The sequence below is a fragment of the Chitinophaga pinensis DSM 2588 genome (assembly GCF_000024005.1).
GTDB lineage: Bacteria > Bacteroidota > Bacteroidia > Chitinophagales > Chitinophagaceae > Chitinophaga > Chitinophaga pinensis.
The window spans coordinates 288,358-344,167 of record NC_013132.1 but is presented as its reverse complement, the minus strand read 5'-3'; the positions used below and the strand labels follow the sequence as shown (position 1 = coordinate 344,167).

The following is a 55,810-nucleotide window of genomic DNA, read 5'->3' as shown; positions in this document are numbered from 1 at the left end:
GCGGGACGGTTTTATTTCAGACCGTTCCCGCCTATAGATGATGAGCTGCTTTACGCAGGAGGAGGTGCAGGATATCTCCGCAGTCCATCAAAAGGTTCGTTCTCACCTACAAGACGATTTGAGCCACCGGCTTCTTCGTCAGTGAAAGGTGTGTGTGCAATCCTTTTAATAAACATTTTTTGATATTTCCAGTCTGCTACTGGTCCTGCCCATGCCGTCCTTATGTCTGTCCGCCAGGTGCGCTGTGGCTCCGGCTCAGAAGGGAACCAAAGACCTATGGACCATCTTCCTGCTACATCAGGTACGAAGTGTTTATTCACCTGTATGATTTCTCCATCCACATAATATTCAACCCTGTCCGCATACCAGTCAAATCTGAATTCATGGAATTCGTCGTCCCACACGTCTTTGCCGATGTTTGTCAGCATAGAGAAGAATTCATCCTCAAAAGGATTGTTGTAGGTGATCAGTCCTCTGCCCTCTCCAATTTCACCTTGCCGGTTAGTGCATATGATATTGTCTTTCTGTGGCTGATATACGTGTTGGATCTCATTGTTGACTTTCGTCCAGCTTTCCAGCAGTTGTGGTGCGGCGATATCATTGAGTTGCCAGGTACCATTGTTTACGGGGTCTTCATCTTGTTCTACTGCTACCAGCTGGCCTTTCCATGTCATGTGATAATGCGTGGCGAGCATTTCTTCTACATTGTAGAAAATGTAGTTAGCATTATTGCTGGGCAGGTCCATATTAATCTGGTTATCTCCCACTACATAATACCCTGCCTGCAGATCGCCCTGCCTGTGTAAACCCTGCGCCAGCATCTGATCATAGCGCGGATCCCGTGGATATACTTTTGCATAGTGCGTTGTCCAGAAGCTAGGCGCTACGCCTATATCTCGCGGTAATTTGGCTACTACTATATAGCGGCCATAGCCATAATAATCTTTAGAAGTGATCATCGCACCAACCCTTGTAATCCACGGAAGGTTGAAGGAAGGATCTCGTTGATCATAATGATACTTCAGCGCGCCGCCTATACTATATCCACGGGAGGTGCCTGTATATTGGTCTCCGTGTGCCTCCAGCACAAGCTGTCCGTTTTGGGTGTAGATGTGTTTATCCGATACGCCGCCGTTTGCGCCGCCCCATCCCGTTGCTCTTGGATAGTAGAGGTCTTTGAAATAATATTCTCCTCCTCCTTCTGGACTGAAATCCATTTCTACCGGATACTGTACTTTTTCAAGTGGCAGTATGTTGACTTCAATCTTTCTTCTTTTACCAAGGCTGTCTTCGATGTAAAACCATTTGCGGCCTGAAGGTGCATCAGTCGGTATTGAACAGAGAATATAATTCTTATCCAATACGACCAGATTTTTTGTCGGGATGGTAAATCTGTTCTCTGCATCATAATAGTCTTCCAGTATGCCAACCGGATAAGGGGGGCGAAGATATTTTTCAGCGATCATACTATCCATATTGAGTGTTGTATAGTAGTATTTACTGAAGATGCCTCCGGGAGAGCCGATACTTACAGAATCAAGCATCCATATTATGTTGGGTATAGTGGCCGTGGTGAATTTTCCTGTAGATGTATCGGAGGAGTTTAACCACATCTTTGAAGCACTGATATCAGTTGGACGGGAGACGAGTACCTGGTTCCATTCGCCAAGTTTGATCGGCTCTGTGCTTACGATCTCCTGTATGGTTACATTTCTTTGCTGCGCCCAATGTACCTTTTTGGTTTCACAGTTTACATATACTGATACACCATCTCTGTCGGGAGGAGCGCCAAAGGAGATCAGTGGCCATCTGCCGGTTGCCGGCAGGTCTTTCGCATCTACATAGAAATGGAGACCTAATGCATACTGCGTCTTTATTCCTTCCAGGAATCCTGCATCCATTGCAAAAATTACCAGATCAGACGGCGTCTGTAATTTAATGCCTGCTATATCCTGCTTTTTCTCAAACACGACTTCGCCAGGTATGACAGCATCGGCATAAGTTTCGAACCAGTCCGCCGCTGTATAGTCCAGGCTGTAATAAGCGCCGGATTGGGGCGGTAACATCGCACCCCTGATATTACTATCTGCGGTGTACATCAGTTCGGAGTTGGGATAATAAGAGGGTGTGAATGACTCGGTTTCAAATGTTCCAGGCGTAGTAAATACCATGTCAAACTTTCCACCAGCGGGATCATTGTTCAGGACGCGGAGAACATAGTTTGTTTCTTCTTCCAGGTCGTTGATGACAGGTGGATTTAATATTGTACCGTCAGTGTTTACCTGCAGGGCATCTGTAATGGTTGTATAGTAGCTCTCATCATCCTCGTCACTTTTCTTTCTGATGCGCAGTGTCATCGACTGGAGTTGTGATGGTGCTTTGCCGGGTTCCCAGTTTATTTTTTTTAGCTCAAAGTTCATTTTAGATAATTTTACAGGATGACTAAACGAAACTGTCCAGTTCAATACCGGCGATCACGCCCAGGTTGCCTGATGTGCCTTTCGTCATGTATAATCTGAACCAGCTATTTGTATCCTGGTCAAACTTCTCATAGACTTCCCCGCCACCTTCTATGGAAGGGCAGATAATCTGGGTACCTGGTAATGCGTCAGGATACTGTATATTGAGTTCTTCATCAGACAGGGAAAACAATACATCCGGCCTCCTGATTTTTATTCCGGCGGCAGTCATATCCTGCACTTGTTGGTACAGGATAAGATATGCTTCCAGATCGGCTTTGGCGGCAATCAGGCTGCGTAGTCCGGCTATGTTGTCGATCTCCAGTTGATCTTCTGACTTATGCACAAAGCTGTCAAGCCAGTCCCAGAACTGGTCCTGGGTGGGATAATCTCCCGTCTGGAACCAGCCTTTTAGTTTATTACGTTCACGTATTGCCATGTTGTTATAATTTCATTATCCAGAGCGTAACAATGTATGGTGGACGGTTTTCGTGCGATTGTCCTGACCCGGTGTAGGTTGTGTCAAAGGTTTGCATGAATTGCCAGCTATCTCTGGAAGAGTGGATGTAATAATAGTTATCTGTTCTGTCGCCGGAATCATCAGGCCATCCTCTTGCGGAGACCTGTTTATTACCTGTGTGCATGTGCGGTGGCAGCTGTGCTACGGAGAGCGTTACAGCTTCCTGTCCGCCGATATTACCGACGGTATTGTATTCACCTCTGAAAGGATCATATCCAACAGGGAATCTGCCTCCACGATTTCTGGTGCCGTTGTTACCGTTACAGATCGCCCAGCCCGTTCTTTCATTTCTTCCGAGGCCAGTGCCATCAAAGTTTGTTTGAATATAGGCGGTGCTGCAATCCACTTCGATAATGTCGCCTCTTTTCCATACGTTCTGCACCTGTTGTGTAAGACGGGAGTCCAGTGATGCGATCACGCCTTTGAGTCCTATCAGCGTTTCTATACGTTGCAGGTTGCTATAATTGAAGCCACCAGCTGCAAACCTAGCCTTGCGGGTAAAGTAAACAGTGCGGCTCACCTGATCAGCAAAGAGACGATCTTCTGTTGCATCTTCAATGATCCAGGTTGATTGTTTAGGGCCGCCTGTGAAGGGAATCAATTCGCCGTTGTAGCTGATCCATCCATTGGCCACATTATTGCCGGTTTCTTCCATACCTGACACTATTACAGCGCTGCCAACAAGTTTGGCCAGTGCGCCCAGTGCATCCCGGTATGACTGTTGCATGAAGTCCAGCGTATACTGGGTCATAGGAAACCCGCCGAGGTTTGTGAGTTGTTCTACTTTGTTCATACTTTTTGAATTTTATATCGCTTGCCGGCCAGTTTATAATTGTCGATCAGTGCTGACATTTCATTTTCATTAAATGTCAGATCTGACGGCACCAGCACAAAGAAATCGACGGAGTCGCTGCCTATTTCATCATCTGTAAAGAGATATACCGGCTTGTTTTCCTCTTCTTTGTAGATGTATACTGGTTTCAGTTCCTGTTCCTGATATAGATATTCGGCATCATAGACCAGTGCATCTTTTATGCGGATCCTTCGGCCTGATATATCATATCTGTCGTTCAGCAACTTTTCTATATACACTACCTGTGGGGTGATGTAGAGCCGGTAAAGGTTTGCGTCCCTGTTGCGCCTGAACTGCTGGTATAGGTAGTTGACAGGATTGGTTAAAGCCTGTAGCCATGCTACATGTTTCATCTTCCTCATTCTTGGCGGCATTAGGAGCCTGACGAGTTTCGGAAGATCTACCTCGAATAATTTACTCATATGATAGCGCTTTGTGGGGTATATGAGATCTGCAGATCCGCTTCATTCAGTATCCTCAGGTAGCCGGCGTCGGGACTATATTTCACGTCAAATGCCGTATAGGGAAGTGCGCCGTATCTTGCTTGTGCCTGTACAATGTGAGGGATCACCACACCATCTACCTGCTGTAATGCATCTACGAGATAAGCCAGCACCATTACGCCGTTGAAGGGAAGATTTTTCAGGTAATCTTTTATTTTCTTACCTACGGGATTTGGATCAGTACCATCCAGTCTTGCGCCTGTATTATCAAGCACGAGCGGGTTGTAGTAAATGTTCAGGGACAATTTTAAATTGTCAGCTGGCAGACTTTCTATGATGAGTGGATTAACGCCTGCATCTTTTATACGGTTCATGTATGCTTCGAAGGAAGCCAGCTGAATAGCGCTGAGGGCATCCAGGTCGTCAGATACTATTCTGGCCACTTTAAGCCGCAAGCCTTTTGCCTGTTCTACTACTGCGCTGAAAGCGATGATCTTTCTTTTTGTTATTTCCTCTTCGGAGAGATTCGTATTGTTGTAATAGTCTTCTCCGTCGACGAGTTCAGAACCATACTGAAAGTCTTTTGCTTTGTTGGCATACCAGCGTAAGCTGTGTGGTGCTTTTTCGTTGATGAGTGTGTTCACCTCGTTTTTATGGAGATCGAACAGGTTTTCAAGCGCCCATACCGTTACTGCTACGATGTAGGTCCACATGCGCCATACAGCCGTTTTGCTGCTGCTGTTCAGATCAGTCAGTCCGGCAGTTGCTGTGATCCTGCTGATCATATCGTTCTGTATTTCGGTGATTGTTCTTGCCATAATAGTTTTTTACTCTTGGTTTTGACTTACACGGAGATCCACCTGTATCCCCATATAACCGATGCCACCTTTGATAGCTGCTTCGTCTTCGGTAGTGTAAGCGTTGGCGGGTATTGCCTCTTCATCTTTCAATGTCTGGAATGTGCGGCGGTCAATGATGGCCCTGTCGGGTACCCATATCATACTGCCAGATCTGAGGTCGTCGGTAATACTTATACCATTCGCGATTGCAAAGTCGAAGAGTGCGTCAATGCTGCCTTTCAGTTGCATGGAGAGATCCAGCAGGCACTGGTGGGGTTTTACATTAACTGTTTCCATAAGTAGCATCAATATTTAGCTGACCGGTATCTGTGATATTGATCGCTTTTACTTCCATGCCATCAGCAGAGAATTGTCTGCGTATTTCCTGCAGCAACGCTGAAGTGTTGTTGTCCTGCAGGAAACTGAAGGCGTCGACTCCGACAGTGGGGAATTCCTTTATGTTTCCCTTGTTGTTGATCAGTAACAGTTCCTGTTGTTGCAGATCGCTGTTTCCGATTGTCAGATCGCCTCCATGTATATCCAGGTCCAGGTCTTCTGTTAACAATATATCTTTCATGATAAAGTACCGTTGAATACACCGGTTACCGGACCATTGGGGGCCGACAGACCGGCTGTGTAATTAATCTGGGCTGTTTTAACGTAGGTGTCCACGGCATCAGCGAGTTTGCTGCAAAGCGCGTCCAGGCCTTTTTCTTCGTCAGTATCTCCGTCTCTCATACTTTTGAAAGCATTTTTGATACTTTGTTCAAGTCCGCTTTTGTTCAGGGGCATATAATTATTTTAAAAGTTTAGCTAATCGGTCTTTGATAGCTGTAAATGCGGCCTTATTCATCGGTGCGTAGATCGTGATGATTTCATCTAAGAGATCGTCGAGACATTTCTTCAGGGTGTCGTCACCGGCGCTTACTTCGAGTCCGTCTTTATCGAGCTCCAGGTATTTTTCGCCGACCTTACATTTTATCATTTCCGGTTCCTGTATGCTAACAACAACGTAGTTGTCACTTTTATTGATCCTTGCGATCAGCACACTGGTTTTTTCAGCCGGAAATGTAAGCAGGCCTTTTCCATCCTCTTCGATCACGGAGCGCAGGCGTACATTAGGTATTTTCAGATCGTCAAAAGTGATCACGTCAATGGTCCCTTTTGCTTTATCCGACTTCTCAACCTGTGCCGGTATGATGGTCGCCTTTTCCATGCCAAGGCTCCTGAGTGCTTCAATCAATTGTGCCTGTTGTCTACTCATGATTTGCTTATTTTAACGCCTATTCCGCAGGTCCTTCTGCCGCCGCCTGTACCATAGCTTACATCAGTACTTTCTATCAGATAGGTGCCGTCACGTTCGATGTAATTTTTGTCCTGAAGGATAACTCTGTAACCGGGGAGGGCGAAGGGTGCCAGGAAGCCTGTTACTTTCCCTTCATAGCCATTGTATCTCAGCTCACCTATTTTTGATTGGGCAAGTTCGTCGAGCTCTTTCTGGGTTTTGTCGTTTTGCGCATAGATGGTCCTGATGGCTCCGTTCTCATCACCTGCTTTTCCAACAACAGCTTTATTCAGCTTATTAAATGAGATAGCTTTGACCAGGATCTTTACATCCTCCGCATTTCTGAATTTCAGCTGGTCTTCTTTTACCAGGTTAACGCCGATACCGTATTTAGCGTAGGCGCTGTCGGGTTGCTTAATAAAGGCCAGGCCTGCATACAGTTGATCTTCTTCAAAATAGACAGTAAGGAAAAGATTTTTTTTGATCCAGTCCAGTGCCTCTGTTCCACTACGATTCCCATCAGAGAATTGTTGCACATCCATGTCGGGTATACTGTCACTCAGCTTGATATCAGTTCCCTGTATGAGTGTTCCCAACAGGTCTTTCAACTTTGTTACTTTGTCTTTCTCTGTTGCCCATAGTATGTTCTTGCGTCTTAACTGCCAGCTATAACCTTCACATTCGATCTCGCATGGTGTAGCGGCATTCACTCTTTTTATGAAGCCTTTAAATTCACGCTGGAGATCGTTGTCATATCCCAGCCATATCTCAACTTTGTCACCTTCCTTGAAGGTAGCGGCCGTTGAAACAGATTTTGGAACGTTAGTAGCGTCACTCTGTAAGCGGGCAGACGCGGGCAGTGTAATAGTGGCGGTGTCGACAAAGGAATAGATACTTCTTTTTATTTTCACATCTGTTACTGCGAAGAGCTTGTAGTCACCTATTATGATTTTACATTTGAGTGTGAACATTATTTAAGAATTAAATCAAATGGAATGTCGCTGATCAGGTTCATTTCATAGGTCTTGACGTTCTGTATGCCGCTTATTTCAGGCCAGGTTAGATCAGTGATGACAACACTGGCGCCTTCACCAAGCAGCAGATTGGTCAGTGGACTGGTGATACGGTGGGCAATGTTTTGTGTATAGAGCCCGTGTATTTTCTTTATATCATCTTCAGGATAATTATTGTTCTCCGTGACAATGATGCCTTTAATATTGATCTTGTAATCTTCCTGTCCGATCAGTTCTTTCACGGTGCCGGGGCGGCCTACGAGGACGGTTTCAACAATGGTCTTTTTGCTTGTGACACGGATAACGGGATTTGGGAGCTCTACTTTTCCCAGTGTCACCGGCATAAAGTAAGGACGTCCGTAAAGACCTTTGGCGAAGAAATCGGCACTTGTAATTGATTGTTCAGGCTGAAGAGCCACATCAAAGATGGGAGGTTGATAACCCCACGATTCTCTGAAGATCTTTTTTATATCGAAACTTGCTGCCATAGTTAAACTGGTAATACGTTAGCACTATTTAAAACGCGGAGCAAAGCTTCTGTTACTATTTGCTCCATATCATTGACGCCTTCCTGTACAGTTGTTGAGCTGATGTTTATATTATCAAAAAGCTTTTGCAGATTGATAATGATATTACGGGCTCCGCCACTTGTGATACCATCGACTTTTTCTTTGGTATTGCCTAAGCCGCCTGTTTGTTCAGATGTTTTGCCGAGTGAACCATAGTTTCCCGTAGGTTTCATCCTAGTAGTCGGAGCGGTATCAGGCATTAGGCTCTTCATGGATATCGGCTTCATTTTTACGCCGTCGTCAAATCCTTTGGAGAAAGCAGCGCCGAGTTTTCCCGCATTTGCAGCAGCATTCTTTGTTGCGTCAACGCCTACAAGGTCTTTTACGGCGTTCTTGCCCGTTTCCCATGCCTTGCTCCATTCACCTTTGAACATATACATGATGGCCTGTCCGAGTCCGGAGATACCACTGATCATGCCTTTAATCCTGTCTATGACATAATCTTTGATCAGTGATCCGAAAGCTTTCAACCATTCCCATACGCCAACGACTGCTCCCCTGAATCCTGAGAAGGTGTTCCAGGCATAGATAACACCAGCTATGAGTGCGACAATTCCTGCGACAACCAGTCCGACGGGATTGAGGCTCATCACGAGGTTAACAGCACCTTGTGCGATTGCCCACAGTTTATAACCGAGCAGGGCGCCGCCGATCACTACGGCGAGGAATCCTACCAGTGATGAATGTTCTGCTATCCAGTTGGCGGTTGTTTCAAGGAACGCGGCCATTGGCATGAGCGCGTTGTTGACAAAGTCGGTCGCAACTGGTAGTAGCGCGGTGCCCAGTGTCGTTCCTGCGTTTTCGAGGCGTTCAGTAAAGGCCTGCCATCTTCCGGCTGCCGTTTCACTTTGTGCCTGCATGGCGCCAAAGAATTGCCCGCCAGGGCCTGTTGCTGAGATGAGAGAGTTTGTCAGCTGATCGGTTGAGATCTTTCCGGCATCCAGGTCTCTTTGTAACTTGGTCATTGATATGCCTGAGGTTCTGGATATTTCTTCCAATGGATTGAATCCTGCTTTCACAAGCTCAGCCATCGTGTCAGAAGTCAGCTTACCGTCTGTCTGCACCTGACTAAAGGCGGCAGTCAGCGAGTCGAGCTTTTCCTTGTTACCGCGGCTTGCATCACCTAAGAGGCTAAGTGTAGGAACGACGTTGGCTGCCGCTGTGCCTGATGCCAGCAATGCTTCAGCGTTTTTCATCAGGTCACTGCTGCTGAAGGGAGTAGCCACTCCCATTTCCTGCAGACTACCTATCAGTGCTTTTGCAGTGGTTGCACTGCCGGTGAATTGTTGAAAGGCCACCTGTGTCTGTTGCAGGTCCATTGCCATTTTGAGCATGGCTGTTCCACCTTTGATGATACCATCTACCTCGAATTCTTCGCCTTTGTCTTTATCATCTTTCTTTTCGTCTTTGGCCTTTTTTCCAATCTGAGCAGATGCGGATGAAGAGGCTCTGGCGCTGGTTATTTCGATCTGCGTGATGTTTTCCCTGAGTTCGCTTAAAGACGAACTCAGGGTATTATTGTTTGACATCACGGTTCTCTGGAAGATGGATACTTTGCTCAAAGCAAGGTCGGCGGCCCTGCTTATCTGATAATACTCATCACTTGTTGTTTCTGCCATTTTTTAATTTTTTTAGCACGATCTCTACCTTGAGAGTAATGGCAATCCTTTTAGCTCCCGCTGCCGGATGTCGTGCAGTTGTGCAAATTTTTCTGCCCACTGAGCATCAGTCAGCTGCGAGGTGTCAACCTGGGGCAGATAATATTCGAACAGCGTTTGAATATACCCGAGCGGGTTTTTATCAAATTCGCCGGACGCCTCGCTTAGAGCTTTTCCACTTCAACCTTCTTCGCTTCCAGCAGTTTATCCAGTTGCGCGCCCAGGCCGTACAGGTAAGACTTATCATTTAGTATTTCATCGTCTCCGCCCAGCCAGGTTGCTTTCAGGATGGTTTCATGATACGCCAGCGGATCGCCTGCGATCAGGGTCATGGCATAGCTTACTTCATCTCTGTTGGGCTTTCTGCAATAACCTGTTTTTCCATCAGCAGCAGTCAGCTTGAATACATCTTTGTATTTCTGCTTCCAGGCTTCAATATGTTCTTTGGTAATTGCTACCGGTTTTTCTACTGTCATAATCTGTTAAGTGTATAGGTATTTATTTAAAATAAGGTGATCGTGCTATGTTTATTATACGTTCTGTTGCAGTCCCATGAAAACGATCGGCATGGTGATCTCCATGAATTTCGCGCCTTGTTCCCAGCCTTTTTCAAACTCTTTGAACTGGAAACCGCGGATGATATCAGTACGTGGAACAGACAGACCATCTTTTACATAAGTAACGATGATGTCGGCTGTAAGGTCCAGCAGATCTCTGCCACCAGCAAGTCTTACGGCATCAGCAAGTACATCGTATTCAAATTTCAGCAGTTTAATTTCGCCTTCATAGGTGCGTTTACCGCGTTGAATACCGATTGGCTCATCACCTGCGCCATGCAGATGTTCTTTTTCCTGCATCAGTTTGTATTTGATGCCACGGATGCCTGTTAATTCTTTACCGAGCACTACTACTTTCATGTTGGCCCAGGTACATTCTTTGTTGTCAAAAATCATATTGGTTCTTTTTTTAAGTGAATAACAGGATTACTGGAGAGCAGGATTGGTGAAGCCGAGTAATACTTCGATTGTCTTAGTATATCCCATTGGTACAATAGCTGCCTTAACGGTGAGCTTACCGGTGCTGAGAACGTTCTGACTGGCGTCAATGTATGCGCTGAAAGAACTGATCTCGTCTTCCATTGCCAGGTTTACCGCTGACTCGATTTTGTTTTGCAGGTACTTGATAACAGGTACGCTGATCTTACCGCTTTCGTCGATAGTGATCTCATCGTTCAGTTCTTCTACGTAAGTCTGATAAGCGACGATAGTGGCTTTGTCTATTACCCTGCCTAATGCCAGCTGGCTGTAGTCGTCTGTAACAGGAGCACACATCGGATCATCATTCAGGTAATAACCAGAGCGGCCAACAAACGTGCGCAGGAAGATGTAACCTTTGTCGTGCAGCAGATCGCCGGATGTCAGGTCTTCTGCTTTTGCAGTGTTTACGTAAGCGGACAGGATTGGCAATGCGCCATCTTTAACGCGGCCGAGGTTGCGCTGTACAGGGATAGATGCTGCACGTCCGAGTACTAATCCTACAGAAGCGCTACCATCGTTAGTGGTGCTGCCGATAACAACACCTGCATGGTTAGCAGTGTAGGTACGTAGATCTTTCAGTGTAGCGAGATTGGTTGTATCCAGTTTACGTCCTTCGATCAGTACACGTACGGGTTTGTACTGTACGCCATAGGCCAGTGCCAGTTGCTGTGCTTTGGAGATAGCATCCAGACTGTCTTTGTCCAGACCGTCTGTTAATCCTGGGATATAGGAAGCTGCAGGTGTGCGGGTAAGACCTAATAATCTGATACGCCCCTGTGCTGCGTCCAGCAGTTTTGCAGCGCCTGTTGCGTTTGTCAGGTCAGCCATTTGTGTAAGCGTAACTGTATCTGCTACAGTCATGATATACAGTTCAGCGCCTTCTCCTGCGATATCATAGAATTCCCTGATGTGGCGGTGTGCGCTGGCGTTGCTGCCTGTTGCTAGAATACCGAGATCCTGTGCTTCACTCAGACTGAAGATCACCTTGGGTGTACCCAGCGGAAGACCAGCGGTTGCTACGCCGGTCAGTACCAGTCCTGCTACACCATCATCGGTTGCAGCGCTTGCTCCCAGATTGCCGTTTCCTAATGTAATTGCTACTTTTGGTAATGCCATTTCTTACTTTTTTTGGTCATTGTAATTGGTTTGAATTGCTATTTACTGTTGCTATAAGCGGCCTGACTAAACAGGTCGTAAATATTCTGCTTCCTGGTATTGCCATCCAGCTCGCGCAAAAGAATGCTTTGTAATTTCTGAAGTACTGCGTCCTGCAGATCGGGTGATACTTCTTTGAGTGCTTTTACGAAGCATACAAGTTTTGCATCAAGGTTTGGCTCCTGCCGGCAGGTATTCACGATGTTCAGGGTATCAATGCCTGTCTCCAGCGCCTGTAATACTTTGTTCTTGAATATTGTGTCAGCGTCTCCTGGAATGATTGCTTCCAGTAAGTTGACCAGCGGGCTTTCCAATAATGATTTGATGGTTTTTGTGACGCGCAATGCTTCTTCAGCATGACGTTCAATGAATGCATCAAATTGTTGTAATACCTGCTTGATCTTTGAGCGGGTTTTTCTGCAAAATGCCATAGGTATGTTTTTTATAAATCACTGAATGCTTCACGTGCATCAAAAGATGGGCAAGCTTTTTTAACAAATGGAAAGTCCCGGTGGCCCTGGATCCGCGCTTGCGGATATTGTTGCTTTAATAGCGTGACCAATGTTCTCATTGCGTCTTGTTGTGCGATCGTTCTGTTATCTAATGGCCTGTTATCAGCATCTACTCCGCCGATATAACTGACGTGGATGCTATTTGCATTATATCCTGCTACGCCGTTGCAGACACGATCTTCTGTTGCCAGTTGTATTACATTACCTGATGCTTCAATCAGGTAGTGATAACCGGGACTTTTCCATTTGAGATATTCTTTCCAGTAATTCCGGATTGCTTCAGGACGAGTATCCTGAGAGGTCGCAGTACAATGGATAACAATAAAGTCTATTCTACGCATTTTGTTAACGGGGACTACTCCTGCTCAGCGCGTCTTCCAGCCGCTCCATCACTTTCGTGTTGTTCTCTATCACGCCCAGCATTTTTTCACGATCGTCATCGAGATATTGCGTTAGACGGTCTTCCAGTTTTATCTGGCGTTTCCATAATATCCACGCTATGCCTACTAAAACGACTACTGAAAATGCCTGGTCTCCGATCCGCTGTAAGACGGTCTGCTCAGGATCTGTGTGTATGATTGCATTTAATAGTAACATCTGAGGTTAACATTATCACTGCCCGATCACTATATTATCTTTTTTTCGAAACAGCTTTTTTTAGGGTTTACTTACTGTCAGCAAGCGATTACAATACAAAGGAACGACATTAACGGACGTTGAAAAAATCAGGAAATAATGCTTATTCTTTTATTGTATAATCATAAATCAATCGCTGTTCAATCATTAAAATTGCAGGCGGAAAAGAGGCTTATTGCACCGACCTTTACATTCGTTAACCAATAAAAAAATGATAACCTCAAACAATAAAAATGGATAGTTTATTTTCGAATCTCTTCCTTGCTTTGGAAGCGCGTATTGAGTCCAGTGTACCTTTAATTAAAGGTGTATACCCCGAACTTTCACAAACAGAGAATTACAATGGCAACCCTTCAGTATGGCCTTGTGCATTTCTTGATTTTACGAACCTGACGTACTCAGAGCTGACGGGGTTTGTACAGGCAGCGTCCGGTGAATTGCAATGCAGGATGGTGTTTCTGGTGACGAATGCCAACGGGTCCAGTTTCCTGGATACACCGACGGCGCTTAGTCATTATGAAGCGGAACTGAAATTGCATCAGGCATTACAGGGATGGACAGACGGAACAATCGCACCGTTAACACGTATTGGTGTGAGCACAGAAGACAGGGATGATGCCTTTCGTGTACGCGTGCTCACTTACAGTCTGAACTTTCATGAAAGTCCCCTGCCGGCGGTAACCAGTGAGATCGAAAAGCCACCACTGGAATTATTGTCCTGATAAGGAGATTGGGTTGGCTAACAGGGTAAGGTAGGAATTGATATGTTCTGATTTTATTTATCTATATTTAGATCTTATAATCTGTTAGCCAAACCAATTCAACTATGAAACGTTTTATATTGAAAGCCTGCTGTACACTGATGCTCCTTGCATCCTGTTTTATTTTTACCTCTTCTAATGCACAACAGTTAAAGGTATTAGGAAAACCATTCTCGGAGGCATATGGATTTGCCGGTACTATTGCGCAGACAATGCACCTGAAAGCGCCCGACAGTGCAAATACAAATACTAATCGCTCAAGAATGCAGGTATCCCTCAAAAGCCCTGATAGTGATGCCAGACGCATTATTATAGAATTTAACAAGGATGAGGAAACAAAGGCGGATATCATATATGAGGTGAGTATCACAGGAAGTATTCCTGATATCATAGAACTGTATGCCAATCTTTATGATAAAAAAGTAAAGACTAAGAAGCCTGAAGATGTTTATATGGCGGTTAACAAGGATGGAGAAATTATCAGTGTACGAACGGATTATGAATCCACTTATGCTGGATTTGAAGGCACTTTAGGGCGCATTTTCATCAGAAAGAAATAATCCTGGTAAGCAATAAAAAACCGCTGCAATTGCAGCGGTTTTTTATTGCTTACCAGGCCAACCAGGGATATAAAACTTTTAATTGTTTGAGATCTGGTTGTTCCAGCTTCATGATCTGTTCCAGTCTTTCACTATTATATTGCAGACGATAGATGATATTGCTGTTTTTGATCCAGAATTCACTGGATAATTCCTGAATAGCGATATCGTAGCGTTTGCCCTGTAGCTTAATATGATAATAATATCTGTGTAGCAGACACTCGTCCCTGAGGGCTATCATATCAGATGAACGTCCTTTTCTTGTCGTTTTCTTGACGGGTTTTTCAATATAATTGTCAAATAGGGATTGTTGTCCTCTCATAGTCTTCTAATGCTTTTATTTGTGGATAAGGTGATATCGGTGTATAAATAACAGGGAGTACTATCCAGGTAGTGCCGGATTGTATGGACGCCGGTAACTACCTGCTAATCTGGTGATTAGAAATAGGTGCTCACTGAGGGGGTAACCCAGTCAATAAGGTGTTAGAAAGCGTTTCGTTTGAATTTCAGTGTGGGTATAGGTAAGCAGCGTGTAATGGTCCTCATAAACATAAACTATCTGTTTTGGCTTAGCTTTATCAAAGATAAAGGGTCACTTACTATCCTTTATGCGTAGTGAAATATTTTGGACTTAAAACGAAAAAGGGACAAATCATATTGATAATGATTTGCCCCCTTTTAGCAGGCCTTTTTCTAATGAATAACATGATTCGATACATCAACGGGGCATCGCAAAGTATTGTGATGGTACGATGTCTGTAAAATTGGTGATATCTTCCATTACCGCCACGGTTTCCGGTAAGTTAAATATACTATGCATCGCCGCTTCATTCCTGAACTTGCAGATGCATGTACAAATAACGCCCTTGCCTGCAGTATTTTCAGATTGGAAAAGTGCGGTAGCCTCAATAAGTCCATACTCCTTCCAGGCATCCTTGACCAGCGGCAGGTGTTTTTGAACGTAATAATCGCGGTCAAACCAGGTAGTCCCGTCGTGATAATAAGTAACAAACATGGTGCTTTCCCTGCTTACCGGGATATCCTCTGTATTTGTTGTATCAGGGGTACTCCTGTCATTTATTTTATTGTTCAGCCAATGTAGTACCGGCTGAAGTGCCTCGTCGGAATTGGTTTCATATATCAGTCCGTGACCATTGCCCAATATACCATAGTCCGGGAGGTGCAGTGCTTCAGCCGCGGCGCCGGCGTTGATCAGGAAATCAACGATAAGTGGGGAAAAACGGGCAAATGCTGATGCCTCTCCGCTGACTACGGCTATCGGTAGTCCTTTCATGGCGGGTATTTGCAGTGTGGCAGGATCAGCATGCTTCACTTCCTCTGCACTGGTTCTCTGTGGTTGATAGTTGACTGGTATAGCGGTTAAGCCCCAGTCCAGGGATCCTAGTCCATGCGTGTAGGCAAATGGCGGCCCCATAGGCTCAACAGTTACAATCGCTTTAACCAGGGTCGGACGACGATCTGCCACTGACCAGCCAAGTGGGCCTGAAGCGGAGTGTGTCATGAGGATAGCAGGGCCAATTTTGTCCAGCAACTGACAGAGGCGTTTTGTATCCATTTCCTGTGAAGTTGCCAGGTCAGCGGGCAGCGGACCGAATGGCGCAATGAAACTGTCCATCGCAGCTTCATCATCTTCTGCAAAGGGCCATTGGGTCTGAATAGCGGCATCTTCAGGTGGGAAAAAGACATGCCGGCCGTCTTCATACGAAAAAGGTGTTCCGACTGGTCCTACAATATCAGGGTGTGTATGAGACCTGCCGTGCCCTGGCCTGTCGACTACAAATACGGGGTATCCTGCTTCTACAAGACGTTCTGCCCACCCGGGACGTCCGTCAGGTGTATCCATCCATTCTGTACTTTGCAACAGACCGCCATGTATAAGTACGATAGGGTAAGGTTGTGTCACCTGAACAGGCATTTCCCAGTCAACGAACATTGGTCCACGCTGGTAAGTCTTTTCATTTAGTTGTACCCGCTCGCCTGTTATCCAGAAATGCCCGCGCCTGGAGGTCCTGGGATTTTTCTGGTTTAATAGCTGTCTGAAAGTGTTATGCTGATCTGTTATCATCTTGTTTAATATTTAGCTTTTAATTTTTGTTAGGTGATTCAAAAGCCTGTCGATAGCGTTATGTTTTTCATCCGTTGGAAGTCTTGCTGAAGCAATCGGATTTTTTCGAAGGCACGGTCATATGCGTCCTGACCAAGCAAAAGCCGGAGTGGAGGATTTTCCATATGAATAAGCTGGAAGATGGCAGCTGCCGCTTTCTCAGGGTCGTTGGGCTGATGTCCATTATTTCCGGCAAGCATGCGTCTGCGATTGCCTGCTGTTGTATCATAATCGCTTATGATTGTTGCAGCAGTGGTTAGTGATCCTGCCAGGAAGCGGGTACGGAAGGCGCCAGGTTCAAGAATGGTTACATGAATGCCTAAGGGTATTAATTCATGGTACAGCGCTTCGGAAAACCCTTCTACTGCATATTTGGTAAGATTATAAATACCCCAACCCGCGGAACTGATAAGACCTGCCATAGATGAGATATTGATGATATGTCCGTTTCTCTGTCCACGCATATATGGTAACACATGCCTGATCATTCGGATAGTGGCATGTACGTTAATGTCGACTACCTGATGTATTTCCTGCACGGAAGCTTCCTCGACGGCGCCAACAAAACCGTAACCGGCATTATTTACCAGTACATCAATCCGTTGGTACTTTTTATACACATCACCAATGGCCATTTTGACTTCCTCCTCTTTGGTAAGATCCAGGGCGATTGCATGAAAGTGGGGATGTTCAAATAAGTCCCTGCTAAATCGTGTGCTATCGCGAGTCGTTGCAAAAACAATTTGTCCTTTATTTAACAAATATCGGATAGTTGCCAGGCCGAGTCCTTGTGAGCTGCCAGTGATTAACCACACTTTTTGATTTTTCATGTCCTCAGAATTTGAAAGCAAATTTCTGAAGGATGACTTAACGGGACTATAGTGTGATCAAATGTCTACATATGAAAATCAAAGGTGTAGCGGTAAAATGTCTTATAAGGGGTTGTTTTGTCTAAAAGCAGGTAAAGAGGGGAAGCTATTGTAAATAGCTTTTACGGAATTCGGTAGGTGTAATACCTGTGTTTTTTCTAAAAAACTGGCTAAAATTCGGCTGATCTGCAAAGCCCACTGCAAATCCGATTTCCTGCAAAGTCCAGTCGGTTTGCAACAATAATACCTTGCTTTCTTCCAACAGACGATTTCTGATATGGGTGCTTACATTCTGTCCGGTATGCTTTTTAAGCAAGGCATTCAGATAATTGGGATGTACACCCAGATGATCCGCAAATTCCGCAGCTGTCTTTATTTTTATAGGCTGGGCATAATTGATATTCTTTGTTTCTTCCTCCAGTAGATCAAAAAATTGATACAGCAGCTGATATGAGGGGGACACTACTGATGGTTGGGGATAATTAGCTATGACACTGCTTTTGATGATCAGCAACTGGAGGTAAGCCTGGAGGGTATCAGGTATATATTGCTTTTTGCCGCTTTCTTCCTGATGCATCTGTATAAACAATCCATCTATTGCTTCAACATCCTTTTCTGCCAGGGTAATTACACTTTTGTTATGAGCAGTGAAAAGTTCATGCGTGTTCATAATGGTTTTAAGCGTAGGGTATTTTTCTACAAAACTTTTTTTGAAAAGGCAAAAATGCCCTGTTGCTGCAGAATCTGGTGACAGATTCTGCCACGAAATGATATCGTTGGGATGCAAGAAGAGAATTGTTGGCTGATTGATATGGTAGGTATTTAAGCCAATTGTAAATATGCCTGTTCCTGCATTAATGAAAACAATTTTATAGAACTCTCTCCGGTTAGGTGACAGGTAATTTCTGCATACCGTATCGGCGCGGTTGATCACAGTAATGTCTAGTTCATCAAAGTAATCTCGCCTGACAGGAAGCAGATCCGGTAAAGTCCGCAACAGTTCGATTTCCTTGATATCAAGCGTATTAACTCCCATAACAAAAGTATACATGTAAAAACGCACAATGCTGCCATTCAATTGAGATAACAGCGGTTACTCTATATCAATCAGGATTCAAAAATAACGAAAACATTAAAAGAACTTAAAGTGCTATCAGTATTTCAGTTAAAGTTTCATACGTTTCATCACGGTTTCAGGATAGTTCGGACCCATTTAACAAGGAAAATGAAGGGCCGTATTGCTTCTTTGCAGGGTTAATACACAACTTCATGAAGCAAAACAAAATCCTGGTGCTGCTCCTGTTTTTGGCGTTTCCAGGCCAGCAACTATTTGCCCAGGAAAGATACTACCGATTGCCCGTTACAGTACGGGACACTTCTGGTCAAAGTCTCATAGGTGTGACGGTTCGCGTAAACGCAGCAGATAACACATCGAAAACCATTTCGGGCGGTTCGACGGATGGAGAGGGCCATTTTGAATTCCGTCTTCCAAAAGGTATCTATATTCTTTCCCTTACCTATATCGGTTTTCAGCCCGTCAGTCAGCGCATCAATGTCCCTTCAGATGGAGAGTTTAAGTTAGTGATGCGTAGTGGCGGTACTGGGCTGCAAGAAGTAATAGTCAGGGGACAAAGCAAGACCAACCCGGTTAAAAATCTGGAAATGGGGGTGCAATCTATCAATCTGTCTACACTGCGGAAGATGCCTGCGCTGCTTGGAGAAGTGGATGTGGTGCGTAGTGTATTGTCGCTACCAGGTGTAAGTTCGGTAGGGGAAGGATCAAGCGGTTTTAATGTCCGTGGAGGAAACGTTGATCAGAATCTGGTATTGATGGATGGCGCCCCTGTTTTCAATACATCGCACTTGTTTGGATTGTTCTCTGTGTTCAATCCCGAGGTGGTACAGGATGTGAAGCTGATAAAAGGGGGGATAACGCCGGACTATGGCGGGAGATTGTCTTCAGTGATGGATATTAAACTGAAAAGTGGCAGTCCTGATTCTCTCCGGGGGGCCGGGGGAATCGGATCCGTATCAGCCAGACTGTCCGCAGGCTTTCCCATTTTGCATAACAAAGGGTCTGTTTTCATTGCGGCCCGCCGGACCTATGCCGATCAGTTCCTAAAACTCTCTTCAGACGAAAATCTCAATTCCACCGTTGCCTATTTTCAGGACTTTAACGGTAAAGTAGATTATCAGCTTAGTACAAAAGATCGCATCAGTCTCGCCGGGTACTGGGGGAACGATAAACTGGGTCTGCAGAAAGATTTTACCATAGGCTATGATAACGCGAATGCTGCTGCAACCTATCTTCATGAATTTTCTTCAGGTTTTTCTGCGAAGACTACATTCTTATTTAGCCAATACAGGAGTAATCTTGGTGTACTACAGGAGCCGCAATCGCTGCTGAGTAAACAGTATATCAGACAATACGCGTTAAAAACCGACTGGCACTATCGAAGGAATGAAGCGATTGATCTGACCTTCGGATTATCCGCTATCCGGTATGATGTTAATCCAGGTGTACAAACACCGCTGACAGAGAGCTCGGTCTTTAACACTACTACATCGGCAAGACAGGCGGGTAATGAACTCGGTTTTTACCTGAATAATGCCCATAAATTCAGCAAAAAGTTATCTGCCCAGTACGGTATTCGGTTTTCTTATTTCGGCGCTGTAGCGGCCCAAAATGGGCCTGTATATACCTATGGCGGTATGCCGGGCAAAGAGCTGTTACCTGTACTGACAACGGAATTTAAGAAAGGGGCGGCTATAAAAAACTATGGGAATGTTGAGCCGCGGGTATCCCTCAGATATTTGTTATCAGAGAGTGCTTCGATAAAAGCCGGTTATAACCGGATGGCGCAGTATGTACACCTGATCTCCGCTACCACAGCCTCTACGCCGCTGGACGCCTGGATGATTTCGACCAATAACATCAGACCAGAATTGGCCGACCAATTCTCATTGGGGTATTTTATGACAAAGCATAGCTATGAGCTGTCAGCAGAAGCATACTACAAGACGATGAGTAATCAGATTGACGTGATCAACGGGACAGAGCCGATTGGTAATCAGGATGTTGAGAAGGACCTTGTTTATGGAAAGGGCCGTTCATATGGACTGGAACTCTACCTGAAGAAAAATACAGGGAAGCTGAACGGCTTTGCCAGCTACACATTGAGTAAAACAGAACGGCAGATGAATGGTGTCAATAATGGGGACTGGTATAATGCCAAGTATGACCGTACCCATAACCTGAATTTGGTTGTTGTATATAACTATAGCAACAAATGGACATTTTCTTCTAATTATGTCTATCAGACCGGCGTGGCTGCCACTTTTCCTTCCGGTCGCAGTGAGTTTCAGGGGATTATCGTTCCCTACAACAACGGCGATTTACGTAATAATTACCGGTATAGTCCTTATAGCCGGCTTGACCTTTCTGCCACATTATTCGTCCGGCATCGCGCAGGCAGCCGATTTAGCAGTAACTGGGTGTTTTCCCTATACAATGTGCTGAACCGCAAAAATGTGTATGCGCTATACTTCAAACAGGATAATGCCAACCCGAACAAAACAATTGCGAATCAGTTGTCAGTCATCGGCTCTATTATCCCGGGTGTTACCTGGAATTTCAACTTTTAGCTTACTAAATCTCCTGGCATCATGAGAAAAGATATAATTCTGTTATTTGCATTTTTAACACTGGTGTTAAATGCCTGTGAAAAAAGTTTACCTAGCGTTCCGCTTCGCTCCGGTACGCCTGTACTCAACGTAGATGGCTGGATCACCGACCGGGAAGCCGGGGACACGATCAGGCTTACTAAAACCATTGATTTCTTTGACCAGCATAATGTGCCGCCGGTGACGGGGCAAGTATCCTGCTTTCGGATGATCATCAGCACACGGAACAGCTGGAACAGGCAGCACCGGGCGTGTTTGTAATCAAACAGATCAGGGCCACCTCCGGCTATAAATACACACTCACCATTCAGGCTGAAGGAGAAACATATCGGGCAATAACCTCCGTTTCCCGGTTGTCGCCGGTGATTGATTCGCTTACCTTCAAATACTATCCCGAAGGAGGAGACCACGATAGCGTTGGGTACCGTGTTAAGATATGGGGACAGGAATTAACCGGAAAAGGAGATGCCATCCGTATTCTGATCAGGCGGAATGGGATACTGCAAAACTTGCCGGATGATCTTAATATTTATAACGATGACAATGTGGAAGGGAATTATGTACAAGGGCTGGAAATGAATTCTTTCACAGGGTACAAGAGTGGCGATCTGATTACGGTAGAACAATGGTCCCTTGACCCGGCAGCGTACGATTTTTGGAACCAGTTGAAAACGCAGGTTGATAATGGCGGACTATTTGCCCCGGTTCCGGCAAATGTACCAACGAATGTGATCAATATAAATGCAGCATCTGCAAAGGTGGCAACGGGTTATTTCGGCGCATCACTATCCGTTGTATTGCCTACAGTGGAATTGAAGTAAGCGGCCTATGATTAAAACAGAAGAATAAAAATTAATTTTATGGACATGCATGTTGCAGGTGAACTGGTACTCCCGTAGCGTGTTATGTATAGGAAGCTGATTGATATGGATAAAACAATTATAAAAGATAAATGGATCCGCATTATTGGCGTGCCGACAATTGTCGTCCTGCTGATTTTGATGGATGATACAGGTCCGGATCACATCAGTACAGAAATGCTGCTTTTTAAGTTATTCCGGAATGCTTTTTTTGTACTCTGCTATTGGGAAAGCAACCGTATGTTGTTTACCTATATGCGGAACAGATATCCGGATCTGAGAGATACATCGAAGCGTATCCTGCATCATCTGTTACTATTTATCGTTTATATGCTATTTGCAGGGTTGATCTTTACTATGATCAATGTACGTCTTCCGCAGAACAGCCATGAAGATTTCTGGAGTGAGTATCTGGAAATTCTAAGGAAGAGCGCAGTATTGCTGGGTGTGGTCACCGTCATCTACGAATGTGTGTATTACTTCGGACTATATGAAAAAAGTCAGCTGGAGTCTGAACGTTTAAAAAAAGAAGCATTGATCTCTCAGGTAGAACTGCTGAGGAGTCAGATTAGCCCGCATTTTCTCTTTAACAGCCTGAATGCGCTTATCACTATGGTGCCCGAAGATCCACAGCTCTCTGTGCTTTTCATACAGAAGCTATCCAATGTGTACCGACATGTGCTTAGTTACAATGGCAGGGATGTGATCGATCTGCAAACTGAAAAGAACTTTCTGGATGATTATATTTTTCTGCACCAGATACGTTTTCATTCAAATCTTATCGTCAAATTCCAGCTTCCGGATAAGCTGGATCATCTGTCGCTGATACCATTTACTTTACAGATGCTGGTTGAAAATGCGATTAAGCATAATATCATATCTACTCGCAAACCCTTAACAATTCAGATTGCTGTAAATAAAAACTTTATTGTTGTCTCCAATAATCTTCAGAAAAAAACTTCTGGGGTGGAGTCAACCAACACCGGACTGAAAAACATCATCAACCGCTATGAGCTGCTTAACGGAAAGCAGGTTGATGTGACTGTCACGCCGACAGAATTCCGTGTATCACTTCCATTGATCGTTTCTAATGAAGGCCTATGAGAATATTGATAATTGAAGACGAGGCCCTGGCGGCAAAAAGACTAAAGACTGTGGTCCTTGAATATGATCCGGACATCCAGGTACTTGATGTCATAGACAGTGTTGAGGATGCTGTGTACTGGCTAGAGAATAATCAGCCGCCTGATCTCATTTTCATGGATATCATGTTGGCTGATGGCCAGTCCTTTGAGATATTTGAGCAGACGGATGTCCGCACCCCTGTGATCTTTACAACAGCCTTCGATGAATTTGCGATACGGGCATTCAAGGTCAATAGTATCGATTATTTATTGAAGCCAATTGAGCCTGAGTTGCTGAAAGCGGCTATGAAGAAATTCCGTTCGCTGTCGCCACGTACTGAGGATTTGAAGGCAGTGCTGGAGTCATTATTGATTAGTCCACTAAGAGACCGGGAGGTGCAGCCGGCTTATAAAACGCGCTTTCTGATCAAACAGGGGGATAAGTTTATTCCTCTTTCTGTTACTGATGTGGCATTTTTCAGTGTAGAGGACAAATTGTCCTTCCTCTATACAACAGAGGGTAAGAGATATATGCTGGATTATACATTTGATGAACTGGATAAAATGCTGGATCCACAGCTCTTTTTCCGTCTTAACAGGCAATATATCACAACTTTCGGAGCGGTGAAAACAGTACATAATTATTTTAATGGCAAGTTAAAGGTGTATGTTAAGCCTGAAGTGGCCGGAGGGATTGTCGTGAGTAAGAGTCGGGCAAATTCATTGAAGATGTGGCTTAACCGCTGATCAGTCTTGGGAAAGGGTAGATTGAGGTGAAGAAGGGCTGGACTTACAAGCCGGATATTTCCAATGGAGCACTGCTTTGTACTTCGGATGTGAGGGATCCCGAGCAAACGTTGGCTATGTTTTTTTGCAATACGGGAATAGACTGCATGACGGCCACCTCTCCTTCTTTCCGCTTTCCTTGTTCGGTAAGCATGAATCCCAGCTGAGGGCGAACTCCCGGGTGGTCGCCGGGACGACTGCGAAGATGATGAGAAGGAATAGGAGGACGCGCATGAGCAGGCTGTTTAAGGTTGCAATATACAGGTGCTAACAAGACGACGTAATAAAGTTGTTCTAAAGTTGGGTGTAATTAAATTGGATATATATATAATTTCTCTTTGTTGTGTTGCTTAAAACCAGTTCTCAGTCAATATTTGTTCCAGCTGCCGGATCTCATTGGAGTATATCGTTTTTTTCCGCTTGCCAAAATGCAGGATATTTTCCACATGGGGACTGCCCTCCCAGGCGAGTTTAACCGATTTAAGCGCAAGTTCTTTCTTTGCAAGAAAATCCGGTATTACCGCGAATCCTTTCCCTTTGCTGAGGCAACGGAGTATAGAAGAGTAATAAGGAACGATATAGTTGGGCTTAAGATCTGGCAAGCAATCAAAATTTGCCATCCAAAAATGCTCAAGGTATTCCATATCGGCTGCGGTGGTGTACCATATCTGCTCCTTCAACCATTCCCTGATCGCGGTTTTTTCGTTGGTCAGTAGCAGGGTATCAAATTGTTCGGTGTCTGTTTCACTGCCACAAATCAGAATGATACGCTCTTTTGTAAACGGAATATATTCCAGGTTTGTTTCACTCCCTTTTTTCGGCGTCAATACCAGGTCCAGCTTCCCTGTGTCAAGTTCCTGCAGAATCTGACGATATTCCCCAAACCGTAAGACGAGATTGAAAGGTAGCTGTGCGAGATGCTCTTCAAGCGTGTATTTGAAGATTTCAAAGCCCATACCTACACTGATCGTTGGCTTCTCCACACTGGAATTCCTGTGGAACGATTCTTCGGCGTCTTCTAATTTGTTGATAGGGTCTATGATACAATTGTACAGTATGATGCCCCGCTCAGTAGGGATCATCTTTTTTGTGACCCGTTCAAATAAGCGATATCCTGTATAAGCCTCCAGGGAATTGAGATGGACGCTTACGCCGGGTTGGGAAATGAACAGTGCTTGCGCTGCAGTAGATAGGTTGCCCGTCTCATAAACTGCTTTAAATGTTCTAAACCATTCCAAATTTAACATGGCTTAAGGTTTTTTTTAATTTACTAAGAGTGAGATATCACATAAGCCATTAAAATGCCATTTGTAGACAAATCTTATAAAGCTGAAACTTTAATATACAATATGTTGAAAATTAATTTTTTAAGCTGATTGCCCTGGCGGGTAGGACAATTGTAACGATGCCAGGTTCCGAAGATATCGGAGTTCATCGTTTTTTTACCTCCGATATTTTCGGAGTCTCACTACAGATCTTCCCGTCTGATTTTCAGCTTTGCCATTTTGGATTCCAGCGTGGTAGGTTTGATATTCATTAACTGAGCGGCGCCATTGGCGCCACGAACGCGGCCATCCGCCTGTTTGAGTACTGAAATGATATATTCCCGTTCTGTTTCAGCCTGGATGTTTTTCACATCTTCAAACGTTTTAATTGGTGTTGTGACAGGTATTGTGGCCTTCCCTGTAAGTGTTCGTTTCAGCTCTAATTTTGACTTGCCATCATTTAGAATGGCCGACTGTTCTATAACATTCTCCAGTTCCCGGATATTCCCCGGCCAGTCATAAGCAATCATTTCTTCCATCATGGAGGTGACAATGCCATGAAAGGGTTTATTAAATTCACTACAGAATTTTTCCGCAAAATAAATGGACAATTCTTTGATATCACTTCTACGTTCCCGCAATGACGGTAGTGTAATAGGGAAAACATTAATGCGGTAATATAGGTCAAGCCGGAAGTTTTCCGCAGCGACCTCTTTCTCAAGGTTACGGTTGGTAGCGGCTATTACGCGCACATTTACTTTTGTAAGTGAGTTGCCGCCAATACATTGAATTTCCTTTTCCTGTAAAAAGCGTAGAATTTTCACCTGCATCTCCGGAGACAATTCCCCGATCTCATCTAAGAAAATAGTTCCACCATCAGCTTGTTCGAACTTACCTTTTCTTTTCTCTATAGCACCGGTAAATGCGCCTTTTTCGTGACCGAATAATTCCGATTCTATAAGTGCAACCGGAATGGCTGCGCAGTTTACTGTGATAAAGGGTGCATTTTTTCTTGGCGACAATAAATGAATAGCCTGTGCCAGCTTTTCTTTCCCGGTGCCGCTTTCGCCAAGGATTAATACGGATGTATTATAAAACGCTACCTGTGCAGCAAGGTCCAGTGCTCCCAGCAACAAATGATGGTTGCCGATGATGCTCCGGAATTCGGGGTAATTCAGTGTGTTTCCCTGTAGTTTTCTTTCATAGTGAACAGGCGTATTTTTAGAAATGGCCAGATTTTCTCCGTAAATCATTTTTTCGGCTAATGTTGCCAGACCCGTTCTCAAATTGTCCAGTAAGGATATGTGAATATTCGTGTAAATATTCTTTTGGCGACTGTAAAAGAAGTAGTGAAAAGATTGTCCATTGCTCAGTACAACCGGAAATACGAGATAAGATTGAATATTAAACGTATCAATCAATGTTTTTTGCAGTGATGGTACATTCGGTTTTTCATTGACAGGGTCATTGTTATAAATGTTCGTATTTATATCCAGATGGCTGTTTGCCAGGATGACGGATAGCGCTGGCCTCTTCAGATTAGTGATTGTAAGCAGTTCTTTTTCACCAATAAACTGGTACTCGTCGAATCCAACACGCAGATATCCTTTGTCGTTGTACTGGCCTGTATTAAGCGGCCTTAGTCCGGATGTGATAAGATCGAACGGTACACAGGTTTGCATGATCTCCGCGATCTTCAGCAACTTTTGCTGGTTATCCGAATTTTCAGTAATTATTTCCGTTATCTGTTTCTGTACATGTATTTCCTGGTTGTTTTTTGTCTCGAGACTATGCGCATGGCGATACCAGGCAATATCGAGCATAATCAGCAGGTCTTTTTTTCTGTATGGCTTAACCAGAAACCCGTCAGGATAGGTCATCTTTGCCTCCTCTAATATTTTCTGGTTTGAATTGGCAGACAAATAGACAAATGCTATATGTTCGGATTTTAATTTCCTGGCAATATCGATACCGGAACGTTCTCCCTGTAAACGGATATCAAGCAATACAATATCAGGCTTGTCCCGCTGTAAATGCTCCTCTGCTTCCTGGGCAGAAGCAGCAATACCAATTACTTCATAGCCTGATCGCTCTAATACCTGCTTCAAATTACTGGCTACAATGAATTCGTCTTCTACTATCAGTACTTTTTTCGTCATAGCTGTAGCTGCTTAAAAATTAGCATATATTCTGAAATCATAAAATATAAAGTCATAGCATATCGCATCGCCTTAATGGATATCCATCAGGCCGGCCGGGTATAGGTAACTATTAAAATAATAGGACCAGTCATTACTGTGTTTATTTTCCGCCGGAAGGTTTATTGGCTACTTTACCAGACAAACTTATGCATTTCTTAATATTATCGCAATGAAAATTCGCAGAATATGGGAGATCGTCTTGGGATTTTTGCGTGTAAAAAATGAGCAGGCTGCTGTTTTAACCCAGTACCACGTAAAAACTTCTTATCAGGATCAGTTTTTAGCAATTTTGAGCCAATATACGCTTAGCGCCATCGAGGCAACCGGCAATGTAATGGCAGAAGCCTATTATGAGAGAGGAGATGGCTGTGTAATGTGGGTGATAGAACGATGGAGTTGTCGGACTTCTTATAGAGAAAATAAAAGAAGTGCCGCAGCGAAAGCTGTGGATGCACTAAGCAAAGTTGGAATAGCGGGACCAGTGAAAACTTTTTTCTTACAAGAGCTGGAAATATTTTCTAAAGACATTAACCGTGATGCGCTAACCATCTTATTATTTGTAGATGTAATACCTGGTACTGAAAAGCTTTTTAAATCCATCAACCATGATTTAATGCCTGTACTCAGGCAAACGCCAGGAGTCTTGTGGTTTCAATTAAGCCAGCTAATAAGCCACAAAACCAGGTTTGTAGTTTATAAGAAATTACGTAACTGGGACACCTTTCAATATCATTTAAAAGAGCCGGCACTGACGCCTTTAATGAAATTTCTGCAAACTTCTGTCGCAATACCTCCATTTGAAAACGGGTATCATCACCTTATTCAATTTGGACAACCTTAAGAACTGCGCATATTACTTTTTTAATAGTGACGATTACTACAGTGATTTTATAAATCAAGAGATAGAACTGAGCTTTGAGGGGCATACAGCAATCTATAAGAGTCGGCGTAAGCAACTTCAGGGAGACCTTAAACAGACACTAACAATTATTATTCTAAAACAAACACAATGGAAAACAAAACACATTATCGCTCAGCAAACATTAGTGGCGTAGATATCTTTTATAGGGAGGCGGGGCCTGCCAATGCACCGGTGTTACTGTTGTTGCATGGTTATCCAACCTCTTCGCATATGTATCGGAACCTGATCAATGATTTGTCTGATCAATATCATTTGATTGCCCCTGATTATCCGGGTTATGGAAGAAGTGAACAGCCGCCTATGGCCGATTTTGAGTATAGTTTTGCAAACTATGCCAGGATAATGGAAGCATTGCTGAAACATCTGAATGTTGAAAAGTTCAGCCTTTATCTGATGGATTATGGCGCTCCCGTTGGCTGGACGCTCGCCTCAAAATATCCGGATAGGATAGAGACTATCATCGTACAGAACGGCTGTTGCTATGAAGAAGGATTAGAAACCTTCTGGGATCCTATTAAGGCACTCTGGAAAGACAGGAATGATAAGGATGCTATTAAGGCATGTCAGGCATTCCATAGCCCCGATGGTTTGAAATGGCAATACACACATCATGTTCCGGATGAAAGCGCTATATCTCCTGATAACTGGGAAATTGATCTCAGGCACCTGCAGCGCCCTGAAAATGATGATATCCAGATTGCATTGTTTTACGATTATCGCAACAATGTAAAGCAGTATCCTAAATGGCAGGAATACTTACGTACCAGCAATCCGGAAATGTTAATAGTATATGGAAAGGACGATTATATTTTCCCTGGTGTTGGTGCAGAAGCATTTAAAAAAGATGTGAAGAATCTTGAGTTTCATCTTTATCCAACAGGGCATTTTGCACTTGAAAGCTTTGGTGATGAAATTACCGCTACCATACGGGACTTTTTAGGCAGGAAATTGAGTGGCCGTAAGGTACAGAGCGCATTAACCGAATCAGTATAAGGCGTTGGTTGTGGATACAGAAGCCCCGGATGTGAAAAAGGTCTTGTGAGCAGAAAGGGGCTTTGATGTATCCTTTTGTAATAACAATATTCTACATTAAATCTGTTTTTATGAGTGCTATACCCAACACGAACCCAGGAGAAATAAAACCACAAACCCTTAGCGCCGAATCACAGGAAAAGCACAAGCAAACACCGGACATCATTGTTATACCAGATGAATGTGGTGATTCATTATGGGATGAGGTATTGGCGCAATATCCGGATCTGACAACAATCATTAATAAGACAGCAGTTCCGGAATCTGGTCAGGTTCCCTCCTCTTCAGAAACAAAGAATAACCAAATCACACAATAGCCATGAATTATTCATCACTGGCATTTACAGATGCGGTCAGAGATATGCAGGAAAAATTGGGTAGCCGTAAAAGCTATGCCCGTCTGGAGAATAGAAACTATGTAGATGGTCTGACAGAGAATGAAATGGCATTTATTTCAGACCGGGATAGCTTTTATATGGCTACCATCGGGGAGAATGGATATCCTTATATACAACATCGGGGTGGTCCCAAAGGATTTGTCAAGGTGTTGAATGCAACACAGATGGGCATTATTGACTATAAAGGAAACGCCCAGTATATCACGGTTGGCAATATTACCGACAACAATCATGTATCAGTGATCATGGTGGATTATCCAACGAGAACAAGACTGAAATTGTATGCCAGTGCCAGGATTGTAGAACTGGAGGATGACCCCGTGCTGTATGAACAACTTCGTACTGATGGTTATCAGTTTCGCCCGGAAAGGATGATGTTGTTTGATATAGACGCCTACGACTGGAATTGTCCGCAACACATCACGCCCCGGTATTCCCTTGAGGAGATCAATAAAGCTTTTGCATCACAACGCCAATACATTTTGCAATTAGAAACCGAACTGAAGAAACTGAAGGAAAGACCAGTGGCTGACGAGTAATATAAAAATTTCAAAGGATGAAAATTAGCCGCGTATTAAAACAAGACACCCCGGTTGCTGAGCCGGCGGCATTTCAGATCTATTCTATCCAATCACTTCAGGCTGGTATTAAAAAAGGGGAAACACCTTTTTTTTGCGTGGATATGTTCCTGATGATCTGGATACTGGAAGGCAGTGTGAAAATAGGAGTTGATACAGACGCCTTTCATGTAAGTGAAAACGTGTTTTTTTATGTGACACCCGGACAGGTATTCACAATGGAGATTGATGAAGCTGCAAAAGGGTATGCCATCTCTTTTGCTAAAGAGTATATTGAGTTAACTGATATCAGAGTAGCAGGATTATTTCGCACTTCATTTTTCAATCAGTTCAACTCCATACCTATCATCTATATATGGGGCGACTCAATTGTCGCAATGGAATCCTTCGCTGACAAAATGATACAGGAGTATAATAATACGCTGGATCTGCGCTCAGACATCCTGAAGGGCTACCTGAAGATATTTATGATCTATTTATGCCGGCAGATAAAGCAGAACATCCAGGATATCCAGGACATTTACTGGTCCCGGAAAAATCACCTGGTCAAGCTGTTTTTTACACAAGTCGAAAAGTACTACGCTTCCAAAAAGATGGTAAAAGAGTATGCGGAAATCCTGGCGGTATCCCCCGGCTACCTGAATGGTGTCGTGAAGGAGATGTCGGGACGCACAGCCAGCCATCATATTCAACAGCGTATTGTTCTCGAAGCGAAAAGAAGAGTGCTTCACGATGGCTTCAGTCTGAAAGAGACAGCGTATGATCTGGGATTTTGGGACCCTGCTCATTTTAGCAAGTATTTTAAGAACTGCTCCGGCATAAACTTTACCGATTTCAAAAAAGGTGTTTCGATATAAACGAAGCACCAATTGTTTTATTCACGAAAATATATTTTATGAAAATAGCCTGGCTTTTTGTGGTCTTTTTATGCGGTGCGATATTGCCTTTACAGGGAGGACTTAATGCAAAACTGTCTAGATCAATAAGTAGTCCCATTTATGCTTCCATGATCTGTTTTATCGTTGGAGCGCTCGCGATGGCCGTTTATGTTCCCTTTACAAAAGAAACATTTTCCTGGCAACTGCTAAAGGGAAGTGATATTAAGGCTGTGTTAGGTGGTGGTTTAATTGGTGCTGTGTTCATTACAGCAAGTATGATGGCGCTGCCAAGGTTAGGCATGGCACTTACCTTTGGACTTATTGTAGCCGGCCAGGTGATCATTTCAGTATTACTTGATCACTTTAATATCCTGGTTGCGGAGCAGCATCCTGTTAATATCTGGCGGGGCCTCGGTATGCTGTTGATCATTGCGGGAGTGGCTGTAGTAGAGAAATTTTAGAAAGTAATCACGCTTAACAGAAAGCCTTCAGTACGAATAGTCTGAAGGCTTTCTGTTTTTATACTGGAGCCCGGTTCAGGCTTCTCGTTGTGACATGGTTATTTTTTTAGTTTGCCGAGCTATTATTTACCTCTTTTATGAATCGTATGATCCCGTTCATATAAAATGGTTGCTGGTCGTACATACTCAGGTGACTGCCATTGGCGCAGTACAAAAACTGCCCATGGGGTACCTGCTGGCTCATCCATTTAATATGTTCAGGGTCCATTTCATCATATCCGGCGCCGATAAATAATGCAGGTACGGCAATTTCTTTCAACCTGGCGCTTATATCCCAGGTTTGTAAACTGCCAATGATGCCAAGTTCACTAGGTCCTTGTAATGTCAGATAATAAGGGGTATTCACTTTACTAAACGCTCTGTTAAGTGGTTCTGGCCATTGGTCCAATGGCAGCCGGCAAATAAAGCGGGCATAGAAATGCCTGGTTACAAGTTCGGAATATTTGGGGTTGCTATAATCGTTCCTGGCTGACAAATCATTTATAGTGTCCAGTATGGCGGGTGGCAACTGTTTTACCAGTACCTGCTGGACATAGCGGTTGAATTCTTTGCCGCTTGCTACCATGTTAGAGACGATCAGGGCCTTCAGGTTGTTCTGGTATTTGATTGCATATTCCATACCCAGTGCGCCTCCCCAGGAGTGTCCGAACAGGTAAAAATTGGAGCTGTCAAGTTTTAATGCCTGGCGTACCTGCTCCACTTCATCCACAGCGCTTGCTACGTTGTAACGGCTGCTGTCACCTGGTTTATCACTGTTACCATTACCAAGTTCATCGTAGTAATAAAATTCTATTCCTTCTCCGGGGAAGTAACTTTCAAACGCTTCCAGGTAGTCGTGAGGGAAGCCTGGTCCCCCGGCTAACAGCAGCACCTTCACTTTGGGATTATTGCCAATGCGCTTTGTCCACACGTTGAAAACGCCTTTAGGTGTCTTTATGGGTATCATCTTAACGCCTCCTGTCTGCAGGGTCGTTGTGTCTGTAATAAGGTATCTGGCCTTATCGTCTTTTTGTGCTGGCACGGAACAGTTAGCAAGCAGCATCAGCGATAATATGGATGCGACTAATGCGAACGGTTTTTTTAAATACATCATCTTGTTGTTTTGATATTAAAGGTGGTTTTTCATTTTTTTAATTGAGATGCAAAATTCTGTAATGAAAACTAAATCGTTATTACCCTAGGGTAATAAATAGTGTTAACCGTCTTAATCACGGCTGAGTCGCTTTCTGATACGGCTGAATGATTGCGGTGTTACATTCAGATAAGTGGCGACCAGGTAATTCGAAAACATATTTAACAGGTAAGGTTCTTCCTGAAGAAATTTCTTGTAACGATCAGGCGCAGGCAAAGTAAGTAAGGTGTTAATACGGTCATAGACCTGTATGAAAGCCTTTTCTGTCAGCAGACGTAGCCAGCGTTCAATAGCGGGTGATTCGCTAATCAGCGTTTCTAATGCGTCTGCAGAAAATCGAATCGCAGTTATAGGAACCAGGGTATCAATGGTGAGCGTAGATGGTTCGCGGGAAAGAAAACTTCTGTAGTCTACGGCAAAAACGTTCTTTGCACTGCTTTCCGCACTGTTGAAGTGAAAAAACCAGGTAATTGTTTTTCCTTTAAAATCGGTAAAGTAGGAAACACATTTTCCTTCAATGATAAAGTAGATATATTGACAGATATGACCAGTTTCCAGCAGTCTCTTTCCTTCTCCATATTTCACTAATCTACAGTTTTCTTCTACCAGTTTTTTTGTTGCATCGTCAAGCACAATATCTTTTGACAGGTACTCCAGGAAGGGAGTACAAGATATTGGCGGATGAATATCATTGCCTGAGAGAAGAGTCGTCTTTTTTTTCATCACCGTGCAAAATAGATTGTTAACTGCTTTTTAGTACAAATGAATATGATTGAAAAGAAAGTAGCTATTAAAATTATAGGGGTTGCTATTACTCAGGTTATTTCTCCAATTAGCTACTTCTTTTCAAATTTGACTGATCAATCTGGTCATCCCTAATTATCACTTTAAATTTTATATTATGAAAAAGGATTTTGTGGTCGTGATGGCCAGCGTAGCGGGCGCACTGCTCGTACTTGTATCATTGTTCTCCTTTATAGCTACTCCTGAGGAGCGTAAGCCCGCCAAAGAAGATGATAAACCAACCATTGTGCTTGTGCATGGCGCCTTTGCTGATGGGTCTTCCTGGAACAAGGTAATACCGGCGTTACAGAAGGAAGGATACCATACTATTGCTGTACAGAACCCGTTGACTTCCCTGAGTGATGATGTGGCATTTGTAGAACGGGCTATCGCAGAAGCAAAAGGAAAGGTGATACTGGTAGGACATTCCTGGGGTGGTGTTGTTATTACCCAGGCCGGGAACAACGAAAAAGTTCAGTCGCTTGTTTATATCGCCGCTTATGCACCGGATGAAGGACAAAGCATTGAAAGTATTAGCAAGGATGCATATGAGGTAAGAAAGTTGCCTAATGTACAGGGGCTTGCAGATCCTGTTGTTAGCAGTGATGGTTATATCCGACTGAAGGAAGAAACGGTAGTAAATCATTTTGCACAGGACCTGCCGGCAGACGACGCGAAGATCATTGCAGCTGGACAAGGCCGCTTTCATTTTAGTACAATAACAGCTAAAGTAGGAAAACCAGCCTGGAAGAATAAACCTAGTTTTTATGTCGTATCGGACAACGATCATATGATTTCACCGGTACTGGAAAGCGAAATGGCGAAAAATATTCACGCAACTACCTATCACTTGCCTGCAAGCCATGTGGCGATGTTATCACAACCAGCCGCTGTGGTAAAAGTTATCCTCGCCGCAGCGGGTAAAAAATAGACAGCTCGTAACAATTATTCTTATGGCTTAATGCTTTTTATGAAAGATCCAATATTTTATAGAACTGTCGACATAGATGGGCTAAATATTTTTTATCGCGAATCAGGTGCACCGTCACGTCCGGTCCTGTTGTTACTACATGGTTTTCCCTCTTCTTCACATATGTTCCGGGATCTTATTGCTGATTTATCGGGTACATATCATATTGTTGCGCCTGATTATCCCGGATTCGGTCAAAGCAGTGCCCCGGATGTAAAACAGTTTTCGTATACATTTGATAACCTGTCTGTAGTCATTGAACGTTTTATTGACCGTCTGCAACTTCGGAACATAAGCATGTATATTCAGGATTATGGGGGGCCTATAGGACTAAGGATCGCCAGCCGACGTCCTGAATTGATCCGTTCATTGATCATACAAAATGCAAATGCTTATAACGAAGGTTTAGGCGATGCACTGGAGCCATTGGTAGCCTATATCCGGGATCCGGGCGCTGCCCAGGAAAAAGAAGCCCGTTTTTTTCTGACATCAGCGGCTACAAAATGGATGTATCTGAATGGCGCTACCGATAAAACCCGGATAAGTCCGGATAGCTATATAATCGATCAATACTATCTTGACCGGCCAGGAAACGATGAAATACAGCTTGCTCTTTTCCGGGATTATGGCAGTAATATTGCCCTGTATGATGAATGGCATAGGTATTTTAAGGAACATCAGCCTGATACAATGGTTGTATGGGGTAAAAACGATGCGATGTTTATAGCGCCTGGTGGAAATGCATACCGGAAAGATCTGCCCAATGCAGCAATCATACAGATCGATGGGGGGCATTTTTTGCTTGAGGAGCACCACGAACAAGTTGCGGGTTTAATAAAAGGATTCATTTAATAAGTATAAGTGAACGGCGAGGCAACTAAACCAATTGTCACTTCGCCGTTCACTGTTTTTCAATATCTTTAAGGCTTATTGTGAGACGCTAATTTTTTGGTGTCTTCAATTGAACGGCTGAATGCAGCTGCGGCCTGCTCTTCATTAACATCTGGATCATAGCCTACAAACTTATGTCGAATGACCATATTCCGGTCAATCACAAATCGTGTAGGAATGCCTATAGTTCCAAATTGAGTGTAATATTTATTTTGAAGACTATCTTTCCCTTTTTCATCAAACACAACATGGAAGTTGTAATTATTCTTTACCATGTCTTTTTGTACGAGCTCTTTATATTGATCTGATTTCTCTCGTGTGTCCACAAAAAGGAAGGCTACAGTTGTGTCATTTGCATATTGTTTTACTACTTTATTAATCATGGGGAAATCTTTATGGCAGTAGTAGCACCACGTTGACCAAAAATATACTACCAGCACTTTATTTTTAAAGTCAGAAAGACTTACAGTTTTTCCGTTTGTATCTAACATGCTGAATCGGGGCGCAGGGATGTCTAATAGCGTGTCAATGGGTGGTTGCGTTGGGCCGATGCCTGAATATCCTTGCAGGCTGGCGGCGATGCAAAAGAACAAAAGGTAAAAGAAGTGTTTCTTCATGATTGATTTTATTTGATAGCAAAAATATCAGGTGGAATATGGTTGAATGTTAAAAAGGAACACTTTTCTGTTAACTAATGTTAAGTCAAATATCAGTGAGCGCTTTATGCTGTAATTTTAGCCGGCATTATGAAAAGAAGATTGAGGTTTACACGCTTAGTTGCAATATGCACGGTATCGCTGATCATATTGTTTCAGATCTATTGGGTGTATAATAACTTTAAAGTCAGTCAGCATAATTTTATAACTTCAGCCAGGTATGCATTGCAGAAAAGTATCAGTGCTTATCAGCTCCGGCAGAGTGAATTGCCTACTTCTCTGAAGTACAAAGACCCCACGCTTACATTTTTTCTGAGAACAATTCCTAACCGGGATTCCATTGCTTTTGATACACCGGCAGTCATCAAACCCTTTCATGCCGAATTTTTAACAGTGAAAATTGACGAGTATAATATATCGGAAGTGAATGCTATCATGGGAAGATTGATATCACAGCAGTTCCGTAGGCCGATAAATCTCGATTCTCTGGGCGTGCTATATAAGCAGGAGCTAAGTAGGGAGAATATTGCAGTTTCATTTAAACTTATGTTATTAGATAGTACAACAGTGCTTTCACAAGATGAAATTTCAGTTCCGATAAAATTTCATAGATCTCCTGTTGTTATTGTAAAGGCTATTCCTGAACATTTATCAGCTATGTTATGGAAGCAAAATATTCTTCCGGCTGTCATCTCTCTTGTACTGATACTGTTATCTGCGGGAAGTCTCTTTTTTATGGGAAGCATGATGTTGCGTCAGATGCGGCTCAATAACTTTAAGGACGACTTCATTAATAATATTACACATGAGTTGAGAACTCCGCTGACCATCCTGAAATCATCAATAGATGCTTTAAAGAGCTTTGGTGCTTCGTCAGATCCCGATAGGCTTGAAAGGTATCTGAGTATTAATTTGAACATAATTAAAAAGCTGGATAAAGACATAGACCGAATTTTAGAGATAAGCAAGTATGAACACGGCATCTTGTACACACAGCTCACGACGGTTAATTTAAGGGAGCTCGCTGTAGAGGTAGCTGGCCGTTTTGACTTACATGCACCGGATACGATCGTTATCTTCAATCCTTTGCATAATGATGTGGTCAGTACAGACCGTTTTATTATAGATACAATTTTGAGTAACCTGATAGATAATGCCATTAAATATTCACAAGGGAATGTTTGCATAAATATTAGCTTTCCTCCTATCGCTAATGGCTGGAAATTGCAGATACAGGATAACGGGAAAGGAATTGATCCGTTTCATTTACCTTTTATATTCGACAAGTTTTACCGCGTACATTCACAAAATGTGCATGAAGTCAAAGGTTATGGTCTGGGATTGAGCTATGTCAAGCTATTGGTCACAGCGTTAAATGGACAGATTTTCGTCACGAGTCAGATTAATAAAGGAACAATTTTTACTATTCAGTTTCATAATGAATAAGATTAGTGTATTGCTTGTAGAAGATGAGCCTGTATTGGCTGCTATCATAAAAGAATCGCTTGAAACCCGCGATTTCACGGTGCATATTGCTGGTAATGGTAACAATGGCTGGTCCACATTTAAAAAGGTGAGGCCAGATATTTGTATTGTTGATGTTATGTTGCCTGGAAAAGATGGGTTCTCACTAGTTGCAGACATTCGAACAGTAGACGAGAAAGTACCGATTATTTTTCTTACTGCCAGAAAGCAGCCGGAAGATGTTATCCATGGTCTTGAAATAGGGGCAGATGATTACATGAAGAAGCCTTTTTCAATGGAAGAATTAGTATTACGGCTAATGGTCATGGTAAGACGGCAGCAGCAGCTTTCAGTCAGGAGTAATTCATCCGGCGTAGTGAGGATCGGCAGTTTTACGTTTAATATTCAAAAACTGGAATTATCGGCTGATGGACAGATGGTGATCCAGCTATCACAGCGTGAAGCGGACTTATTGAGATTATTAATAGAAGTGAAAAACGAATTACTGGATAGAAAAACAGCGCTTCTCAAGCTATGGGGCGAGGATGATCCATTTGCGGCGCGGAGCATGGATGTGTATATTACCCGGCTCCGGAAATATTTTCGTGAAGATGACTCCATCGAAATCATCAACATCAGGGGAAAGGGGTATAGTCTGATTGAATATGCTTAGTTGAAAGAAATCAGCTGCAAAAAAGAACAGGGAAGCCATCTCAATATCATTGAGACGGCTTCCCTTCTTCCATGAATCTCCACCTGCTCATGCTTCTTATCGTAAAGATCTGAAGGCAGCTCTAAGTTCTTCCGTAAAGATTTGTGGCTGTTCCCATGCTGCAAAGTGACCACCTTTAGGTGCTTTATGATAGTAATACAATGATGGATATGCTTTCCTGGACCAGCTTTCAGGAGCCTCATAAATTTCATGTGGAAAAACAGAAATGGCAACAGGAACTTTTATGTCCTTTGTTTTCTGATGATCGGAACTGAAATTATTGTTATGGTTTTCCCAATAGAACCGGGAAGAGGAGGCGCCTGTATTGGTCAGCCAATAGAGTGTAATATCATCGAGGATGGCGTCTCTGCTTATTACCTTTTCAGGTTTTAAGTCGCTATCTGTCCATTCTGCAATTTTTTCGTAGAGGAATGCTGCCAATGCACTTGGAGAATCGGAAAGCAGGTAGCCGGTAGTCTGTGGACGTGTTACCATCATTCCTCCATAAGCTGCGTTTCTTCCAAAGAAAGTACTTAAAGCATTATATGCCTTTGTTTCGTCTGCAGAAAGTCCTGATGGGGCAGGATCTCCTGCATTAATTGGTTTTACAAGTTCAGCGGGAATTGTGGCCGGCATCGTAAGATGTATACCTAAAAGTCCGGATGGTGCTTGTCTTGCCAGGGCATCGGAGATCACTGAACCATGGTCGCCACCTTCGGAAACATATTTTTTGTAACCAAGACGTTTTACCAGAACGTCCCATGCTTTGGCGACTCGATCGGGATTCCAGCCTGTTTCTTTGGGTATTTCTGAGAAACCATATCCGGGGATTGCAGGTATTATTACATCAAATGCATCTTCTGCTTTACCGCCATATTTTACGGGATCAGTTAAGGGGCCTATGGCATCAATGAACTCCAGCGGAGAACCTGGCCAGCCGTGGGTAAGAATGACAGGCAGTGCATTAGGTTCTTTTGAGCGTACATGGATGAACTGGATATCCAAACCATCAATGTTTGTCACAAACTGAGGAAGGGCATTTAACTTGTTTTCCAGTTTTCTCCAGTCATAGCCATTTCCCCAGTAGTCTACGAGTTCTTTTAATTGTGCCAGTTGGATACCCTGAGATTCATCGTTGACAGTTTCCTTATCCGGGAAGTTGGTTTCAGCGATACGTCTTTTCAGTCCATCGAGTTTCGCCTGGGGGATGTTGATCCTGAAAGGCCTGATACTGATATCGGAGGCTACTGTTGCCGTTTTTGCTCCGGTCGTCTGTGCTATACCAATTGCAGGAATACCTACGGATAAGGTTGCTGCCACAAGGATATTAGAAATTTTTATTCTCATTGCTTTTTAATTTAGATGTTAAGATTGGGTTGCTATTGTTGCAGCAAAATTATACACGGAGAAGCGCCAGGTAAATAAGCAATCTGTCCAAGTGGACGTATTGATTGGCGAGCTGGATATTATAGGGCGTGAACAAGAAACCCAAAATGAAAAATCAGAATAAAAAGCAAAAAAGAGATAGCCAGCGGATTAATTTGAGGCTAAAAGAATAAAAGATGGGCTGATTTTAGCTTACCTGATATACTTCCTGCAAAAATGCTTTCATAGGAGTCAGTTTTCTGCCAATCAGTTTTTCCATATCATCACTTATGACCTCTCCTACTCCCTGGGCCTGCGCCAAAAGGATACTGATGTATTCTTCGGGAATGGCTTTGCCCTGTTGCTTCAAGGTTTCTCTGAATTCTTCTTCCGTCGGGGAAATGTAGTTAATGGTTTTTCCTGTGATTTCTGTTATATATCTAGCAACATCTTCATATCCGTAGGCTTCCGTATTCACAAAATGGTAAGACTTGTTTTCATATCCTTCCGTAGCGAGAATGGTCGCAGTCGCCTCTGCCATTTCTGAACGTAAGGCCACACTTATTTTCCCCTTGCCTGCAGGCAAATAAATCGTTCCGGTTTCCAGCACGTTTCCGATAAAGTAAGGTATGTACTCCATATACAAACTGTTTTTCAGAATGGTATAGGTTAATCCGCTTTCTTTTAACCATTTTTCAGTTTTGATGTGCGCTTCTGCAAAAGTCCATAGCGGAGATTCCGGACCTTCTATCTTTCCTTCACCGCTGGTGTAAATGATGTGTTGAATGCCTGCTGCCGTTGCTGCTTTTAGTACCCGCTCATGTTGTTTCGTGCGGTTAGGGAGATCCGTTCCGGAAACGAACAGTAACTTATCTATACCTGTGAAGGCGTTTACCAGAGAATCGTAGTCGTTATAATCCCCGATAAGGACTTTTATACCCATTTTGCTCAGGTCCGCTGCCTTTTCAGCATTACGTACAAATGCCGCCATCTGGCTGGTCTTTACTCCTTTTTTTAGCAGAAAATCAATGGTTAATTTCCCAAAATGCCCTGTTGCTCCTGTTATTAAAATCATCTTTTTAAATTTTTACTTTTTAAAATACTTTTGTTACCTAAAGGAACTAATATAGTTTCAAAACGTAACCTGTTACCTTTAGGTAACAGGCTAAATAGTGGTAACGATATGGTAACTAAGGATCGCATTTGTAATGACTTTAACGATTGTCCGATAACGGCAACAATGGAAGTAATCGGTGGAAAATGGAAGCCCGTAATTTTGTATAATCTTCTTTCGGGTACGCGGCGCTTTGGTGAAATCGCCATTCGTATTCCTTCCATTTCAAGAAAAGTGCTTACCGAACAATTGAAGGAGCTGGAAAGGGATGGTTTGGTCATACGCAAACAATACCAGGAAATCCCTCCCCGCGTTGAATATTCATTGACGGATAAGAGCAAAAGCCTTACATCCGTTTTTAAGGAGATTGCTGATTGGGGGAATGAAAACCTGTTGTCAAAGCCGGCTCTGGATAATAAACTATAAACAGCTCCTGATCATATGCACAATATCAAGCTCTCAGATGAGCCAATATTATCTTTCAAGCTGAAACAGATCAGATCGCAGGGTAATGAGGACTTTGAAATATACAGGGTGAATAAAGAGCTGGTTCCGGGTAATACATTGTTTTTGCAACCTCACAGGCGCAACTATTATCAGTTTGTATTTGTGAACGAGGGTAGTTCCAGTTTGTGGGTAGATTTTCAATATTATGTGTTCCAGCCAGGGAGGAGTTACAAGATAAATAGACACTTTCCGAATGGCAACACGTACCAGGAAAACTATTTTTTTGACCATGATCACCACTTTTGGAGTAGTCAAAAATATGAATGCTAATGGTATAGTTCAGAATAGTTTAACTATGGATGATTTTTTGGATGATAAAAGAATAGATCAGATGCTCACTTTAAAAAATTTTGAATTACAGATAAGTGATAAGATAGTATTTCGGGGAAGAGAATATTATGAGAATGAGGCTGTTGTGGATCTGGAAGAAACTGAAGAAGGTTTATGGTACGCGGAAGTGATGGGAAACGATACATATGAGGTAGAGGTGAAACTTTCGGGAAAGAACAAAATAGAATCATATTCATGCGATTGTCCCTATGACGGCGATATGTGCAAACATGTGGTAGCGGTTTTATTTACTCTCAAGGAGGAATTACTGAACACTATTGTGAAAAAAAAGACTGATACCGAAACTGATTTTAAGAAGTTATTGCAGAAAATAAGCTTGGAAGAATATCAGGAATTTATTCTGACTCATGCTGCAAGTGATAAAAAATTCAAATCACTATTTCAACGGTACTTCGCAGATAAAGATAGTCAAATGGATATAGCTAAAAGCTGTACCAAACATCTGAAAGGCTTGATAAGGAGCTATTCGAATGGAGATTTCATTGACTATAGATCTATTCATGGACTGGCAGATGAGATTAATAGATTACTTGATGAAAGCCAGCTTCTGATAGAAAAGGGTAATTTTCTCAATGCGTTTATTTTAGCACGATCGGTGTTGATAGAAGTTATTGAAATAATTACTTATTGTGATGATTCCAGTGGCTACATTGGAGCTATTATCAATAGTTCTATAGAATTGATAAAGACTATAGCGGAAGAAGCAAACGTTACAATGGACGTACAGAAAGAAATTTTCGACTTTGTGCAATCAGCGATAAGCCTTCCCATTTATCTTGAATATGGTGATTTTGGATATGAGATGGTAGATATCTATTCTATCCTTGCCATAAAGTTAAATAAGCAGACCTCCTATTTGAATTTTATTGATGGCCAGATTAAAAAGGCATCAACAGCCGAATATTCTTATAGGAAAGATTATTTTCTTGTGCGGAAAATAGCATTTTTAAAAGCTACAGGCAATATTAGTGATGCTCAGGCACTTCTTCAAAAAAATTTGGATATTGTTGATGTTAGACGCGGCGAGGTAAGTCGTTTGGTAGAAGAAGGAGATTTTTTTTCGGCGAAGAAATTAATAATTGAAGGAATTGAAATTGCCCGAAAAAAAGACCATCCAGGGACAGTGACGGGGTGGGAGAAAGAGCTGCTACAGATTGCTTTTTTAGAAAACGATATAGAAACAATTAGGTATTACACAAAGCATTTTGCTTTTGATCGGGGCTTTCATCTGATTTATTACAATCAATGGAAGGGTAGCTTTAATATTGCTGAGTGGGAGCAAGAAATAGAAAAATATATTGAGGAAATTATAGCAAGAGTTGAACTCAAATATCAAAAAGACAAGGGGAAGGTATGGTACTCACCAAGTACATTATTGCTTGGTTTACTCGCCCCTATCTATATCGAAGAAAAATATTGGGATCGGTTACTTAGCCTTATAAGCAATGAAACAGATTTGGATCAATTACTACATTATCATGATCATTTATTGAATATTTACCCCATACAGCTATTAGCATTATATCTTCCCGCCTTTGAACGTAAAGGTGATATAGTAGGAAACCGTCGGGAGTATGCGGATTTGGCTATTAAAATGATAATGGTAATAGAAACTATTCCTGCGGGAAAAGACGAAATCATTTCCATTGCGGAGGAGATATGCCGTAAATATCCCCGGAGGCCTGCAATGATAGAAGAACTGCGTAGGGTAATCAAGCTATAGGGGACAAAGGTCGAACCACTTGCAGAAGTTTATCTGAAATTCAAGTGTTATTAAGAATAAAAATTATTTCAGAAATAAAGAGTTTAACCCAATGAATATACTATTCACTACCTAGGCATTTAAGTTTAAATAAGCCCCTGGTAGAATTGCTTCAAGGGGATCGTTACGATGTTTTCATTCTGCAAATAATGTTCAATACGGGAGGCTTTGCCTACATCAGCAAGGCTCAGTTTGTATTCGATGACCTGATACGATATTTTACATACCTGAACCCTTAGCTGCTCCTGTTCATTATATTCATGGAAATCCTGTTGCAGGTATTTTTCAAAAGTCTTTAATACCTGATAGCAATACAGCACCTGATCTTTGGTGAGGGCGCTGCCTTTCCAGCCAATAAAACGGATGAACATACGCCAGTTGGTCCATTCGATGGGAGTAATTCCCGTTACATATTCCGGTGTGAGTTTAGCAGTCGCCAGCAATAACGCAGCAACCCTGCCTGGGGCAATCTGCTGCCGGTAATAATCCTTCAGCTCCTGCCACGGCGTCCATCTGCTCCTGTCCAGAGAGAGATCCAGCTGACGCAGATAAGCATACAGAAATAATAATAACCCGTAGTTAATAGTGATCTTGTTCATATTATCATTTAAAAACCTTTCGGTTTAGCTAGCGAATCTCTGAAACTATAACTTTCAAATAATGACGACACCGTACTTTCAGCAAAACCAACAGTAGCGCCATTATTAGCTTCTATAAGGGCATTACGGATAACAGGGCTGGCAATATTACCAAGATAACCAGATACAGCAGGCGTAATAGTATTACCGAGCGCAGCACCAGCGGTTGTAGGCCGTTGTCAGACATCCCTGGTGACTTTCACCTCCATTTTTTTCAGTTCTACATATCCAAAATGACTGGCAAAAGCAACATCTGCCGCATCTCTGCCATATGCCATAATCACCCGTCCGCCCACAGGCCGGTCCATTATCGAATCAAATGTATACCATCGCCCTCCTACATACGCTTCAAACCATGCATGCAAGTCCATAGGCTCTAAATCATGAAGATACCCTACCACCATACGGGCAGGTATATCCATATTGCGGCACAGCGCAATAGCCACATGTGTAAAATCACGACATACCCCTGTTTTGCTTAATAGCACATCCATTGCAGACGTAGAGCTGTTTGTACTGCCATACTGACGAGTAAGATTAACATGACACCATTGCCGGATAGCCTCTACCTGCGCATAGCCGGGCAGTACTCCATCTACAATTATTCTAGCGAGCTCTGTTACTTTATCGGATTCGCAATACCTGCTGGGTAGTAAAAACTGTAGTACATGATCAGGGAGATCTTCTATGGGGGTATACGGAGCGTTCATATCCACATCGATATTAGCGTCACATATCGCAACGACACTGCTTTCCAGTGTAAAGGTTCCGGAAGGAATAATAATACGCTGGCAGAGATTACCATATCCGTCTACGTATTCACTCACAGGTACCTGTGGGGATACTACAAACGTTTCCTGCTGTATAAACTGTGAAGGCCCGCTTATGGAACGTAACATAAAAGTACTCGTTACAGGCGACGCCGCATACATTTCGAAGAAAGAAGAAGCTCTTAATAACATATGAGTGAAGTATTTTAGGATATATATTAGAATGCTAAAAGCGAGCCAGTCGGATTACTTTAAATATTATTTGTCTCCAATAGGCGACTATCAGCAAATTCTGTTATCAACGACAAAACGGCCAATCCAACAATTTATGGAATGTTTAGGACACAGGCAGGAGAGATTAAATACTATATTCTTAAAGAGATGAGGCAGGATACCTTCGATAAATTTTACACCCAGTAAGGAACGGGAAGTTTTTTCCATCCAGCTTGAAAAATGCTCAAAAAGTAATCCGAACCCTGAAGAAGCAATCGATAAAGCGCTTTCTCTTCTTCCAATCTTGCTATGGTCCGGCGTTTCAGCAATACCGGAGATAGAGAAAAACTTCAAACTCTTATAATCCCAACGGAATCATCTGGGACTGCCAAATGAGGCATTTCGAACTCCGGAAGTCAATATGATTTTTCACGGATGGCCCATCTGTCGGGCAATTTCCCTGAAAACGAAAAACGTACAAATCATATAGATGATGACTTGTCCTCTTGGTGGGCTATCGAGGCAGCATCAATTGGTCTATTCATCAATAAAAGTCCCTAAAACAAAAAGCCTCCAAATCTTTCGATTTGAAGGCTTAAAGCTTGCGGAGAAGAAGGGATTCGAACCCTTGAAACCCTTTCGAGTTTACACACTTTCCAGGCGTGCCAGTTCAACCACTCCTGCACTTCTCCGAGTAGGTTGAATTTTTATTTCAGGATGGCAAAGGTAGCTATTTATACCAGATTACCAAAATAAAATTTAAATCGATTCCCAGTCGTTGGTATTAGCCGTCAACTCCCCTCTCAGAGAGGTTTCGATCATTGCTTTTGTAGAAGCCGGATCGAGGTCTTGTCCCAGTACGAACATCAGTTTGGTGATCGCAGCTTCAAAGGTCATATCATGACCACTGATCACACCGATCTGCTGTAGTGGCTGACTGGTTTCATATTTACCCAGTTCTACCGATCCACCGTCACATTGGGTGATATCCACAATGATCACTCCTTTCTCTATTGCCTTTTTCAGACATTCGATAAACCAGGGTTGTGTATTGGTATTACCGCTACCGAAGGTCTCCATGATTACACCCCGGAGGCCGCTTACATTTAAGATAGCCTCTACTGCTTTACGGGTGATACCCGGGAACATTTTCAGTACGGTGACATTGTCGTCCAGGTGTTTATGTACTTTGAGCGGCTTATCAGGACAAGGCAATACAAACTGTGTTTTGTATTTGATGTCGATGCCTGCTTCAGCCAGTGGCGGATAGTTCATGGAATAGAACGCTTCGAATTTCTCTGCGTTATATTTCTTGGACCTGTTACCACGGAAGAGCGCGAAGTCAAAATAGATACATACTTCCGGCACAACTACCTGTCCGTTATGACGGGTAGCAGCGATCTCCATAGCGGTGATAATATTCTCCTTGGCGTCTGTACGGATCTTCCCGATAGGCAACTGCGAACCGGTTAAGATGACAGGTTTGGAGAGATTTTCCAGCATGAAGCTCAGTGCTGAAGCGGTGAAGGACATTGTATCGGAGCCATGGAGGATGACAAATCCATCATACCGGTCGTAGCGGTCTTCGATAATAGATGCCAGTTCCACCCATATTTCGGGTTGCATGTCGGAAGAATCGATAGGCGGATTAAAAGCGTATACGTAAAAATCAATCCCCATACGGTATAGTTCCGGAAGATTGTTACGTATTTCATTAAAACCGATAGGACGCAAGGCTTTGGTTTTCTCGTCGTAGATCATCCCAACGGTGCCCCCTGTATAAATAATCAGGATTTTACTCATTGATGCTGCTGTTCCAAATTGCCTGCAAATGTACCGCCTAAAAGGTTAAAGCATTTTGAATAATTTGAGGGCGTTGTTTGTCGTAATAGCAGCTACGTCGGCTATTTTTAGATTTTTTACATCTGCAATCTTTTCACCGATCAGCGGAATGTATGCACTCTCATTCCTTTTACCACGGTAGGGTACGGGGGCCAGGTAAGGCGCATCCGTTTCCAGTACTACGTTTGCAAGGTCTATCTCTTCCAGGATCTTATCCAGCCCCGATTTTTTGAATGTGACTACGCCACCGATGCCAAGATAGAAACCAAGGTCGATGATCTCTTTCGCCTCTTCCAGGGTGCCGGAGAAGCAATGGAACACACCGGAGAGCCGGCCATCCTGTAATGCCTTTACTTCGTCAATACATTCCCGGGTGCTTTCACGGCTGTGAATGGCAACCGGCAGACTATACTCACGCGCCAGTTCCAGCTGTGTGCGGAAGGCTTTATATTGTTGTTCAACGTGTGTCTTATCCCAGTAGAAATCCAGCCCTATCTCTCCGATAGCTTTGAACGGACGCTTTGCTAACCAATCTTTTATGATCCCCAGCTCCTGATCTACGTTCTCATTCACATAGCAGGGATGTACCCCCATCATGGCGAAACACTTGTCAGGGAATTCCGTTTCCAGCGCCAGCATACCGGCTATCGAACTACTATCGATATTAGGCAGGTATAATCGCTCTACGCCTGCTGCCAGCGCCCGCTCTACTACCGCTGTTCTGTCATCCGAAAAATCCTCTCCATATAAATGGGCGTGCGTATCTATCCAATTCATCTATAAAATATTAAATTTTTTTATTCAATTACTAAAAATATTACATTTGTATAATATTTATATTTCAGTAAGTGCTGTACAAAAGTACAGCCGAAAGACCTCATTTAAAACTATACTTATTCTATGAAAAGCTATTTTTGCTTTAACCGTATCTTCGCAGGAGTAATTATCCTGGTATTAGTGGTAACCTGCTTTTTTGCCTGCTCAAAATCAACTGAATCAGCTAGTCCGAATGCGAACCAGGCTGATAATCTTACAATTAATGCTGCTGCCGATCAGGCGATCGTTAGTGGAATATATGATGACCTCTTCGGTATTGCGCTGGAAGTAGGTGCTAAAAATGGTATGAACCAGGCTGGCGGCCGTAAGGCAAATATTGATCTGACTGCTAAACTGGGTAGCTGTGCAGTCGCTGAAATCGACGACGTAAGCGCCGGTCAGTGGCCTAAAGTGATGCTGATCAAGTTTGGTGCTCAATGCGCTGATGCTACTGGCCGTGTACGTGCAGGAAATATCCAGGTAACTTATTCTAACTTCTTCTATTATCCAAATGCAACGATCACTATCAAACCACTGAGCTATACTGTAAACGGTATTGCTGTACAGGGTACTAAGGTGATCACCAACCTGAGCTCCAACAGCGAATATAAATACAGCGCTGTTATCAATGATGGCGTACTGAAACTGGATACCGTAACAGTAAGCTATAAGAGCAACCGTACCATCAAACAGACTGACGGTTTAAGTACCCTGTTGGATGTGACAGATGACGTCTTCAGCATCTTCGGTACTGATTCCCTGATCTATCCGAATGGTACCGCCGCTGCAATCACCGTTGGTGAGGCAGATGCACTGGAAAGAAGGATCGAATGCCCATGGTTCAGCAAAGGTAAAGCCCTGGTTACAGTAGGTAATATCTCTGCGAATGTAAACTATGGTAATGGTGTGTGTGATGACTCAGCCAGCATCGACCTGGGTGATAAAGTGAAAAGCATTAAATTGCCTAAATAATAGCAATAATAATTCATGAAAAAGCCCGGGTTTGTCGCCCGGGCTTTTGTATTTTAATAAGGGATTGCTTCCATATTCAATTTCTCCTTGCGAAAGTATTCCAGTACTCTGGGTAAGGCATATTCCAGCCGGTCCCAGGCTTTTGTGCTGTCGTGAAACACAATAATAGACCCTGGTTTCGCCTTAAACACCACATTCTGTACGCAGTCCTCTCCGCTCTTTTCTGTATCAAAATCAGCGCTTAATACATCCCACATGATCACTTGTGCATTAGGGATCAGCTTCTTCAGGTGTTTTACCTGGAATGGAGTGATCCTGCCATAAGGCGGACGGAATAAGGGGGAACTGATGTATTTACGGGCTTCGAGAATATTCTCCATGTATTTATCCGTCCCGGTTTTCCAGCCGTTCAGGTGGTTATGGGTATGATTGCCGATATGATGGCCTTCTTCCAGGATCTGTTGATAGATATCCGGATACTCAATAACGTTTTTCCCTATACAGAAAAACGTTGCTTTCGCCTCGTATTTACGGAGTTGTTCCAGTACAAAGGGAGTCGCCACCGGGTGAGGGCCGTCATCAAACGTGAGGTATACAGATGGCCTGGCCGGGGAAAAGTTCCAGGTGCAGTTTTTATACAGTGCTTTCAGCAGCCCAGGTGTTTTCGTAAGATAAAACATGGATGTCGCGATTGAAAAATAAAGGTAGCTAAATCTTTCTTTACCTTTGCGGCATGCAACATCAGAAAGTAAGGGTACGCTTTGCGCCCAGTCCAACAGGTGGCCTGCACCTCGGAGGTGTACGCACGGTTTTATTCAACTATTTATTTGCAAAGCAGCACAATGGTGAATTTGTGCTTCGTATAGAAGATACTGACCAGACCCGTTATGTACCGGGCGCGGAGGAATATATCATAGAATGTCTGCGCTGGTGTGGTCTGAATGCGGATGAAGGTCCGCATGTAGGTGGCCCTTATGCCCCTTACCGCCAGAGCGAACGTAAAGCACAATACCGTCAGTATGCAGAACAGCTGGTAGCAGCTGGTCACGCCTACTATGCGTTTGACACACCGGAAGAACTGGAAGAAATGCGTAGCAGACTGAAGACCGAGCATAATCCTTCTCCTCAGTATAATGCTGCTGCCCGTCAGCAGATGCGTAATTCTATCAGTCTGTCAGCAGAAGAAACAGCGGCACTCCTGGAAAAAGGGACGCCGCATGTCATCCGTATTAAAATGCCACAGGGTGAAGAAGTTGGGTTTACCGACATGATCCGCGGTCATGTACAATTCAATACCAGCACTGTCGATGATAAAGTACTGCTGAAAGCAGATGGTATGCCGACCTATCACCTGGCTGTGGTAGTAGATGATTATCTCATGAAGATCACGCACGCTTTCCGTGGCGAAGAATGGCTGCCTTCAGCGCCAGTACACCTGTTGCTGTGGAAATACCTGGGATGGGAAGCTCAGATGCCTAACTGGGCGCACCTGCCACTGATCCTGAAACCTGACGGTAACGGTAAACTGAGTAAACGTGACGGCGATCGCCTGGGTTTCCCGGTATATGCGATGAACTGGGCGGATCCTAAGACAGGTGACATGACCACCGGTTTCCGTGAGAAAGGTTTCCTGCCGGAGGCATTTGTGAATATGCTGGCTATGCTGGGTTGGAACGACGGTTCCGGTCAGGAGATATTTACAATGGACGAACTGATCGCCCGTTTCTCTCTGGATCGTGTACACAAAGCAGGCGCTAAATTCGATTTCGAAAAAGCAAAATGGTTCAACCACCAGTACCTGTTGCATGCAGATAATAACCGTCTGGCAGAACTGTTTATGCCGGTACTGAAAGAAAAGAATGTCAACGCATCTCCTGAATACGTAGCGACAATCGCAGGTCTCGTAAAAGAGCGTTGTGATTTCGTGAATGATATCTGGGATCATGCTTTCTTCTTCTTCCAGGCGCCTGAAACATTCGATATTGCTGCGGTGAAACCTAAATGGAATGCAGATAAAACACAGTTCTTCCGTGACTGGGCTTCTATCGTAGAAGGATTGTCTGATTTCTCGGCTACTTCATTAGAAGAAAGCTTCAAAACGCTGGCTGGTTCTATGAATATCAAACCAGGCGAATTACAGCTGCCATTTCGTATCATGCTGTGTGGTGGTAAGTTCGGTCCGCCGGTATTCAATATCGCAGAAACCCTTGGTAAACATGAAACCATTGCAAGGATCATGAGAGGACTGGATGCGATCAATGCATAAGATGACTGTTGATATTTTCAGATAAAAGAAAAAGGAGAGGTATTGTACCTCTCCTTTTCTTTTATCTGAAATATCGGATTATCCTTTCTTAGCTTCCTTCGCCCAGGCATCTTTCAGTGTCACTGTGCGGTTGAATACTACGTTATCAGGAGTGCTGTCAGCATCTGCAGCGAAATAGCCTTTGCGCAGGAACTGGAAGCGTTCGCCTGGTTTAGCATTCAGCAGACTTGGCTCAACATAAGCCTTTGAAATGACCTGCAGGGAATCAGGGTTGATATAAGATTTGAAATCACCTTCTTCATTACCTGGATCTTCCACTTTAAACAGGCGGTCGTACAGTCTTACTTCAGCTGTAGCTGCATGTGCTGCACTTACCCAGTGGATCGTTCCTTTTACGGTCAGACCGCTGGTATCGCCACCGCTTTTGCTTTCCGGCAGGTAGGTAGCATAGATAGTCGTGATATTGCCATCTGCATCTTTTTCAAAGCTTTCGCCTTTGATGATGTAGGCATTTTTCAGTCGTACAGCCAGACCTGGGCCAAGACGGAAGAATTTCTTAGGCGGTTCTTCCATGAAGTCTTCACGCTCGATGTACAGTGTATTGCTGAAAGGCAGGATACGTGTACCGGAGTTTGGATCTTCCGGGTTATTTTCTGCGGTCATCTCTTCTACCTGACCTTCAGGATAGTTGGTAATTACCAGTTTAACCGGATCCAGTACTGCGAATACGCGGTTTGCTGTTTTATTCAGTTCCTCACGGATACAGAATTCCAGCAGACTCACATCGATCATATTATCACGTTTCTGGATACCAATGCGTTCACAGAAAGCGCGGATACTTGCAGGTGTATAACCACGACGACGCAGACCACTGATGGTCGGCATACGTGGGTCATCCCATCCGCTGACGTGTTTCTCGTTCACCAGCTGCAGAAGTTTACGTTTGCTCATTACCGTATAGGTAAGGTTCAGACGGGCAAATTCATATTGGCGGGACGGGAATATTTCCAGTTGCTCGATGAACCAGTTGTACAACGGGCGGTGAGGAATAAACTCCAGGGTACAGATGGAATGGGTGATCGTTTCGATGCTGTCGCTTTGTCCGTGGGCAAAGTCATACATCGGATAGATACACCAGCTGTCACCGGTACGGTGGTGATGCGCATGTTTGATACGATAAATGATAGGATCACGCATGTGCATGTTTGGAGAAGCCAGGTCTCCTTTTGCACGTAATACCTTTTCGCCGTCCTTAAACTCTCCTGCACGCATACGGGCGAAGAGGTCCAGGTTTTCTTCTACACTGCGGTTGCGGTAGGTAGTGCCTTTACCCGGTTCGGTCGGCGTACCTTTAGAAGCCGCGATTTCTTCAGCGGTAGAGTCATCTACGTAAGCCAGTCCTTTATTGATCAGTTTTACTGCGAAGTTGTATATCTGTTCGAAATAATCTGAAGCATACAGTTCCTGTGCCCATTGGAAGCCCAGCCATTGTATGTCGGCCTTAATGGAATCCACATATTCAGTATCCTCCGTAACGGGATTGGTATCGTCAAAACGGAGGTTGGTTTTACCGTTGTACTTCTGGGCGATGCCGAAGTTGAGGCAGATGGATTTAGCGTGACCAATGTGCAGATAGCCATTTGGTTCCGGAGGGAAGCGTGTAAGCACCCTGCCGTCATTGACGCCGTTGGCAATGTCCTCTTCTATAATCTGTTCCAGAAAATTGAGGGTCCTTTCTTCACTCATAAGGTTTAATATATTTCGGACGGCAAAGGTAGTAAAAAGTCCACAGACCCCTTCAGATAGTAAGGTATGCAATGAGACGGCGGTAGACAAACCAAAAAACCTATATTTACAGACTTAACAAAATCAATTATGGTCAACCCCCTGCAACGTCCTGTGCGCGTGCTGGTGGCCAAGGTTGGTCTTGACGGCCATGACCGCGGAGCGAAAGTGATCGCGGCAGCCCTGAGAGACGCCGGTATGGAAGTGATTTATACCGGTTTGCGTCAGACGCCTGAAATGGTGGTCAGCGCAGCCCTTCAGGAAGATGTAGACGCCATTGGCGTAAGCATCCTCTCCGGCGCACACATGACGGTTTTTCCACGTATTATGACCCTTATGAAAGAGAAAGGGATGGATGATGTATTGCTCACCGGTGGTGGCATCATACCGGAAACGGATATGTCCCGGCTCAATGAATTAGGTGTCGGAAAACTGTTTCCACCCGGTACACGTACCGAAGATATCGCAGCCTATATCACCGATTGGGTGGCCACTCACAGAGATTTCTAAAAAAAGTCTGTTTTTTTGAAACCTTTGCCGTGTCCGGTCGTCTTTGTGCTATACTTAACCCGATTTAAACAGACTGATTGCTATGACACGTAAGCTTTACTTTATTCCATTGCTGCTGCTTTCCATGCTGCAGTTGCCCGCGTTTTCCCAGGAAAATACCGATACCGTCCGGAAAGTGATCGACGAGGCAACTGTCTCCCATACGCATCGCGTATCCAGGCGTAGTTATACCACCTGGGGTGGAGACGGCCCCCTGTTATCATTCGGACGCGATATCCGGGAATCCGGCAACCATGTGCGCAGTGTGCCCCGCTTTACTTTCTTTTTCAATATCGGGCATAATTACAACTACGACTTCGGACGGAATGTGGGTATTTTCACAGGACTCAATCTGAAGAACATCGGCTTGATCACCAAAGATGATAAAGACTCCGTAAAGCTGAAACGACGTGTATATACACTTGGTGTCCCGCTGGGGATAAAGATCGGCGATCTGAAAAGAGGCTTTTTCTTCTTTGCCGGTGGTGCTTATGATCTGGCATTCAATTACAAAGAGAAGAAGTTCATCAACGGCGACAAAAAAGAGAAGTTCAATGAATGGTTCAGCGACCGTACGCCCCTGCTGATGCCGTCTTTCTTTGCCGGTATCAGGGTGCATCCGGGCTTCGGACTGAAAGTACAGTACTATCCTGATAATTTCTTTAACAAGGAATATAAGGAAACCGGCAACAGTAGTGGGGCTACTTATCCTTACCAGAACCTGGACGCCAAGCTGTTTTTCGTGACGCTCAGTTATGACTTTCACGGGCATAATATTCACAAGCATGTGAAGGAAAAAGCAGTGCGTTATCATCGGAAATACGAGAAGAACTTCTGATAACTGAAAGTCTTCGACAAGATAAGTTGAATGATAATATTATCGATTTTTCATCTTTGAATATCGTATATTAGAAATGACGGGTGACTGAGAATGTGCAGTCAAATGCCCGTCATTCCTTTTTTATCGTAATCCTGTGCTCCTGTATTATTTTCACATGCCGTAATAATCCTTTTACTTTCTCTTGAAGCCGTTTTAATAAGTCTGTTCTCATTCCTGAAGGGTGTGTTTTGACGCCATTATTCCCACTTTCCTTATTAATTCCCTGCTGTTAAAATAATATTACAAGTTTTACTTGGAAAATGCTGCCAGGTTAAAGCAGTCCCTGATTGTCAGTGCGTCGTAACAATGTTTAAAACCTTAAATTAGCCATCTAACAAAACCCGGATCTCATGTATCATACCATCAAAACAGAACTCAAGGATAATACCCTCTTTATCTACATTAACCGCCCCGATAAGCTGAACGCACTGAATCAGCAGGTTATGTCAGAACTGGCGCTGGCTATCGATGAAGTATATTCCAATAAAGATATCCGCAGTGCCGTGATCACCGGGGAGGGAGATAAAGCGTTTGTGGCAGGGGCTGATATTTCCGAATTCCTGGCATTATCTGATCAGCAGGGAGCAGAGCTGGCTAAGAAAGGACATGTGGTTTTCAAGCATATAGAAGATTGCCCCAAACCTGTGATTGCCGCTGTGAATGGTTTTGCACTGGGGGGAGGTTGTGAACTGGCGATGGCCTGTCACTTCAGGATTGCAGCTACCAATGCGAAGTTCGGTCAGCCGGAAGTAAACCTGGGACTGATCCCTGGTTATGGCGGTACGCAACGCCTGACGGCGCTCATTGGGAAAGGGAAGGCCCTGGAACTCATGATGACAGGCGATAGGATCAGTGCAGAAGAAGCACTGCAATGGGGACTGGTAAACTATGTAGTAGCGCCGGCCGACCTGCTGCCGAAAGCAACGGAACTATTGCAGAAAATACATACAAAAGCGCCGCTGGCCATCGCCCGCGTGATCAAATGCGCCAATGCCTCCCAGAATTATGCGGTAGATGGTTTTGAAATAGAACTGAACGAATTCGGCGCCTGCTTCGCGACCAAAGATATGCAGGAAGGCGCCTCTGCCTTTATACAGAAAAGGCCGGCAGTGTTTACGGGGGAATAAAAAATTAGGAATTAAGAATTACCTTATAATGTCTTCATAATAACGCCAATAGTGTGCTATTTATAAGACCGGCTTCATCCAGACGGACGCTGTTTTCTAATGGAAGGCTAACCAATTCCTAATTCGTAATTCCTAATTCGTAATTCTTATGTACGTTTGTACCGCAAAAAATCAAGCATATGGAATATAGAATAGAGAAAGACACGATGGGCGAAGTGAAAGTACCTGTAGATGCTTACTATGGTGCTCAAACTCAACGTTCTATCGACAATTTCAGGATTGCTCAGGATATCAACAAAATGCCAAAGGAAATTATCCAGGCATTTGCTTACCTGAAGAAAGCGGCCGCGCTGACCAACCTGGATGCGGGTGTACTGTCTCAGGAGAAAACAACTTTGATTGCACAGGCTTGTGACGAGATCCTGGCTGGTAAACTGGATGATCAGTTCCCGCTGGTAGTATGGCAGACTGGTTCCGGTACACAGTCGAACATGAACGTGAATGAGGTGGTTGCTTATCGTGCACACGTTATCAACGGTGGTCTGCTGACTGATAAAGAGAAAGCAGTGCATCCAAATGACGACGTGAACAAATCACAGTCGTCCAACGATACTTTCCCTACTGCTATGCACATTGCTGCATATAAAATGCTGATCGAGACCA

60 protein-coding genes and 1 tRNA gene (1 of these 61 cut by a window edge) are annotated in these 55,810 nt (G+C 43.6%); 25 read left to right on the top strand and 36 right to left on the bottom strand.

What is annotated here, in order from left to right; genetic code table 11:
* Positions 1-50 precede the first annotated feature (50 nt).
* The 18 genes from CPIN_RS01475 to CPIN_RS01390 form a co-directional block, all read right to left on the bottom strand.
* Positions 51-2,420 carry a LamG domain-containing protein gene (locus CPIN_RS01475; protein ID WP_012787973.1) on the bottom strand — a complete coding sequence of 790 codons (2,370 nt, stop codon included), beginning with the start codon at positions 2,418-2,420 and terminating at the stop codon, positions 51-53.
* A 22-nt stretch (positions 2,421-2,442) separates the two neighbouring features.
* A complete protein-coding gene (locus tag CPIN_RS01470) occupies positions 2,443-2,898 on the bottom strand; it encodes a hypothetical protein (protein WP_012787972.1) in 456 nt (151 codons plus the stop codon).
* A 4-nt stretch (positions 2,899-2,902) separates the two neighbouring features.
* Positions 2,903-3,772 carry a hypothetical protein gene (locus tag CPIN_RS01465; RefSeq protein WP_012787971.1) on the bottom strand — a complete coding sequence of 290 codons (870 nt, stop codon included), beginning with the start codon at positions 3,770-3,772 and terminating at the stop codon, positions 2,903-2,905.
* Complete coding sequence (locus tag CPIN_RS01460; protein ID WP_148230490.1) at positions 3,769-4,254, bottom strand: hypothetical protein; 486 nt, start codon at positions 4,252-4,254, stop codon at positions 3,769-3,771. Before CPIN_RS01460 ends, CPIN_RS01465 begins: the two co-directional genes overlap by 4 nt.
* Complete coding sequence (locus CPIN_RS01455) at positions 4,251-5,093, bottom strand: hypothetical protein (protein WP_012787969.1); 843 nt, start codon at positions 5,091-5,093, stop codon at positions 4,251-4,253. Before CPIN_RS01455 ends, CPIN_RS01460 begins: the two co-directional genes overlap by 4 nt.
* A gap of 9 nt (positions 5,094-5,102) precedes the next feature.
* Positions 5,103-5,411, bottom strand: a complete 309-nt coding sequence (locus tag CPIN_RS01450; RefSeq protein ID WP_044217610.1) for a hypothetical protein — start codon at positions 5,409-5,411, stop codon at positions 5,103-5,105.
* Complete coding sequence (locus CPIN_RS01445; RefSeq protein ID WP_012787967.1) at positions 5,398-5,691, bottom strand: hypothetical protein; 294 nt, start codon at positions 5,689-5,691, stop codon at positions 5,398-5,400. The genes CPIN_RS01450 and CPIN_RS01445 overlap by 14 nt, the downstream gene beginning before the upstream one ends.
* Positions 5,688-5,906, bottom strand: a complete 219-nt coding sequence (locus CPIN_RS01440; RefSeq protein ID WP_012787966.1) for a hypothetical protein — start codon at positions 5,904-5,906, stop codon at positions 5,688-5,690. Before CPIN_RS01440 ends, CPIN_RS01445 begins: the two co-directional genes overlap by 4 nt.
* A gap of 4 nt (positions 5,907-5,910) precedes the next feature.
* On the bottom strand, positions 5,911-6,378 hold the full coding sequence (locus CPIN_RS01435) for a hypothetical protein (RefSeq protein WP_012787965.1): 468 nt from the start codon (positions 6,376-6,378) through the stop codon (positions 5,911-5,913).
* Complete coding sequence (locus CPIN_RS01430) at positions 6,375-7,370, bottom strand: contractile injection system protein, VgrG/Pvc8 family (RefSeq protein ID WP_012787964.1); 996 nt, start codon at positions 7,368-7,370, stop codon at positions 6,375-6,377. Before CPIN_RS01430 ends, CPIN_RS01435 begins: the two co-directional genes overlap by 4 nt.
* The gene (locus CPIN_RS01425; protein WP_012787963.1) at positions 7,370-7,900 is read right to left on the bottom strand and encodes a DUF6046 domain-containing protein; all 531 of its coding nucleotides are present in this window, start codon (positions 7,898-7,900) and stop codon (positions 7,370-7,372) included. The genes CPIN_RS01430 and CPIN_RS01425 overlap by 1 nt, the downstream gene beginning before the upstream one ends.
* Before the next feature lie 2 nt (positions 7,901-7,902).
* The gene (locus CPIN_RS01420; RefSeq protein ID WP_012787962.1) at positions 7,903-9,600 is read right to left on the bottom strand and encodes a tape measure protein; all 1,698 of its coding nucleotides are present in this window, start codon (positions 9,598-9,600) and stop codon (positions 7,903-7,905) included.
* A 203-nt stretch (positions 9,601-9,803) separates the two neighbouring features.
* Positions 9,804-10,115, bottom strand: coding sequence for a hypothetical protein (locus CPIN_RS01415; protein ID WP_012787961.1), 312 nt, complete (start codon positions 10,113-10,115; stop codon positions 9,804-9,806).
* Between the two features lie 54 nt (positions 10,116-10,169).
* Positions 10,170-10,592: a hypothetical protein gene (locus tag CPIN_RS01410; protein ID WP_012787960.1), complete on the bottom strand. Its 423-nt coding sequence runs from the start codon at positions 10,590-10,592 to the stop codon at positions 10,170-10,172.
* Between the two features lie 30 nt (positions 10,593-10,622).
* The gene (locus tag CPIN_RS01405) at positions 10,623-11,792 is read right to left on the bottom strand and encodes a DUF2586 family protein (RefSeq protein ID WP_012787959.1); all 1,170 of its coding nucleotides are present in this window, start codon (positions 11,790-11,792) and stop codon (positions 10,623-10,625) included.
* Positions 11,793-11,830: 38 nt separating this feature from the next.
* Positions 11,831-12,262, bottom strand: coding sequence for a hypothetical protein (locus CPIN_RS01400; RefSeq protein ID WP_012787958.1), 432 nt, complete (start codon positions 12,260-12,262; stop codon positions 11,831-11,833).
* Positions 12,263-12,273: 11 nt separating this feature from the next.
* Positions 12,274-12,684, bottom strand: a complete 411-nt coding sequence (locus CPIN_RS01395) for an N-acetylmuramoyl-L-alanine amidase (RefSeq protein WP_012787957.1) — start codon at positions 12,682-12,684, stop codon at positions 12,274-12,276.
* 4 nt (positions 12,685-12,688) lie between these two features.
* Positions 12,689-12,940 carry a hypothetical protein gene (locus CPIN_RS01390; RefSeq protein ID WP_012787956.1) on the bottom strand — a complete coding sequence of 84 codons (252 nt, stop codon included), beginning with the start codon at positions 12,938-12,940 and terminating at the stop codon, positions 12,689-12,691.
* Between the two features lie 272 nt (positions 12,941-13,212).
* On the opposite strand from CPIN_RS01390, the gene CPIN_RS01385 reads away from it, so the two are divergent.
* On the top strand, positions 13,213-13,701 hold the full coding sequence (locus CPIN_RS01385; protein WP_012787955.1) for a hypothetical protein: 489 nt from the start codon (positions 13,213-13,215) through the stop codon (positions 13,699-13,701).
* Between the two features lie 104 nt (positions 13,702-13,805).
* Positions 13,806-14,300, top strand: a complete 495-nt coding sequence (locus CPIN_RS01380; RefSeq protein ID WP_012787954.1) for a hypothetical protein — start codon at positions 13,806-13,808, stop codon at positions 14,298-14,300.
* Positions 14,301-14,349: 49 nt separating this feature from the next.
* Here the strand turns inward: CPIN_RS01380 and CPIN_RS01375 are convergent, their stop codons facing one another.
* The 4 genes from CPIN_RS01375 to CPIN_RS01360 form a co-directional block, all read right to left on the bottom strand.
* A complete protein-coding gene (locus tag CPIN_RS01375) occupies positions 14,350-14,661 on the bottom strand; it encodes a hypothetical protein (protein WP_012787953.1) in 312 nt (103 codons plus the stop codon).
* A 396-nt stretch (positions 14,662-15,057) separates the two neighbouring features.
* On the bottom strand, positions 15,058-16,425 hold the full coding sequence (locus tag CPIN_RS01370; RefSeq protein ID WP_012787952.1) for an alpha/beta hydrolase: 1,368 nt from the start codon (positions 16,423-16,425) through the stop codon (positions 15,058-15,060).
* 38 nt (positions 16,426-16,463) lie between these two features.
* On the bottom strand, positions 16,464-17,294 hold the full coding sequence (locus tag CPIN_RS01365; protein WP_012787951.1) for an oxidoreductase: 831 nt from the start codon (positions 17,292-17,294) through the stop codon (positions 16,464-16,466).
* A 145-nt stretch (positions 17,295-17,439) separates the two neighbouring features.
* Positions 17,440-18,369: an AraC family transcriptional regulator gene (locus CPIN_RS01360; RefSeq protein WP_044220635.1), complete on the bottom strand. Its 930-nt coding sequence runs from the start codon at positions 18,367-18,369 to the stop codon at positions 17,440-17,442.
* Between the two features lie 233 nt (positions 18,370-18,602).
* Between CPIN_RS01360 and CPIN_RS01355 the strand changes: the two genes are divergently transcribed.
* The 5 genes from CPIN_RS01355 (at position 18,603) to CPIN_RS01335 (ending at position 23,748) form a co-directional block, all read left to right on the top strand.
* Entirely contained in the window at positions 18,603-20,978 is a 2,376-nt protein-coding gene (locus CPIN_RS01355) for a TonB-dependent receptor (protein ID WP_012787949.1), read from the top strand.
* A gap of 21 nt (positions 20,979-20,999) precedes the next feature.
* Positions 21,000-21,278 (top strand): DUF4249 family protein, encoded by a 279-nt coding sequence (locus CPIN_RS01350; RefSeq protein ID WP_044217603.1) that lies wholly within the window; start codon positions 21,000-21,002, stop codon positions 21,276-21,278.
* The gene (locus CPIN_RS01345) at positions 21,212-21,838 is read left to right on the top strand and encodes a DUF4249 family protein (RefSeq protein WP_083781055.1); all 627 of its coding nucleotides are present in this window, start codon (positions 21,212-21,214) and stop codon (positions 21,836-21,838) included. The genes CPIN_RS01350 and CPIN_RS01345 overlap by 67 nt, the downstream gene beginning before the upstream one ends.
* Before the next feature lie 105 nt (positions 21,839-21,943).
* Positions 21,944-22,981, top strand: a complete 1,038-nt coding sequence (locus CPIN_RS01340) for a sensor histidine kinase (protein ID WP_044217599.1) — start codon at positions 21,944-21,946, stop codon at positions 22,979-22,981.
* Positions 22,978-23,748, top strand: coding sequence for a LytR/AlgR family response regulator transcription factor (locus tag CPIN_RS01335; protein ID WP_012787947.1), 771 nt, complete (start codon positions 22,978-22,980; stop codon positions 23,746-23,748). Before CPIN_RS01340 ends, CPIN_RS01335 begins: the two co-directional genes overlap by 4 nt.
* Before the next feature lie 389 nt (positions 23,749-24,137).
* Here CPIN_RS01335 and CPIN_RS01330 read toward each other — a convergent pair whose 3' ends face one another.
* On the bottom strand, positions 24,138-25,034 hold the full coding sequence (locus tag CPIN_RS01330) for a LysR family transcriptional regulator (protein ID WP_012787946.1): 897 nt from the start codon (positions 25,032-25,034) through the stop codon (positions 24,138-24,140).
* Between the two features lie 221 nt (positions 25,035-25,255).
* Entirely contained in the window at positions 25,256-27,211 is a 1,956-nt protein-coding gene (locus tag CPIN_RS01325; protein ID WP_012787944.1) for a sigma 54-interacting response regulator, read from the bottom strand.
* Between the two features lie 211 nt (positions 27,212-27,422).
* Between CPIN_RS01325 and CPIN_RS01320 the strand changes: the two genes are divergently transcribed.
* The 6 genes from CPIN_RS01320 (at position 27,423) to CPIN_RS01295 (ending at position 31,522) form a co-directional block, all read left to right on the top strand.
* A complete protein-coding gene (locus tag CPIN_RS01320) occupies positions 27,423-28,094 on the top strand; it encodes a putative quinol monooxygenase (protein ID WP_012787943.1) in 672 nt (223 codons plus the stop codon).
* A 168-nt stretch (positions 28,095-28,262) separates the two neighbouring features.
* Entirely contained in the window at positions 28,263-29,168 is a 906-nt protein-coding gene (locus CPIN_RS01315; RefSeq protein WP_012787942.1) for an alpha/beta fold hydrolase, read from the top strand.
* Between the two features lie 110 nt (positions 29,169-29,278).
* Entirely contained in the window at positions 29,279-29,524 is a 246-nt protein-coding gene (locus CPIN_RS01310) for a hypothetical protein (protein ID WP_012787941.1), read from the top strand.
* A gap of 2 nt (positions 29,525-29,526) precedes the next feature.
* Positions 29,527-30,144, top strand: coding sequence for a pyridoxamine 5'-phosphate oxidase family protein (locus tag CPIN_RS01305; protein WP_012787940.1), 618 nt, complete (start codon positions 29,527-29,529; stop codon positions 30,142-30,144).
* A 17-nt stretch (positions 30,145-30,161) separates the two neighbouring features.
* Positions 30,162-31,040 (top strand): helix-turn-helix domain-containing protein, encoded by an 879-nt coding sequence (locus CPIN_RS01300; protein ID WP_012787939.1) that lies wholly within the window; start codon positions 30,162-30,164, stop codon positions 31,038-31,040.
* A 38-nt stretch (positions 31,041-31,078) separates the two neighbouring features.
* Positions 31,079-31,522, top strand: a complete 444-nt coding sequence (locus CPIN_RS01295) for a DMT family transporter (RefSeq protein ID WP_012787938.1) — start codon at positions 31,079-31,081, stop codon at positions 31,520-31,522.
* 106 nt (positions 31,523-31,628) lie between these two features.
* Here the strand turns inward: CPIN_RS01295 and CPIN_RS01290 are convergent, their stop codons facing one another.
* Together CPIN_RS01290 and CPIN_RS01285 are read right to left on the bottom strand one after the other, a co-directional pair.
* Positions 31,629-32,675 carry a proline iminopeptidase-family hydrolase gene (locus tag CPIN_RS01290; protein WP_012787937.1) on the bottom strand — a complete coding sequence of 349 codons (1,047 nt, stop codon included), beginning with the start codon at positions 32,673-32,675 and terminating at the stop codon, positions 31,629-31,631.
* A 111-nt stretch (positions 32,676-32,786) separates the two neighbouring features.
* On the bottom strand, positions 32,787-33,437 hold the full coding sequence (locus tag CPIN_RS01285; RefSeq protein ID WP_012787936.1) for a Crp/Fnr family transcriptional regulator: 651 nt from the start codon (positions 33,435-33,437) through the stop codon (positions 32,787-32,789).
* Between the two features lie 178 nt (positions 33,438-33,615).
* On the opposite strand from CPIN_RS01285, the gene CPIN_RS01280 reads away from it, so the two are divergent.
* Together CPIN_RS01280 and CPIN_RS01275 are read left to right on the top strand one after the other, a co-directional pair.
* Positions 33,616-34,428 (top strand): alpha/beta fold hydrolase, encoded by an 813-nt coding sequence (locus CPIN_RS01280; protein ID WP_012787935.1) that lies wholly within the window; start codon positions 33,616-33,618, stop codon positions 34,426-34,428.
* 39 nt (positions 34,429-34,467) lie between these two features.
* The gene (locus CPIN_RS01275) at positions 34,468-35,319 is read left to right on the top strand and encodes an alpha/beta fold hydrolase (RefSeq protein WP_012787934.1); all 852 of its coding nucleotides are present in this window, start codon (positions 34,468-34,470) and stop codon (positions 35,317-35,319) included.
* A gap of 68 nt (positions 35,320-35,387) precedes the next feature.
* Here CPIN_RS01275 and CPIN_RS36225 read toward each other — a convergent pair whose 3' ends face one another.
* Positions 35,388-35,975 carry a TlpA family protein disulfide reductase gene (locus tag CPIN_RS36225; protein WP_012787933.1) on the bottom strand — a complete coding sequence of 196 codons (588 nt, stop codon included), beginning with the start codon at positions 35,973-35,975 and terminating at the stop codon, positions 35,388-35,390.
* Between the two features lie 129 nt (positions 35,976-36,104).
* Here CPIN_RS36225 and CPIN_RS01265 point away from each other — a divergent pair, with 129 nt between their 5' ends.
* Both CPIN_RS01265 and CPIN_RS01260 read left to right on the top strand, forming a co-directional pair.
* Entirely contained in the window at positions 36,105-37,460 is a 1,356-nt protein-coding gene (locus tag CPIN_RS01265; RefSeq protein WP_012787932.1) for a sensor histidine kinase, read from the top strand.
* Complete coding sequence (locus tag CPIN_RS01260; protein ID WP_012787931.1) at positions 37,453-38,151, top strand: response regulator transcription factor; 699 nt, start codon at positions 37,453-37,455, stop codon at positions 38,149-38,151. The genes CPIN_RS01265 and CPIN_RS01260 overlap by 8 nt, the downstream gene beginning before the upstream one ends.
* Before the next feature lie 96 nt (positions 38,152-38,247).
* On the opposite strand, the gene CPIN_RS01255 is transcribed toward CPIN_RS01260, so the two are convergent.
* Both CPIN_RS01255 and CPIN_RS01250 read right to left on the bottom strand, forming a co-directional pair.
* The gene (locus CPIN_RS01255; RefSeq protein ID WP_012787930.1) at positions 38,248-39,537 is read right to left on the bottom strand and encodes an epoxide hydrolase family protein; all 1,290 of its coding nucleotides are present in this window, start codon (positions 39,535-39,537) and stop codon (positions 38,248-38,250) included.
* A 226-nt stretch (positions 39,538-39,763) separates the two neighbouring features.
* Positions 39,764-40,630, bottom strand: coding sequence for an SDR family oxidoreductase (locus CPIN_RS01250; protein WP_012787929.1), 867 nt, complete (start codon positions 40,628-40,630; stop codon positions 39,764-39,766).
* 108 nt (positions 40,631-40,738) lie between these two features.
* Here CPIN_RS01250 and CPIN_RS01245 point away from each other — a divergent pair, with 108 nt between their 5' ends.
* A complete protein-coding gene (locus CPIN_RS01245) occupies positions 40,739-41,095 on the top strand; it encodes a winged helix-turn-helix transcriptional regulator (RefSeq protein ID WP_012787928.1) in 357 nt (118 codons plus the stop codon).
* 274 nt (positions 41,096-41,369) lie between these two features.
* Positions 41,370-43,250 (top strand): SWIM zinc finger family protein, encoded by a 1,881-nt coding sequence (locus CPIN_RS01235; protein ID WP_083781054.1) that lies wholly within the window; start codon positions 41,370-41,372, stop codon positions 43,248-43,250.
* Between the two features lie 125 nt (positions 43,251-43,375).
* Here CPIN_RS01235 and CPIN_RS01230 read toward each other — a convergent pair whose 3' ends face one another.
* From CPIN_RS01230 to CPIN_RS01210, 5 genes are all read right to left on the bottom strand, one after another.
* Positions 43,376-43,888, bottom strand: a complete 513-nt coding sequence (locus CPIN_RS01230) for a hypothetical protein (protein ID WP_012787925.1) — start codon at positions 43,886-43,888, stop codon at positions 43,376-43,378.
* A 218-nt stretch (positions 43,889-44,106) separates the two neighbouring features.
* Positions 44,107-44,889 carry a transglutaminase-like domain-containing protein gene (locus CPIN_RS01225; protein ID WP_012787924.1) on the bottom strand — a complete coding sequence of 261 codons (783 nt, stop codon included), beginning with the start codon at positions 44,887-44,889 and terminating at the stop codon, positions 44,107-44,109.
* Between the two features lie 626 nt (positions 44,890-45,515).
* Positions 45,516-45,602 (bottom strand) — tRNA-Ser (locus CPIN_RS01220).
* A gap of 67 nt (positions 45,603-45,669) precedes the next feature.
* Positions 45,670-46,713, bottom strand: coding sequence for an asparaginase (locus CPIN_RS01215; protein WP_012787923.1), 1,044 nt, complete (start codon positions 46,711-46,713; stop codon positions 45,670-45,672).
* A gap of 45 nt (positions 46,714-46,758) precedes the next feature.
* Positions 46,759-47,529, bottom strand: coding sequence for a TatD family hydrolase (locus tag CPIN_RS01210; protein ID WP_012787922.1), 771 nt, complete (start codon positions 47,527-47,529; stop codon positions 46,759-46,761).
* A gap of 123 nt (positions 47,530-47,652) precedes the next feature.
* On the opposite strand from CPIN_RS01210, the gene CPIN_RS01205 reads away from it, so the two are divergent.
* Positions 47,653-48,540 carry a hypothetical protein gene (locus tag CPIN_RS01205; RefSeq protein WP_012787921.1) on the top strand — a complete coding sequence of 296 codons (888 nt, stop codon included), beginning with the start codon at positions 47,653-47,655 and terminating at the stop codon, positions 48,538-48,540.
* A 53-nt stretch (positions 48,541-48,593) separates the two neighbouring features.
* Here CPIN_RS01205 and CPIN_RS01200 read toward each other — a convergent pair whose 3' ends face one another.
* Positions 48,594-49,220 (bottom strand): polysaccharide deacetylase family protein, encoded by a 627-nt coding sequence (locus CPIN_RS01200; protein ID WP_012787920.1) that lies wholly within the window; start codon positions 49,218-49,220, stop codon positions 48,594-48,596.
* Positions 49,221-49,273: 53 nt separating this feature from the next.
* Here CPIN_RS01200 and gltX point away from each other — a divergent pair, with 53 nt between their 5' ends.
* The gene (gltX, locus tag CPIN_RS01195; RefSeq protein ID WP_012787919.1) at positions 49,274-50,806 is read left to right on the top strand and encodes a glutamate--tRNA ligase; all 1,533 of its coding nucleotides are present in this window, start codon (positions 49,274-49,276) and stop codon (positions 50,804-50,806) included.
* Between the two features lie 78 nt (positions 50,807-50,884).
* On the opposite strand, the gene CPIN_RS01190 is transcribed toward gltX, so the two are convergent.
* Positions 50,885-52,552, bottom strand: coding sequence for a glutamine--tRNA ligase/YqeY domain fusion protein (locus CPIN_RS01190; protein ID WP_012787918.1), 1,668 nt, complete (start codon positions 52,550-52,552; stop codon positions 50,885-50,887).
* A 129-nt stretch (positions 52,553-52,681) separates the two neighbouring features.
* Here CPIN_RS01190 and CPIN_RS01185 point away from each other — a divergent pair, with 129 nt between their 5' ends.
* From CPIN_RS01185 to fumC, 4 genes are all read left to right on the top strand, one after another.
* A complete protein-coding gene (locus CPIN_RS01185) occupies positions 52,682-53,101 on the top strand; it encodes a cobalamin B12-binding domain-containing protein (RefSeq protein ID WP_012787917.1) in 420 nt (139 codons plus the stop codon).
* Positions 53,102-53,183: 82 nt separating this feature from the next.
* Positions 53,184-53,978 carry an outer membrane beta-barrel protein gene (locus tag CPIN_RS01180; protein WP_012787916.1) on the top strand — a complete coding sequence of 265 codons (795 nt, stop codon included), beginning with the start codon at positions 53,184-53,186 and terminating at the stop codon, positions 53,976-53,978.
* Between the two features lie 392 nt (positions 53,979-54,370).
* A complete protein-coding gene (locus CPIN_RS01175; RefSeq protein WP_012787915.1) occupies positions 54,371-55,147 on the top strand; it encodes an enoyl-CoA hydratase/isomerase family protein in 777 nt (258 codons plus the stop codon).
* Between the two features lie 179 nt (positions 55,148-55,326).
* A protein-coding gene (fumC, locus tag CPIN_RS01170; protein ID WP_012787914.1) for a class II fumarate hydratase crosses the window boundary here: on the top strand, positions 55,327-55,810 show its 5' portion. Its footprint extends 917 nt past the window's final position; 484 of the gene's 1,401 nt are visible here — the first part of the coding sequence; it begins with the start codon at positions 55,327-55,329; the stop codon falls past the right edge of the window.

What these genes read in the sequence shown, in the direction of transcription:
- CPIN_RS01475 (WP_012787973.1), bottom strand. Translation starts at nt 2,420, where the DNA reads ATGAACTTTGAGCTAAAAAAAATAAACTGGGAACCCGGCAAAGCACCA.
- CPIN_RS01470 (WP_012787972.1), bottom strand. Translation starts at nt 2,898, where the DNA reads ATGGCAATACGTGAACGTAATAAACTAAAAGGCTGGTTCCAGACGGGA.
- CPIN_RS01465 (WP_012787971.1), bottom strand. Translation starts at nt 3,772, where the DNA reads ATGAACAAAGTAGAACAACTCACAAACCTCGGCGGGTTTCCTATGACC.
- CPIN_RS01460 (WP_148230490.1), bottom strand. Translation starts at nt 4,254, where the DNA reads ATGAGTAAATTATTCGAGGTAGATCTTCCGAAACTCGTCAGGCTCCTA.
- CPIN_RS01455 (WP_012787969.1), bottom strand. Translation starts at nt 5,093, where the DNA reads ATGGCAAGAACAATCACCGAAATACAGAACGATATGATCAGCAGGATC.
- CPIN_RS01450 (WP_044217610.1), bottom strand. Translation starts at nt 5,411, where the DNA reads ATGGAAACAGTTAATGTAAAACCCCACCAGTGCCTGCTGGATCTCTCC.
- CPIN_RS01445 (WP_012787967.1), bottom strand. Translation starts at nt 5,691, where the DNA reads ATGAAAGATATATTGTTAACAGAAGACCTGGACCTGGATATACATGGA.
- CPIN_RS01440 (WP_012787966.1), bottom strand. Translation starts at nt 5,906, where the DNA reads ATGCCCCTGAACAAAAGCGGACTTGAACAAAGTATCAAAAATGCTTTC.
- CPIN_RS01435 (WP_012787965.1), bottom strand. Translation starts at nt 6,378, where the DNA reads ATGAGTAGACAACAGGCACAATTGATTGAAGCACTCAGGAGCCTTGGC.
- CPIN_RS01430 (WP_012787964.1), bottom strand. Translation starts at nt 7,370, where the DNA reads ATGTTCACACTCAAATGTAAAATCATAATAGGTGACTACAAGCTCTTC.
- CPIN_RS01425 (WP_012787963.1), bottom strand. Translation starts at nt 7,900, where the DNA reads ATGGCAGCAAGTTTCGATATAAAAAAGATCTTCAGAGAATCGTGGGGT.
- CPIN_RS01420 (WP_012787962.1), bottom strand. Translation starts at nt 9,600, where the DNA reads ATGGCAGAAACAACAAGTGATGAGTATTATCAGATAAGCAGGGCCGCC.
- CPIN_RS01415 (WP_012787961.1), bottom strand. Translation starts at nt 10,115, where the DNA reads ATGACAGTAGAAAAACCGGTAGCAATTACCAAAGAACATATTGAAGCC.
- CPIN_RS01410 (WP_012787960.1), bottom strand. Translation starts at nt 10,592, where the DNA reads ATGATTTTTGACAACAAAGAATGTACCTGGGCCAACATGAAAGTAGTA.
- CPIN_RS01405 (WP_012787959.1), bottom strand. Translation starts at nt 11,792, where the DNA reads ATGGCATTACCAAAAGTAGCAATTACATTAGGAAACGGCAATCTGGGA.
- CPIN_RS01400 (WP_012787958.1), bottom strand. Translation starts at nt 12,262, where the DNA reads ATGGCATTTTGCAGAAAAACCCGCTCAAAGATCAAGCAGGTATTACAA.
- CPIN_RS01395 (WP_012787957.1), bottom strand. Translation starts at nt 12,684, where the DNA reads ATGCGTAGAATAGACTTTATTGTTATCCATTGTACTGCGACCTCTCAG.
- CPIN_RS01390 (WP_012787956.1), bottom strand. Translation starts at nt 12,940, where the DNA reads ATGTTACTATTAAATGCAATCATACACACAGATCCTGAGCAGACCGTC.
- CPIN_RS01385 (WP_012787955.1), top strand. Translation starts at nt 13,213, where the DNA reads ATGGATAGTTTATTTTCGAATCTCTTCCTTGCTTTGGAAGCGCGTATT.
- CPIN_RS01380 (WP_012787954.1), top strand. Translation starts at nt 13,806, where the DNA reads ATGAAACGTTTTATATTGAAAGCCTGCTGTACACTGATGCTCCTTGCA.
- CPIN_RS01375 (WP_012787953.1), bottom strand. Translation starts at nt 14,661, where the DNA reads ATGAGAGGACAACAATCCCTATTTGACAATTATATTGAAAAACCCGTC.
- CPIN_RS01370 (WP_012787952.1), bottom strand. Translation starts at nt 16,425, where the DNA reads ATGATAACAGATCAGCATAACACTTTCAGACAGCTATTAAACCAGAAA.
- CPIN_RS01365 (WP_012787951.1), bottom strand. Translation starts at nt 17,294, where the DNA reads ATGAAAAATCAAAAAGTGTGGTTAATCACTGGCAGCTCACAAGGACTC.
- CPIN_RS01360 (WP_044220635.1), bottom strand. Translation starts at nt 18,369, where the DNA reads ATGGGAGTTAATACGCTTGATATCAAGGAAATCGAACTGTTGCGGACT.
- CPIN_RS01355 (WP_012787949.1), top strand. Translation starts at nt 18,603, where the DNA reads ATGAAGCAAAACAAAATCCTGGTGCTGCTCCTGTTTTTGGCGTTTCCA.
- CPIN_RS01350 (WP_044217603.1), top strand. Translation starts at nt 21,000, where the DNA reads ATGAGAAAAGATATAATTCTGTTATTTGCATTTTTAACACTGGTGTTA.
- CPIN_RS01340 (WP_044217599.1), top strand. Translation starts at nt 21,944, where the DNA reads ATGGATAAAACAATTATAAAAGATAAATGGATCCGCATTATTGGCGTG.
- CPIN_RS01335 (WP_012787947.1), top strand. Translation starts at nt 22,978, where the DNA reads ATGAGAATATTGATAATTGAAGACGAGGCCCTGGCGGCAAAAAGACTA.
- CPIN_RS01330 (WP_012787946.1), bottom strand. Translation starts at nt 25,034, where the DNA reads ATGTTAAATTTGGAATGGTTTAGAACATTTAAAGCAGTTTATGAGACG.
- CPIN_RS01325 (WP_012787944.1), bottom strand. Translation starts at nt 27,211, where the DNA reads ATGACGAAAAAAGTACTGATAGTAGAAGACGAATTCATTGTAGCCAGT.
- CPIN_RS01320 (WP_012787943.1), top strand. Translation starts at nt 27,423, where the DNA reads ATGAAAATTCGCAGAATATGGGAGATCGTCTTGGGATTTTTGCGTGTA.
- CPIN_RS01315 (WP_012787942.1), top strand. Translation starts at nt 28,263, where the DNA reads ATGGAAAACAAAACACATTATCGCTCAGCAAACATTAGTGGCGTAGAT.
- CPIN_RS01310 (WP_012787941.1), top strand. Translation starts at nt 29,279, where the DNA reads ATGAGTGCTATACCCAACACGAACCCAGGAGAAATAAAACCACAAACC.
- CPIN_RS01305 (WP_012787940.1), top strand. Translation starts at nt 29,527, where the DNA reads ATGAATTATTCATCACTGGCATTTACAGATGCGGTCAGAGATATGCAG.
- CPIN_RS01300 (WP_012787939.1), top strand. Translation starts at nt 30,162, where the DNA reads ATGAAAATTAGCCGCGTATTAAAACAAGACACCCCGGTTGCTGAGCCG.
- CPIN_RS01295 (WP_012787938.1), top strand. Translation starts at nt 31,079, where the DNA reads ATGAAAATAGCCTGGCTTTTTGTGGTCTTTTTATGCGGTGCGATATTG.
- CPIN_RS01290 (WP_012787937.1), bottom strand. Translation starts at nt 32,675, where the DNA reads ATGATGTATTTAAAAAAACCGTTCGCATTAGTCGCATCCATATTATCG.
- CPIN_RS01285 (WP_012787936.1), bottom strand. Translation starts at nt 33,437, where the DNA reads ATGAAAAAAAAGACGACTCTTCTCTCAGGCAATGATATTCATCCGCCA.
- CPIN_RS01280 (WP_012787935.1), top strand. Translation starts at nt 33,616, where the DNA reads ATGAAAAAGGATTTTGTGGTCGTGATGGCCAGCGTAGCGGGCGCACTG.
- CPIN_RS01275 (WP_012787934.1), top strand. Translation starts at nt 34,468, where the DNA reads ATGAAAGATCCAATATTTTATAGAACTGTCGACATAGATGGGCTAAAT.
- CPIN_RS36225 (WP_012787933.1), bottom strand. Translation starts at nt 35,975, where the DNA reads ATGAAGAAACACTTCTTTTACCTTTTGTTCTTTTGCATCGCCGCCAGC.
- CPIN_RS01265 (WP_012787932.1), top strand. Translation starts at nt 36,105, where the DNA reads ATGAAAAGAAGATTGAGGTTTACACGCTTAGTTGCAATATGCACGGTA.
- CPIN_RS01260 (WP_012787931.1), top strand. Translation starts at nt 37,453, where the DNA reads ATGAATAAGATTAGTGTATTGCTTGTAGAAGATGAGCCTGTATTGGCT.
- CPIN_RS01255 (WP_012787930.1), bottom strand. Translation starts at nt 39,537, where the DNA reads ATGAGAATAAAAATTTCTAATATCCTTGTGGCAGCAACCTTATCCGTA.
- CPIN_RS01250 (WP_012787929.1), bottom strand. Translation starts at nt 40,630, where the DNA reads ATGATTTTAATAACAGGAGCAACAGGGCATTTTGGGAAATTAACCATT.
- CPIN_RS01245 (WP_012787928.1), top strand. Translation starts at nt 40,739, where the DNA reads ATGGTAACTAAGGATCGCATTTGTAATGACTTTAACGATTGTCCGATA.
- CPIN_RS01235 (WP_083781054.1), top strand. Translation starts at nt 41,370, where the DNA reads ATGGCAACACGTACCAGGAAAACTATTTTTTTGACCATGATCACCACT.
- CPIN_RS01230 (WP_012787925.1), bottom strand. Translation starts at nt 43,888, where the DNA reads ATGAACAAGATCACTATTAACTACGGGTTATTATTATTTCTGTATGCT.
- CPIN_RS01225 (WP_012787924.1), bottom strand. Translation starts at nt 44,889, where the DNA reads ATGTTATTAAGAGCTTCTTCTTTCTTCGAAATGTATGCGGCGTCGCCT.
- CPIN_RS01215 (WP_012787923.1), bottom strand. Translation starts at nt 46,713, where the DNA reads ATGAGTAAAATCCTGATTATTTATACAGGGGGCACCGTTGGGATGATC.
- CPIN_RS01210 (WP_012787922.1), bottom strand. Translation starts at nt 47,529, where the DNA reads ATGAATTGGATAGATACGCACGCCCATTTATATGGAGAGGATTTTTCG.
- CPIN_RS01205 (WP_012787921.1), top strand. Translation starts at nt 47,653, where the DNA reads ATGAAAAGCTATTTTTGCTTTAACCGTATCTTCGCAGGAGTAATTATC.
- CPIN_RS01200 (WP_012787920.1), bottom strand. Translation starts at nt 49,220, where the DNA reads ATGTTTTATCTTACGAAAACACCTGGGCTGCTGAAAGCACTGTATAAA.
- gltX (WP_012787919.1), top strand. Translation starts at nt 49,274, where the DNA reads ATGCAACATCAGAAAGTAAGGGTACGCTTTGCGCCCAGTCCAACAGGT.
- CPIN_RS01190 (WP_012787918.1), bottom strand. Translation starts at nt 52,552, where the DNA reads ATGAGTGAAGAAAGGACCCTCAATTTTCTGGAACAGATTATAGAAGAG.
- CPIN_RS01185 (WP_012787917.1), top strand. Translation starts at nt 52,682, where the DNA reads ATGGTCAACCCCCTGCAACGTCCTGTGCGCGTGCTGGTGGCCAAGGTT.
- CPIN_RS01180 (WP_012787916.1), top strand. Translation starts at nt 53,184, where the DNA reads ATGACACGTAAGCTTTACTTTATTCCATTGCTGCTGCTTTCCATGCTG.
- CPIN_RS01175 (WP_012787915.1), top strand. Translation starts at nt 54,371, where the DNA reads ATGTATCATACCATCAAAACAGAACTCAAGGATAATACCCTCTTTATC.